This is a genomic window from Thioalkalivibrio sp. ALE17 (assembly GCF_000425605.1).
GTDB lineage: Bacteria > Pseudomonadota > Gammaproteobacteria > Ectothiorhodospirales > Ectothiorhodospiraceae > Thioalkalivibrio.
The window spans coordinates 1-55,883 of sequence record NZ_KE384404.1; the positions used below are offsets into that span (position 1 = coordinate 1).

Consider the following 55,883-nt stretch of genomic DNA (forward strand, 5'->3'; position numbering starts at 1 on the left):
CGTCCGGAGCGAGGTTCCCGGGCGAAATCCGGGTGCCCTTCTTTGGGCACTTTCTTGGGCAAGCAAGAAAGTGCCTCGGGGCGCGCTGGCGAGTCAGCGCCGGGCAGGCGGTGGACCGAAGGCACCGTAAACACCGGAGGACGAACCAGGACCAGCCACATCACGGCAGGCGGCCGGACAGCGCCACCGAAAACACTCGAGGTCGAACAAGGGCCAGCCTCGGGGCACGGGATGATGGCCCAGAGGCTGGAAACGGCAGGGCGGGTCAGGCGGTTTCGAGGCCCTGGGCCTGGAGGTCGGCGTGGTAGGACGAGCGGACCATCGGGCCGCTGGCCACCTGCTTGAAGCCCATCTCGCGGGCACGTTCGCCCAGCTCGTCGAACTCCTCCGGCGACAGGAAGCGCGTCACCGGCAGATGGTGGCGCGACGGCTGCAGGTACTGGCCCAGGGTCAGCATGTCGCAACCATGTTCGCGCAGGTCCTGCAGGACCTCCAGCAACTCCTCGCGGGTCTCGCCCAGCCCCAGCATGAGGCCGGACTTGGTCGGCACGCCGGGGTGCTGCTCGCGGAACTGCCGGAGCAGGTCCAGCGACCAGGCATAGTCGGCGCCGGGGCGCGCCTCGCGATACAGGCGCGGAACGGTCTCCAGGTTGTGGTTGAAGACGTCCGGAGGGGCCTGGTGCATGATCTCCAGCGCGCGGTCCATGCGCCCGCGGAAGTCCGGCACCAGGATCTCGATCCGGGTGTTCGGGTTCAGGCTGCGCACCTCGCGGATGCAGTCCACGAAGTGCCCGGCCCCGCCGTCGCGCAGGTCGTCGCGGTCCACCGAGGTAATCACCACGTAGTTGAGGCCCAGCGCCTGGATGGTCTCGGCCAGATGGCGCGGCTCGTCGGCATCCAGTGCCTCCGGGCGGCCGTGGGCCACATCGCAGAACGGGCAGCGACGGGTGCAGATGTCGCCCATGATCATGAAGGTGGCAGTGCCGTGGGCGAAGCATTCGCCCAGGTTGGGGCAACTGGCCTCTTCGCAGACGGTGTGCAGCTTCTGTTCGCGCAGGATGCCCTTGATGCGCTGCACCTCGGGGCGGGCCTGACTCTGGGCGCGAATCCACTTGGGCTTGCGCTGCGGGCGCTCGGTGGGATTGATCTTGACCGGGATGCGCGCGACTTTGTCGGCGGCGCGCTGTTTCTCTCCGGGCTGGGGGCGGGTGCGTGTGTCCATGGACCTTCCCTGAATCTCTCGGGCGGCCGCTGTGTGGGCGGCCGACGTGGGGCGACTGGGCGGTACCGGGTCAGGCAACCTGACGAATCAGTTCCTCGACCTCCTGCCGCGCGGTCTCGATCGCGGGCAGGCTGCCATCCTCGTCGAGGATGAAGCCGAGCCGTTCCACGGCCCGCAGATCGGCGAGCGGGATGCGGTCGGCAAGCGGGTCGTCCTCGGCATCTCGCGGGCACGCGGCGCGTGCGATCCGCACGATGTCCGTCAGGACAGGGGCCTCGGGGTTCTCCGGGCCGCCGGAATCGCGAATGGCGTCAATGATATCGGATGACAGATCCCATTGCTGGGCAACCAGTTCGCCGATCAGGCCTTCGAGACGAAACAACACCCGTTCGACCTCTTCCGGCGTGCGCTCCGGGTGGGTGCGGGCGACCTCGGCGATCACCGGCAGGGCGCCCACCCGGTGCAGCAGTCCAGCCAGCAGGGCGGTCTGCGGATCGACTGCCTCGCACTGGTCGGCGAGCACGCAGCTGATGGCCGCGATGCGCGCGGAGCGGCGCCACAGACGTTCGAGGAGGTCGTGGTAGGGGCTGTCGCGATGGATGAAGACCTGGTGCATGGCCAGGGCCATCACCAGCTGGCGGGTGCGTTCGAGCCCCAGTCGGGCCACGGCATCCTGCAGGCGTGACACCTCGCGGCGGCTGCCCATGGCCGGGCTGTTGGCCACGCTCAACAGGCGCCCCGCGACGCTCGGATCTTCCTCGATGATGCGGGTGGCCTCGGCAATGGAGACGTCCGGATCTTTCAGGGCCTGCTGCAGGTGCAGCGCCACCTCGGGGAGCTGGGGCAGGGCCAGCTCGCCCGAGTAGGCATGCGTGTAGATGCTGCCGAACAGCTCGCCCTCGAGGTCGGACAGCTCGATCTCGCTGACCTCGACGCTGTCCTGCCCGCCGCCGTCGACCAGGGTCTCGTAGACCTTGCGGTCCAGCATCGCCAGGGTGGCGCGGGTCGCGGCGATCGCATGGCTGTGATAGTCGTGGGGTTCGAACAGCGGGTTGAGGGCCTCGCTGGAGTCCCCGTTGAGCATGACCGAGTTGCGCCCGCTGGCCAGGATCATCCGCCCCTCCAGCAGGAAGATCATGCTGCGGAATTCGTCGCGCGCATGCAGCTTGAACCCCGGATCCACCGTCATGGTGCGGGCATGCTGCAACAGCCTGTCGCGGGCGCGCTCGCTCAGTTCGGCGAACGGGCGCAGCTGTGGAAGGCGTTTTTCGATCACGGGGGTTCAGACGTTGAACATCGCGCGGAGTTCGGCCAGGTCCTCGGCGCGTTCCTCGAGGAACGCGATCGGTTCCCCCGGCGCCGGTGGCTCGATCCCGAGGACGCCGAAGGCGGCGACCTCGGCCGCATCGGGCACGGTTTCGCCCTCGGCGCGTCGGGCGGCCCATTCCGCGACCAGCGCGATGCTGGCGTAATCCGGTTCGCCGGCGCGATAGCCCCAGTCCCCGGCATGCTCCGCGACCGTGACCAGATCGCCCCCGAGGTCCCAGTAGTTGATCACCAGGACACCGGCGAGGTTGCGCAGGCGCCGGACCAGCGACTGCACGCGCTCGGTGTCGGGGTGGTCCTCGCGCAGTTCCACGAACTGGATGATCGGGACCGCGCCGATCCCGGCGACCAGCCCGGCCAGCAGGGCGCGTTCGCGGTCCAGCAGCTTGAGCGAGTCCGCGATCAGGTAGCTGTAGGCGGATTGCAGGGCGCCATGCTTCCAGCTGGCTTCCATGGCGTCGCGGGTGGAAGCGTGCTTGGCCTTGAACGCCTGGCGCAGCGCCATGTTCATCGCCAGCATGCGGGTGTTGCGAAAACCGAGGCGATTGACCGCGTCCCGCACGGACTGGATCTGTTTGGCGGCGCGGAACAGCGGGCTGTTGGTCGCGTGCAGCAACGCCCCGGCGATGGTGCCGTCACGCTGGATGACCTCGGTCAGCTTGTCGAGGTCGGCGTCCGGGTCGTTGGTCAGTTCCTGAATACGCAGCGCGATCTCCGGCATGGTCGGCAACTCCAGCCGGTTGCTGGTGATCAGGTCGTAGAGCTCGCCGAAGAAAGCGCCTTCGGTATCGTCCAGGTCGGTGTCATGCACGACCAGCGAAGCGCTGTGGGCCTTTTCGAGGGCCGCGGTCGGGATCTCCAGCATCTGGCAGGTCTTCTCGGTGATCAGGAAGTCCTGCTGGCCGATGTTCTGGTCGAACATCTGCAGCGGGCTGTCGGGGTCGGCCGCATCCAGGGTGATACGCGCCGGGCTGCCGCCGCTGACGCGGACCAGCTGGCCGCTTACCAGGAACAGGTAGCGGTCCTCGACCTCCTGCGGGCGCAGGCGCCGACCGGCGTCCAGCTCCCGTGCCAGGCAGGCCGAGGCGAGTTCGCTGCGGGCCTGGTCCGACAGGCCGGAGGTGAGGTCCAGGTCCTGAAGCAGGGTGTCGATGCTGGTGCTATCCATGGGGCGGTTCCCGGTCCGTGCTGTGCCAATCCATTCCCGCGTCGCGACGCCGCAGGAAGGGCAGCGGGGCGGGCGCGCGTGCGCGATCTAGTCAATGGACGCCAGTGTAGCATCCGATCCCGCCACAGGAACCGCCGCCGCGGCCCCGCGGCAGGCGAAGCGCGGCCGGTCGTCGTGGTCGATCAGGTCGTGGGATTGCAGGAAGCGGCGCGCGTCGGCGGCATCCTCGCAAAACCATGCGGCGGTGCTGCCCAGGCGGAAGCTGTAGCCCCAGGTGTCCATGTCCCGCATCAGCCGCTCGCGGCCGACGCCGGGCAGCTCGTCAGCCAGCAGGATCTGCAGGTAGCAGACACCGCATTCCTCGAGGTCGTCGCCGCCGGCATTGGTGTGCAGGGTGGCACGCCGCGTGGCGTCCATGCAGATCACGTGTCCGGCCTCGTGCAGGGCCGAGTGGATCGGGGTGTCGGGGCGCACGTGGACCTCCAGGCCGATAATCCCGGCCTCGGGTTCGCCCCACCAGGTGCCGGGCAGCGGGGCCCGGGCCGGATGTGTCACCAGACGCAGGCCGTAGCGCGCCAGCAGGTCCGCGAGGGCCTCCCGCAGGCCGGGGTCGCCGCAGGTCTGGATCGCGGAGGGGCTCATGCGTCTGGCCGACCGGGCAGGGCGCTGCTGTGCTTGCGGCTGCGCCGGGGGCACTCCTCGGGATGCTCGCGGCACCAGGCGTCGACGCGCTCGGCGAGGTCATCCTGAAAGCACAGCAGGTAGAACCGGGCCTGTTCGCGGTTGACGATGGCCGGGCGTCCCAGGGTGTCGACTACCCCGGTGCGCAGGGCCGCGATGATCGCGTTGGCGGCCTTCTTCTGTGGCCAGGTGGTGATCTGCTCCCAGGCCTCGGGGGTGAAGTACAGGCGCAGCAGGTCGGGGCGGGTGGTCAGCAGCATGCGCGTGACGTTGCGCAGCGTGGTCTCCGCCTCGCCCCAGTCCTGGACCAGTCCGCCTTCCAGCAGGCGCTCGATCTCCTCGCGGCCCTTGGGTGACAGCATGGGCGGATGCGGTACGCCTCAGGCGTCCGGTGCGTCCTCCGGCGTGAAGGCGCGGATGGACAGCGCGTGCACCTCGCCGGAGTCGATCTGATCGCGCACGGTGGCGTAGACGGTCTGGTGCTTCTTGACCGCGTTCATGCCGGCGAACTGCGGGCTGACGACCAGGGCCTCGAATTTGCCCTCGCCCCCGGTGACCTCGACCTTCTGGGCCTCCGGCAGGCCGGCGCGGATGAGTTCGGCCACTTGGCTGGCTTCCATGATGAGTCCCCTTGCGTGCGTGCGTGTGATGAGTGCGAATGTCAGCCGCGGATGATAGCCGGGCGTCTGGCCCGACATGAAGTGCCCCCACACGGGGAACTCCAACCCGGAGTGGGGTTCCCATCGGAACACCTGCATGGAAAGTCGGGGTGGTTTGGTCCGAACCGAACCGGCTCGCTAGCATCAGGCCATCATTGACCGGCCCGTCGGGCCACGGAGGCAAAGACCATGATCTTCAAGCAACTGTTCGAGGACGAGTCGTCCACCTATACCTATCTGCTGAGCTGCCCGGATACCGGGAAGACGGCCCTGATCGACCCGGTCATCGAGACCGTCGACCGCGATCTGCGCGTGCTGCAGGAGATGGGCCTGAGTCTCGACTACGTGATCGAGACCCATATCCATGCCGATCACATCACCGGTGCGCGGATGCTGCGCGAGAAGACCGGCTGCAAGCTGGGCGGTCCGGCGATGGACGAACTGCCCTGCCGGGATTTCGGCCTGCGCGAGGGTGAGCCCTTCCAGGTGGGCAACCTGGTGATCAACCCGCTGTACACCCCGGGTCACACGGATGCGCACCATGCCTATCTGATGGATCACGTCGGCCTGAAGATGCTGTTCTCCGGTGATGCCCTGCTGATCGAAGCCTGCGGCCGCACGGACTTTCAGTCGGGGGATGCCAAGACCCTGTACCACTCGATCCAGGACAAGTTCTTCACTCTGCCGGACGAGACCCTGGTCTACCCGGCGCATGACTACGAGGAGCGCCAGATCACCACCATTGGTCAGGAGAAGATGCGCAACCCGCGCCTGGGCAAGGGCAAGCCGGAGGCCGAGTTCGTGAAGATCATGGACGAGATGGACCTGCCGTATCCGAAGAAGATCGACTGGGCGCTGCCCGGCAACGAGGGCTGCGGCATCTGTCCGGATAACCTGCCGGACGAGAAGAAGCGCCTCTGCGAGACCGATCAGCAGGGTTAGTCCGATCTCTTCCGGTGGCCCCGCCAGGAGTCACCGGTTCCGACTGTTCATCCGGTGGGCGGTTTTTACCGCCTGCCGGACCCCGTACACTCCCGCGATGACCGACCACACTCCCGCTGACGCGCCGGGCTCGCTCGCGTCGCCGAATCCGCTGGAACGTCTGCGCGCGATCATGGCGCGGTTGCGCGATCCCGAGGCCGGTTGTGCCTGGGACCGGGCGCAAACTGCGGGCAGTATCGTCCCGTTCACCCTGGAAGAGGCCTACGAGCTGGCCGACGTGATCGCCCGCGACCAGGGCGCGGATGCGGACACCCGGGAGCTGCGTGACGAGCTGGGGGACCTGCTGTTCCAGGTGGTCTTCCAGGCGCGTATCGCCGAGGAGGCCGGTCGCTTCGATCTGGATGATGTCGCCCGCGCGATTGGCGACAAGCTGGTGCGCCGGCATCCGCACGTGTTCGCCGATGTAGAGCACGGCTCGGATGCCGAGCGCGAGGCCGCCTGGGAGGCGGACAAGGCGCGCGAGCGTGCGGCGCGCGCCCAGACCAGCGCGATGGACGATATCCCGCTGGCGTTGCCGGCCCTGTCGCGCGCGGTGAAGAGTCAGCGCCGCGCCGCGCGCCTGGGTTTCGACTGGGACGACCCGGCCCCGGTGGTCGCCAAGATTCACGAGGAGCTGGCCGAGGTGCAGGCGGCGGTGGACCAGGGCGAGCCGCCGGCGCGCATCGCCGAGGAGGTCGGCGACGTGTTGTTCGCGGTCAGCAACTGGGCGCGGCATCTGGGGGTGGACCCGGAGGGCGCGCTGCGCGGCAGCACGCGCAAGTTCGAGGCCCGTTTCCGCCAGATGGAGGCGCTGGCCGCGGCCAGCGGCGAGACCCTGGCCGGGCTCGATTTCGACCGCCAGGAGACCCTTTACCAGGAGGCGCGGCGTCTTGAACGCGCGACCCGGGACACATTCGATACCAAGGACCCGACATGACCGAAGCCGTTGAGCTGCCCGACCACTTTCTGCCCGCCCGGATCGAGACCATCGAGCAGGTTACCCCGCTGATCAAGGTATTCACCCTGGCGGCGGACCCGCAGCGGTTTTCCAGCAAGGCCGGCCAGTGGCTGGACCTGGTGATCCCGCAGGCGGAGGGCAAGCCCTTCGTCGGGGGGTACTCGGTGGTTTCCGCGCCGCGCGCGGACGGGCGACTGCAGCTGGCCATCAAGTACGCGGATCATCATGCGGCGACCCATTACCTGCACACGGAGGCCGGCGAGGGCGACACGGTGTACATCACGCCGGGGCAGGGCAGCTTCTTCTTCGAGCCCGGCATGGCGCAGAACGTGGTGCTGCTGGGGGCGGGCATCGGGGTCACGCCCCTGTTCGGCATCCTGCGCGCGATCCATGCCGGGATGCCGGACGTCTATGCCCACCTGGTCTACAGCGTGGCCCACCAGGACGAGGTGCTGTTCCCGCAGGAGCTGGAGGCAATGGCCGCGGCACCGAACATCGACGTCAGCCTGACGGTCACGCGCGAGGCGGAGGACTGGCTGGGGCATACCGGCCGCATCAGTCATGCGTTGCTGGAGTCGCTGGACCTGCCGCGCGATGCGCTGTTCTATTTCTGCGGGTCGCGCGAGTTCATCGAGGATATGGCCACCCTGCTGGCGGAATGGGGCATCCCCGAGGCCCAGCTGAAATACGAGAAGTGGTGGTAGTGCGCCAGGCGGCGGTCTGAATTGGTCATTGCGAGTCGCCGCAGGCGACGAAGCACAAAAGCAGCGAAGCTGCGTTGAACGGCCGCAGGCCGGCCCGAAGGGCGAGCGGAGCGAGTAATCTCCCAACGCTGGCAGTGCGCCGGGATCAGGTGGCTGAGCACATCGATTGCCACGTCGCCTGTGGCGCCTCGCAATGACGGGGTGGCTTACGGGCGGCGGGTGTCGCGCGGGCGCAGGGCGTTGTCGGGGGCGAGGATCGTGGGCTGTCCGTCCAGTGCCGGATCGGTGTCGGGGTAGTCGCGGATATAGTGCAGGCCGCGGCTCTCCTGGCGCGACAGCGCGCTCTTCACGATGATCTCGGCGACCATGGCCAGGTTGCGCAGCTCCAGCAGGTCCGGGGAGATGCGGAAGTGGCTGTAGTACTCGTGGATCTCCTCCTGCAGGATGCGGATGCGCCGCTCGGCGCGGTGCAGCCGTTCGCGGGCGCGCACGATGCCCACGTAGTCCCACATCAGGCGGCGCAGTTCGTCCCAGTCGTGGGCCACCACCACCTCTTCCTGTGACTCGGTGACCCGGGACTCGTCCCAGGCCGGTGGGACCGGGAGCTGCTCGGGGGCGGGCAGATCGGTCTGCGACAGGATGTGATCGGCCGCGGCACGGGCGTAGACCAGGCACTCCAGCAGCGAGTTGCTGGCCATGCGGTTGGCCCCGTGCAGCCCCGTGTAGGACACCTCGCCGGCGGCGTACAGCCCGGGCAGGTCGGTCTGACCGAAGTGGTTCACCATCACGCCGCCACAGGTGTAGTGGGCAGCCGGGACAACCGGCAGCGATTCCCGGGTCATGTCGAAGCCGAATTCCAGGCAGCGCTCGTAGATCGTGGGGAAATGCTCGCGAATGAACTCGGCCGGCTTGTGGCTGATGTCGAGGTTCACGTGGTCGATGCCGAGGCGTTTCATCTCGTGATCGACCGCGCGGGCGACGATATCCCGCGGGGCCAGTTCCGCGCGCTCGTCGAAGCGCGGCATGAAGCGCTCGCCGTCGGGCAGGAGCAGCACCCCGCCCTCGCCGCGCACCGCCTCGGAGATCAGGAACGACTTCGCCTTCGGGTGGAACAGGCAGGTCGGGTGGAACTGCATGAACTCCATGTTCGCGATGCGACAGCCGGCGCGCCAGGCCATGGCGATGCCGTCGCCGGTCGCGCCGTCCGGGTTGGAGCTGTACAGATAGACCTTGCTGGCCCCGCCGGTGGCCAGGATCACGGTCGGCGCCAGCAGGGTCTCCACCTCGCGGGTCTTCGCGTCCTGCACATAGGCGCCGATCACTCGGCGGCTGCCATCCACCGGCTGGGTGATCAGGTCCACCGCCACATGGCGTTCGAAGACCTCGATGCTGCCCTGGCCCGAGGCGTTGCGCACCAGTGCCTCCTCGATCGCGCGGCCGGTGGCATCGGCGGCATGCGCCACGCGGCGCGCGCTGTGCCCGCCCTCGCGGGTGAGGTGCAGGCGGCTGCGGCCTTCCAGGGGTTCCCGGGTGAACGGCACGCCCAGGTTGAGCAGCCAGTGGATGGCCTCAGGGCCGGCCGCCACGGTGCGGCGCACAGCGTCCGGGTCGCACAGGCCGGCACCGGCGTCCAGGGTGTCCTGGATATGGGCGTCAAAGGAGTCGGTGCGGTCGAGTACTGCGGAGATGCCGCCCTGGGCATAGCGGGTGGAACCCTCGTCGACCGGACCCTTGCTGATCACGGTGACGCGTCGATGCGGGGCCAGGTGCAGGGCCGCGGAGAGCCCCGCCGCGCCGCTTCCGATCACGAGGACGTCCGCCAGGCGCGGTTGTTGTACTGTCCCCATGGGTCAGGTAACGTGCTGCGCTTGTTGCCAGAGCAAAATGTGGCCCTTGCGCAACAGTGTTGTGCGCAAAGCGAACTTAATGCGAGTCAGGCGGTCCATGCACCATAGATTACCGGAGACCGGTGTGCTGGCGGGAGTCCCCGCATGAGCGAGAAGGCTTCCGACGAGGCCCTGGTCAAGCGAGTTCAGAACGGCGACAAGGCGGCTTTCGACATCCTGGTGCTGAAGTATCAGCACAAGATCGTCAACCTGGTCGGGCGCTATGTCCATGACCATGCGGCGGCCCTGGATGTGTCCCAGGAGGCCTTTATCAAGGCCTACAAGGGGCTGGCGAACTTTCGCGGCGAGAGTGCGTTCTATACGTGGCTCTACCGCATCGCCATCAACACGGCCAAGAACCACCTTGTCTCCCAGGGACGGCGTCGGCCCGAGGCCGAGGTCGATGCGCAGGACGCGGAACAGATGGGCGGTGACTCCGCCCTGAAGGACAGTGCAACCCCGGAGGGGGAGCTGTTGTCCGAAGAGATTGAAGGGGCGGTGCGTAGCACCATCGAGGAATTGCCCGACGACCTTCGGATGGCCATCACGCTGCGCGAGATCGAGGGACTGAGTTACGAGGAGATCGCGCAGACGATGGGATGCCCGATCGGCACGGTCCGCTCGCGCATCTTCCGGGCCCGCGAGGCCATCGACCGGACCTTGCGTCCGTTGCTAGACAACAACTGAACGAGTAGCGCCATGAAAGAACAAGTCTCCAAGAACGAACGTCTGTCGGCCCTGGTGGACGGAGAAACGGATGACTTCGAGACGCGTCGCCTGATGGACGAACTGGTGCGGTCCGAGGAGGATCGGGCCCGCTGGGAACGCTATCACCTGATCGGCGACAGTCTGCGCGGGGGGATGCGTCGCACCGCACCCGCGAGCTTCATGGACGGCGTCCAGGCGGCCCTGGCCGAAGAGGCCCCGCTGTCGGTCGCGCGCAAGCCGGATCAGCCGCGCTGGCTGAAGCCGGTGGCCGGTACTGGCGTCGCCGCCGCGGTCGCGATGGTCACCCTGGTCGGGATGCAGATGATCGGCCCCGACTCCGGTGCGCCGGAGGCGACGCCGGTCGCCAGCGAGGGCACGCCGGCGCAGCTGGCCGACGGTATCCAGCGGGTCAGCACCACGGGTTCCGAGGCGCCGGCCACCGAGCCGGAAGGCCTGGATCCGCGCTTTGCCCGATACCTCGAAAACCATGCGGAACTGATGGGGCCGGGGTCCACCGCCCTGGGTCGTGTTCGCTTTTCGGTGAGTGACGAGTAACGCGTGATGCGCCGCAGCCTCGCGTACGCCCTGGTTGCCGCTACCGCGCTTTGTTGTCTGCCTTTGCCGGTCCTGGCGGGGGAGGCGTCCCCCGCCGACTGGTTGCAGCGTATGACCGGCAGCCTGCACTCGGAGAGTTACCAGGGGACCTTCGTGCTCCAGCGCGACGATCGGCTGGACGCCATCCGTGTGGTACACGCCGCCGAGAACGGTGGCTACCGTGAACGTCTGGAGACCCTGACCGGCGCCCCGCGCGAGATCCTGCGTTCGGTCGACCGGCTGAGTGCCCTGAAGGGTGCCCGGGCGGCGGCGGGTGAGCCCCCGCACGGACCGGCCGGTGCGCCGGTGTTCCTGCTTGAGCGCCACGATCACTATGAACTGAAGGACATGGGCGCGGACCGCGTGGCCGGTCTCGACTGCCGCATGATCCTGGCGCGGGCGCGCGATACCTTGCGCTACAGTCATCGCTACTGCCTGCATACGGAAACCGCGCTCCCGCTGCTGAGCGAGCTGTACGACGGGCATGGCCATCTGCTGGAACGTCTCGCGTTCACCAGTCTCGAGCGTCTGGAGGAGGTCGCCGAGGGTGCTCTCGAGACCACGCAGGAAGACGCGGAGCGGGTCGAAGTGCGGGCCGATCGTGGCCACAAAAAGCCCGAATGGGACGCACAGACGGGCATGGACGGCTGGCACTTCGATGCGCTGCCGGACGGTTTTACCGCGATCGCCGCGACCGAACGTCCGGTCGGGGATGGCGAGGCCCGTCTGCGCCACTTCGTGCTGAGCGACGGCCTTGCCTCGGTTTCGGTGTATATCGAAAAGACCAGTGGCGAGCGAATGTTCGAGGGCACGACCCGCGCGGGCGCCACGCACGGCGCGGCCCGCTCGATTGCCGGGCACCAGGTAACCGCGGTGGGCGACGTCCCGCGGGCCACGGTTCAGGGTGTGCTGGATGCGATCGTGTACCACTCCGGTGAATGATTCCTCGCGGGGCGCAGCATGAGTGAATGGATCCGCGAACAGGGCATTGTGCTGTCGGTGGAGGGCTATGCGGCGCGCGTGCGCATCGAGCGCCAGTCGACCTGCGGCAGTTGTTCGGCCCGTTCGGGCTGCGGCAGCGGGGTGCTCTCCGAGGTTCTCGGCCGCAAGGCGGTGGAGGTGACCGTCGGGCATCCTGGAACGCTGCAGCCCGGGGATACCGTGACCCTGGGGATCCGTGACCAGGCCCTGGTCTCAGGGGCCCTTGCAATGTACCTGCTGCCACTGGCCGGGCTGGTGGCGGCGCCCGGCCTGATGATGCTGGTCGCGCCCGGGCTGGGCGAGGGAATACACCTGCTCGCCGGCGCCCTGGGCTTTGCCGCGGGCCTGTATGCGGTACGCGTCTGGCTGCGCCGTCGGGCGCCGGATCTGGCGCCGGTGCTGCTGGAGCGTCATCCGGCCTCGGGGGTGCATGGCTCCGCCGGCTCCGTGCTCACGCCGCGACCCTGAGGGTCTGTGTGCGCCCGCGGGAACTTGCGGGTGGGTGCGGCTTTCTAGAGCGTTGAACCTTCGACTTCCCAATGCGGATCAGATGATGATGAAACCGATGCAATGGGCACTGGTGGCCCTGACCTTTCTCGCCCTGTCGCTGCCGGCCTCGGCGCGCATGCTGCCGGACTTCGTGCCGCTGGCGGAGGAACACAGCCCGGCGGTGGTGAACATCGCCACCACCCGCGAGCGCGAGAATCCGCATCGCGGCCAGATGCCGGACTTCGAGGGCACGCCCTTCGAGGACCTGTTCGAGCGTTTCTTTGGCGGTCCGGGCGGCTCGGGCGAGCGCGCCCCGGAGAGCTTCGAACGCAACTCGCTGGGTTCCGGCTTCATCTACACCGAGGATGGCTACATCATCACCGCGAACCATGTGGTGGACGGAGCCTCGGAGGTCGTCGTCCATCTGTCCGACCGGCGCGTGTTCGACGCCGAGATCGTCGGCAAGGACCCGCAGAGTGACGTGGCCCTGCTGAAGATCGACGCCGAGGACCTGCCGACCCTGAAGCTGGGTTCTTCGTCCGACCTGAAGGTCGGCGAATGGGTGCTGGCGATCGGTTCGCCGTTCGGCTTCGATCACTCCGTCACCGCCGGCATCGTCAGCGCCAAGGGGCGCAACCTGCCGACCGAGAACTACGTCCCGTTCATCCAGACCGACGTGGCGATCAATCCGGGCAACTCGGGCGGGCCGCTTCTGAATCTGGATGGCGAGGTCATTGGCATCAATGCCCAGATCTACAGCCGCACGGGCGGCTTCATGGGCCTGTCCTTCGCCGTGCCTATCGAGATGGTGGAGGACGTGGTGCAGCAGCTGCGGGAACACGGCGAGGTGACGCGCGGTTGGCTGGGTGTGCTGATCCAGGAGGTTACGCGCGAGCTGGCCGACTCCTTCGGCATGGACAAGCCCACCGGCGCCCTGGTCGCGCGGGTGCAGGCCGACAGCCCGGCGCAGAAGGCCGGCTTCGAGACCGGTGACGTGATCCTGTCGTTCAACGGCATCGAGGTGCCCAACTCCTCCGCTCTGCCGCCGATCGTCGGGCGCACGCCGGTGGGTACCGAGGCCGAGGTGGAAGTGCGCCGCGGCGACGAGACCCGCACCATCACGGTCGAGATCGAGCGCCTGCCGGACGACATCTCGGCCCAGCGTGGCGGGCCACAGCGGCAGACGCCGGAGCGGACCGAGCCGCAGAGCCTGCTGGGGATGGTCCTGGAGCCGCTGGAGGCCGAACGCGCCGCGGAGCTGGACGTGGACGCCGGCGTGGTCGTGCGGGAGGTCGTCGACAACCCGGCGCGTTCCGCCGGCCTGCGCCCCGGCGATGTGATCGTGCAGTTCGGCGGCCATGCCATCGACTCGGCGGAGACGCTGGAGCAACAGATCGCCGAGGTCGGCGACCGGCGGACGGTGCCGGTCCTGGTGTATCGCGGCGACAACCCGACCTACATCGCCCTGCGCATCCCGCGGGACTGAGACCGCCTTCGGGGCGCACGCCCCGGGGCCGCCATGGAGCAAGGGAGGGCTGTCGGCCCGGTCGGCAGCCCTCCCGATCGTTTGCGGATGACCGAACTGACGCTTTATCACCGCGAGAGCTGCGGTCTCTGCCATGACATGCTGGCCGAGATTATGGCCCTCAAAAGCCGTTATACTTTCGCGCTTACGGTCGTCGACATCGACGAGGACCCGGAGCTGCAGGCGCGTTTCAACGTCAAGGTCCCGGTGCTTGCGGTCGACGGCGACATTCTCTGCTGCCATTTCCTCGACCGAAAGGCACTGCTGGACCAACTGGCCCCTGCATGACCGAAACCCGCCTTACCCGCAATTTCTCCATCATCGCGCATATCGACCACGGCAAGTCCACGCTGGCGGACCGCCTGATCCAGGGCTGTCATGGCCTGACCGAACGCGAGATGTCCGAGCAGGTGCTGGACTCGATGGATCTGGAGCGCGAGCGCGGGATCACCATCAAGGCGCAGAGCGTCTCGCTGTACTACGACGCCCAGGACGGTGAGCGCTATCAGCTGAATCTCATCGACACCCCGGGGCATGTGGACTTCTCCTACGAGGTCTCGCGCTCGCTGTATGCCTGCGAGGGTGCGTTGCTGGTGGTGGATGCCTCGCAGGGCGTCGAGGCGCAGAGTGTCGCCAACTGCTACACCGCGATCGATCAGGGGCTCGAGGTCGTCCCGGTGCTGAACAAGATCGACCTGCCCGCCGCCGAGCCAGACCGGGTGGCCGCGGAGATCGAGGACGTGATCGGTATCGAGGCCACGGATGCCCTGCGCGTCTCCGCCAAGACTGGCGAGGGCATCGCCGAGCTGCTGGAGGAGATCGTGCGCCGGATCCCGCCACCGGAGGGCGATGCCGAGGCCGCGCCCAAGGCGCTGGTGATCGACTCCTGGTACGACAACTACCTGGGCGTGGTGGCGCTGGTGCGGGTCAAGGCCGGACGCTTCTACGCGGGCCAGAAGATCAAGGCGATGTCGGTGGGGCGGGCGCACGAGGTCAGCCGGGTCGGCGTATTCACGCCCAAGCCGGTGGACCGCAAGACGCTGGAGGTTGGCGAGGTCGGCTATCTGATCGCGACCATCAAGGACATCTCCGGGGCCAAGGTGGGCGACACCTTCACCGATTTCAACAACCCGGCGGACGAGCCGGTACCGGGCTTCCAGGAGATCCAGCCGCGGGTATTCGCCGGGCTGTTCCCGGTCAGTGCGGACGACTTCAACGACCTGCGCGAGGCGCTGGACAAGCTGCGCCTGAACGATGCGGCGCTGTCGTTCGAGCCGGAGACCTCGCAGGCGCTCGGGTTCGGCTTTCGCTGCGGCTTCCTCGGCATGCTGCACATGGAGATCGTGCAGGAGCGCCTGGAGCGGGAATACGACCTGGACCTGATCACCACCGCGCCCACCGTGGTCTACGAGGTGGAGCGCAACGACGGCGAGGTGGTCTCGGTGCACAACCCCTCCGAGCTGCCGGCGAACAACGAGGTGGCCGAGATCCGCGAGCCGATCATCGAGGCGAATATCCTGGTCCCGCAGGAGTATGTAGGGGCGGTGATCACTCTGTGTGTCGAGAAGCGCGGTGTGCAGACGAAGATGCAGTACCTCGGGCGCCAGGTGCAGCTGTCCTACGAGCTGCCGATGTCCGAGGTGATGCTCGACTTCTTCGATCGCCTGAAGTCCGCGACCCGCGGCTATGCCTCGTTCGACTACCAGCCGCTGCGCTTCCAGGCGGCGCCGCTGGTGCGCGTGGACATCCTGATCAATGGCGACCGCGTGGATTCGCTGTCGGCCATCGTGCATCGCGACCATGCGGAGTCGCGCGGGCGCGAGATCATCGAGCGCATGGCCAAGATCATCCCGCGTCAGATGTACGAGGTGGCGATCCAGGCGGCGATCGGTTCCAAGATTATCGCGCGCGCCACGGTCAAGGCGATGCGCAAGAACGTGCTGGCCAAGTGCTACGGCGGCGACGTAACCCGCAAGCGCAAGCTCCTGGAGAAACAGAAGGCCGGCAAGAAGCGCATGAAGTCGATCGGCAAGGTGGATGTGCCGCAGGAGGCCTTCCTGGCGGTTCTGTCGGTGGACGACGACAAGAAGTGACAATCAGGCCTGCGGCCCGGAAGGGCCGTCGGGCACTCCCCGGCGGGCCGGGAACAGAGGACACGGCATGGCAAATCTCGAACTGATCCTGGTGCTGGCAACCGCCGTGACCGGCCTGATCTGGCTGGGCTGGGTGATCCTGCGGCGGCGTCGCAGCCCGGAGCGCCAGCGGGCGATGCCCTGGTTCGTGGACTACTCGCGTTCGTTCTTCCCGGTGCTGCTGATCGTGCTGATCCTGCGCTCGTTCGTGGCCGAGCCCTTCCGCATCCCCTCCGGGTCGATGATGCCCACCCTGCTGGTGGGCGACTTCATCATGGTCAGCAAGTTCTCCTACGGGATCCGCCTGCCGGTCACCCGCACCAAGATCCTCGATACCGGCGAGCCGGAGCGTGGCGAGGTCGTGGTGTTCAAGTATCCCCGCAACCCGCAAGAGGACTACATCAAGCGGGTCATCGGTCTGCCGGGCGATACCATCGCGTTCCGCGATCGCGTGCTGTACGTGAATGGCGAGCCGCAGCCGGCCGAGCGGGTTGGAACCTTCGAGGGCGAGGGCTCCGGGCAGGTCATGTCGGGCGCGTCGATGTTCGAGGAGACCCTGGATGGACGCACCTACAACACCCTGATGCGCGAGCAGCAGGCGAGCCTCGACGGTTCGGTCACGGTCCCCGACGGTCACTACTTCATGGTCGGTGACAACCGCGACAACTCCAACGACAGCCGCGTCTGGGGGTTCGTCGCCGAGGAACACCTGGTGGGCCGGGCGCTCTTCATCTGGCTGCATTGGGATTACAATGAAGGCCATCGGGACTTTTCCCGGATCGGTCAGGCGATTCGCTAGGTCCGTTCCGCGGGCGCAGGCAAACAGGGGCAGGGTATTCATGCGACATTCCAGACACTCGATGCAGGGCGCGGGCGCGGTGACGATTCTTGCGCTGATCTTCCTCGCCCTGCTGGTTGGCACCTTCGTGATCAAGATGGGGACGCAGTACACCCAGTTCCTGACCGTGCGCTCGATCATGCAGGATGTGGCCACCCAGACCGGCGCCGCCGACAAGAGCGAGCGCGAGCTGTGGCGCGAGATCAATCGCCGGTTCCAGATCAATTCGGTATACGACGGGATCGGCGAGGACAACTTCAGCGTGACCGAGCACGGGGAGGGCCGCCGCCTGAACCTGGAATACGAGGTGCGCCGCGAATTCCTCGGCAACGTGGACGTGGTGGCACGCTTCTCGAACAGCGAGACACTCGCCCCTTGAGGAGGGCGGCGTCGATCTGTTGCATGCCTCCAGGGGTGTTTTCGTGAGTCGTGACTTTCGCAGCCTGCTGCCGCCGGCCGTGCGCGATGGCGAGGGTGTGGGCCAGGCGCTGACCCACCGCAGTGCCGGCGGGCGCAACAACGAGCGTCTCGAATTCCTCGGGGATGCCGTGCTGGGCCTGGTGATCGCCGACGCCCTGTACGAGCAGCTCCCGGACGCCCCGGAGGGCGACCTGACCCGCCTGCGTGCCGCGCTGGTCAATCGCGAGTCGCTGGCCGCGCTGGCGCGCGAGACGGGACTGGAGGGCACGCTGAACCTGGGCCAGGGCGAGCGCAAGAGTGGTGGTCAGCGCCGCGACTCCATCCTCGCGGATGCCGTGGAGGCCCTGATCGGGGTGACCTATCGCGAGGCCGGCATGCAGGCCGCGCGCGAGTTCACCCTGGCGCTTTACGCCGAGCGCCTGCAGGATCTGCCGTCGGCCGAGTCGCTGAAGGACCCGAAAACCCGCCTTCAGGAACAGCTGCAGGGCCGCAATGCGGAGCTTCCGGTCTACGAGGTACTGGAGGTGGCCGGCCCCGATCACAAGCGCCAGTTCACCGTGGCGGTGCACCTTCCCACCCAGGGCTGGGGGCAGCGCGGCCAGGGCTCCTCGCGGCGCCGCGCCGAGCAGGCCGCGGCCGAGGCCGCCCTGAAGCGCCTGCAACAGGTACAGGAACAATGAGCGAAACCGATGACCGCCCCGCGGGCGAATCCACGCGCTGTGGTCTGATCGCGCTGATCGGCCGGCCCAACGTGGGCAAGACCACGCTGATGAACCGTCTGGTCGGCGAGAAGCTGGCGGCGACGACCCGGCGGCCCCACACCACGCGCAACCGCATCCTCGGGATCGTGACCGAGGGGCAGGACCAGATCGTGCTGATGGATACGCCCGGCATCGACACCGAGCGCACCCAGCTCGTGAACCGCGTCCTCAACCGCACGGCCAGCCAGGCGCTGGCGGATGCCGACCTGGTCTGCTTCATCGTCGAGGCCGGCCAGTTCGGCCCGGGCGACGAGCGCATCGAAGAGACCATCCGGCATTCCGGGCGCCCGGCGCTGCTGGTGATCAACAAGGTCGACCAGTTCCGCGCGAAGGAGGACCTGCTGCCGTTCATCCAGGCCCGGGCCGCGAGCTTCGACTATGCCGGCGTGGTGCCGCTGTCGGCAAAGACCGGCTCCAATCTGGAGGGCCTGATCGCGGAGATCCGGACGCACCTCCCGCAGGGCCCGTTCCTGTACGACCCCGATCAGCTCTCGGATCGTCCGCAGCGATTTCGCGCCGAGGAGATGATCCGCGAATCCATGCTCGAGCACCTGGGGCAGGAGGTTCCGTACTCGGTGGCGGTGCGCGTGGAGGACTGGTCGGACGAGCCGCGCACGACACACATCGACGCGGTCATCCTGGTCGAGCGCGACAGCCAGAAGGGAATCGTGATCGGCAAGGGTGGCCAGCGCCTCAAGCGGATCGGCCAGGCGGCCCGCGTCCAGCTGGAAGAACTGCTGGAGCGCAAGGTCATGCTGCGTCTGACCGTGCGGGTGGAGGCCGACTGGACCCGCAACCCGCGGGCCCTGCGCGAACTCGGCATCGAAGAACCCCGATGAGGGCCCCGCGACGGGCATGAGTGGCGCGGGGTCGGCGGTCACCCAGGGGGTCGTGCTGCACGCCCGCCCGCTGCGCGAGAACAGCCGCGTGCTGGATCTGCTGACCGCCGGGAGCGGCCGCCTGTCGGCGGTGGTGCGCGGCAAGGCCGGGTCTGTCCAGCCGTTCGTGCTGCTGGATCTGGCCTGGCGCGGGCGCGGCGAACTGCCCACCCTCAGCGTCGCCGAGCAGCAGCGGGTCTTCCCGCTGACCGGACGGTCCCTGGTCTGCGGGCTGTACCTGAACGAGCTGATCCTGCGCCTGTACCCGCGCGAGGCCCCGATCCCGGAGGCCCTGCCCGCGCTGCTGTCCGCCTACGCCCGGCTGGCCGCGGGCGAACGCGCCGATACCGCCCTGCGTCGTGCCGAATGGGCCCTGCTTGCCCCGCTGGACTCCGGGCTGGAGCATGTCGAGCCGGCCGAGCTGGACCCGGATGGCTGGTATCGCTACGACCCGGAGGCCGGACTGGAGCCCGTGGCCGCCGGACGGGGCGAGGCGATCCCCGGTTCGGCGCTGCGGGCGCTGGCCACCGGGGAGGACGTGCCGGATAATCATGCCCGCGTCAGTCGCGACTTCATGCGCCGGCTGATCGACATCCACCTGGCCGGCCGGCCCCTGCGCACCCGGGGTCTGCTGTAGGCTTCGGGACCGCATCCAACCAAGGGCACCGCCTCATGTCGCATCCTGCTCCGCTCAAGCTCGGGGTCAATCTCGATCACATCGCCACCATTCGCCAGGCGCGGCATACGCCGTATCCGGACCTGATGCAGGCGGTGCGCCTGGCCGAGGCCAGCGGCGCGGACTCCATCACCCTGCACCTGCGCGAGGACCGCCGCCATATCCAGGACGACGATGTCTTCGGGATCAAGCCCCGGCTCAAGGTCCCGATGAACCTGGAGATGGCGGCCACCGAGGGCATGCAGGCGATTGCCCTGAGGCTGCGCCCGGAGGCGTGCTGCATCGTGCCGGAGAAGCGCGAGGAGCTGACTACCGAGGGTGGGCTGGATGCCGTGGGGCAGCTGGAGCGCCTGCGCGAGTTTGTCGCGCCCCTGACCGCCGCGGGGATCGAGGTCTCGCTGTTCGTGGAGCCGGATGCGCGCCAGCTGGAGGCGGCGGTGGCCATTGGCGCGCCGGTGGTGGAGCTGCACACCGGTGCCTATGCCAACGCCCGTGATGCGGCCGAGCGCGAACGCTTGCTCGCCGGCATTAACGAGGCCGCTGCCGCCGGCCGGGAGATGGGGCTGGTGATCAACGCCGGCCACGGGCTGGACTACGACAACGTGCGCCCGATCGCGGCCAACCCGGTTTTCCACGAGCTCAATATCGGGCATTCGATCGTCGCGCGGGCCCTGTTTACCGGCCTGCCCGAGGCGGTCAGTCACATGCGCGGGCTGATGGATGCTGCCCGCCAGGGGCTGCCGGCCGGGCAGTACCCGGTCTGAGCGCGATGATCCTCGGGATCGGGACCGATCTGGTGCAGGTCGCGCGCATGCGCGGCATGTGGGAGCGCCACGGCCGCCGCCTCGCCGAGCGCATCCTGCATCCGCTGGAGCGGGCCGATCTGCCATCCCATGAACCGGCCGGGTTTCTGGCCCGGCGCTTTGCCGCCAAGGAGGCGCTGGCCAAGGCGCTGGGCTGCGGGGTCGGGGCCGACATGGCGCTGGCGGAGGCGGGGGTGACCCATGACGCGCGTGGGCGCCCCGAATTCGTGCTGGCCGGGCGGGCCCGGGCCACGGCAGACCGCCTCGGTGTGCGCGCGATCCATCTCAGCATCAGCGACGAACGCGAATACGCCCAGGCCTTCGTGGTCCTCGAAGGTGGCGAGTAACCCGCCTTTCCCTCCGGGCGAGGTTGCCCGGGTTGGGGCGGCTCCCTAGAATGTGGCTCCTTATGCCTGCCGGTGTCCGCGGATGCCGTGGCAGGCCAGCCCTGAGCGAGCGACGGAGTCCAGTCAATGCCCTGGAACGAACCGGGAAACAACAACCGCGACCCCTGGAGTGGGGGTGGTGGCGGCCAGCGCGGTAGCGGTGGCGGTGGCGGGGGTGGCAATCAGCCCCCCGACCTCGAGGAGATGATGCGCAAGCTGTCGCGTCAGCTGAATGGTATCTTCGGCGGGGGCGGCAGCGGCGGCTCGGGCGGTTCCGGCAGTGGCGGCATGGGCCGGGGTGCCCAGGCCCTGGTCAGCCTCGGCCTGATCATCGCGCTGGTGGTCTGGCTGGCGTCCGGCTTCCACATCATCTCGGAAGGCGAGCGCGGCGTGGTGCTGCGCTTCGGCGAGTTCCAGCAGGTGAAGAACCCGGGGCCGGGCTGGCATCTGCCCTATCCCATCGAGCGCATCGAGATCGAGAACGTCGACAACGTCCGGACGCTCGAGCATCGCGCGCTGATCCTGACCGGCGACGAGAACATCATCGATGTTGATATCGCGGTGCAGTACCGCATCCTCGACCTGGTCGACTATCTCTTCAATGTCCGCAACCCGAACGCCACGGTGAACCGGGTGATGGAGTCGGCGATCCGCGAGCGCATCGGCAAGAACAACCTCGAATTCATTCTCGGCGAGGGGCGTGGCGAGATCGCCTCGTCCTCGCGCGTGGTGATGCAGGAGAATCTGGACGCCTACGGTGCCGGCATCATCGTCACCGCCGTGTCCATGCAGCAGGCGCAGCCGCCGGAACCGGTGCAGGAGTCCTTCGCCGACGCGATCCGCGCCCGCGAGGACGAGGTGCGCTTCCGCAATGAGGCCGAGGCCTACGCCAATGGCGTGATCCCACGGGCCCGTGGTCAGGCCGCCCGCATCATCGAGGAGGCCGAGGGCTATCGCGATCAGGTGATCGCCCGGGCCGAGGGTGATGCCTCGCGCTTTGACCAGTTGCTGGCCGAATACCAGCAGGCCCCGGATGTGACCCGGGATCGTCTCTACCTGGAGGCGGTCGAGGCCGTGCTCGAGGATTCGCGCAAGCTGATGCTGGACGTGGGCAGCAGCAACAACCTGATGATGCTGCCGCTGGATCAGTTGTTCCAGGGCGCCGCACGCAGCGGAAACAGCTCCGGCGACACACCGACACCGCGGCCGCTGGATACCAGCCGCAGTGTCTTCAACAGTGGCTCGGGTACGAGCAGCCGGCTGGGTGATCGCGACCCGGCCGCCCAGCGTTCGCGGGAGGTGCGCTAATGCTCCGCATAGCCGGTATTGCCGTGGTCGTGCTCGGTATCGTCGTTGCCCTGTCGACCTACACCGTTGACGAACGCGAACGCGTGATCAAGTTTGCCCTGGGGGAGATCCGCGAGGTCGACCCGGCCCCGGGCCTGCACTTCAAGTTCCCCCTGATCCAGAACGTCGAGAAGTTCGACGCCCGGATCATGACGCTGAATATCCCGCCGGATCGGTTCCTGACCTCCGAGGCGAAGAACATCATCGTCGATTTCTACGCCAAGTGGCGGATCGACGATGTCGGACAGTTCTACCGCGCCACGCGCGGCGACGAGCGTCTGGCCGAGGAGCGCCTGGCGCAGATCCTGCGCGACGGGATGCGTAACGAGTTCGCCCGCTTCGAACTGCAGGATGTGGTCGCTGGCGAGCGCCTGACGATCATGGGCGCGGTGCGTCAGACGGCACTGGAGACCGCTCAGGAGCTGGGCATCAATCTGGTGGATGTGCGCATCCGCCGCATGGACCTGCCCGACGAGGTATCCGAGTCGGTGTACGAGCGCATGCGGGCCGAGCGTCAGCGCGTGGCCCAGGACTTCCGGGCCCGCGGGCAGGAAGAGGCCGAGCGTATCCGGTCGCGGGCCGACCGCGAGCGCACGGTAATCCTGGCGAATGCCTATCGCGACTCCGAGGAGATCCGCGGTGCCGGTGACGCCCGGGCGACCGAGACCCTCGGGCGTTCGTTCGGCGAGGACCAGGAGTTCTTCCGCTTCTATCGCAGCCTGATTGCCTATCGCAACAGCATGAGCGGCGATAACAGTACCTTCATCCTGGAACCGAACTCCGAGTTCTTCCAGTACTTCAATGCCCCCGGGGGCGAACGTCCGGCGCCGCTGCCGCCCCGCTGAGCGGGGCGGAAACCGGGTGGCTGCGGCCGCCCCGAAGGTCGCCGTTTGCAACGGGCCCGGAAGTATCCGGGCCCGACTTTTGCCGGACGGCGGGCCGGGCGTGGTGGATGACAGGACAAGGACAGGGATGACATGACCGATATCAACCGCTGGTTGCTGCCGGACGGCCTGGAGGAGGCCCTGCCGGATGCCGCGCGGCGTCTCGAGGCGCTCCGGCGCCGCGTGCTGGACCAGTTCGACACCTGGGGCTACGACCTCGTGATGCCGCCCCTGGCCGAGTATCTGGAATCCCTCCTGACCGGGGCCGGGCATGCCCTTGATCTGCAGACCTTCAAGCTCACCGATCAGCTCACCGGGCGCATGATGGGTGTGCGCGCGGACCTGACCCCGCAGGTGGCACGTATCGACGCGCATCGCCTGCGGGTGCAGGGGCCGAATCGCCTGTGCTACGTGGGTACCGCCCTGCGTACCCGCGCGGACGAATGGTCCGGCTCGCGCAGTCCCTTGCAGGCGGGTGCCGAGTTGTTTGGCCACGACGGGATCGACAGCGATCTCGAGATCATCCGTCTGATGCTGGCCACCCTGACCGTCTGCGGCGTGGACCGCCCGAGCATGGATCTCGGCCATGTCGGGATCTATCGCGCCCTGGCGCGCGACGCCGGCCTCGACGAGAGCCAGGAGCAGGACTTCTTTGACCAGCTCCAGCGCAAGAGCGTGCCCGAGATCGACGAGACCCTGGCGGCCTGGCAGGCCTCCGGCATGGACCCGGTCGCCTGCGCGCGCCTGCGGGCGCTGGTTGATCTCAACGGGGACGCCACGGTACTGGACGAGGCCCGCCGGGCCCTGGACGGCGCACCGACGGAGGTTCAGACGGCGCTGGATCACCTGCAGGCCGTGGTCGCGCGCCTCGAGGCGGGCGAGCCGGGGCTGGACCTGCACCTGGACCTTGCGGAACTGCGCGGCTACGCCTATCACACGGGGCTGGTGTTCGCCGCTTTCGTCCCGGGTTCCGGACAGGCCATCGCCCGTGGGGGGCGGTATAACGACATCGGGCGGGTATTCGGCCGGGCGCGGGCGGCGACCGGGTTCAGTACCGATCTGCGCGCCTTCGTGCGTCGCGAAGGCGGAGTGGCGGCCCCGACCCGGGAAAGCGTGCGTGCGCCGGCCAGCGGCGATGCGGCGCTGGAGGCCGCGATCGCGGACCTGCGCGCACGCGGGGTGCGCGTGGTGCGCGAGCTGGATGGCCAGGACAATGAATCACCCGCCGGCGCGCGTCTGGAGCAGGGCGACGGCGAATGGACGGTAGTGGAGCATTGATGACGATGGGACGTTTTGTAGTCGTGCTGGGCAGCCAGTGGGGGGACGAGGGCAAGGGCAAGATCGTCGATCGTCTGACCGAGGATGCGGCCGCGGTGGTTCGGTTCCAGGGCGGGCACAATGCCGGCCATACCCTGGTGATCGGCGGCGAGAAGACCGTTCTGCACCTGATCCCGTCCGGCATCCTGCGCGAAGGCGTGGAATGCATGATCGGCAACGGGGTGGTGCTCTCGCCCGAGGCCCTGATTACGGAGATGGAGGAGCTGGAGGCCAAGGGGGTGCCGGTCGCCGACCGCCTGCGTCTGTCGGATGCCTGCCAGCTGATCCTGCCCTACCACGTGGCACTGGACCATGCGCGCGAGAAGGCACGCGGCAAGGCGGCCATCGGGACGACCGGGCGCGGCATCGGGCCGGCCTACGAGGACAAGGTGGCGCGTCGCGGCCTGCGTCTGGACGACCTGTTCCACCGCGAACGCCTGGCGGCCAAACTGGGCGAGGTGATGGACTATCACAACTTTGCGCTGAAGCACTACTTCAAGGCGCCGACCGTCGATCAGCAGGAAGTGCTGGAGCAGTGCCTGGCGCACGCCGAACGACTGCAGCCGATGGTCACGGACGTGGCCGGGCGACTGCACGCGCTGCGCGAGCAGGGCAAGGACGTGATGTTCGAGGGCGCCCAGGGCACGCTGCTGGACATCGACCACGGCACGTATCCGTTTGTGACCTCGTCGAACACCACCGCGGGGGGCGCCTCCACCGGCTCCGGGGTGGGCCCGCGGGACATCGACTACGTGCTGGGGATTACCAAGGCCTATACCACGCGCGTGGGGGCGGGGCCGTTCCCCACCGAGCTGTTCGACAACATGGGCGAGCACCTTGCGCGCCAGGGCAACGAATTCGGCTCGACCACCGGGCGTGCGCGGCGCTGCGGCTGGTTTGACGCGGTCGCGCTGAAGCGGGCGGTCCAGGTGAACACGATCAGCGGCCTGTGCATGACCAAGCTGGATGTGCTGGACGGGCTGGAGAGTGTGCAGATCTGTGTCGGCTATGACTGTGGTGGCGAGCGCCGCGAGGTGCCGCCCTCCGGGGCCGAGGCCTATGCGGCCTGCACCCCGATCTACGAAGAGATGCCGGGCTGGGCGGAGTCCACGGTCGGGATCCGCGAGTACGCGAAGCTGCCGGCGAATGCGCGCGCCTATCTGGAGCGGCTGAGCGAGGTCGTCGGGGTCCCGGTGGATATGGTCTCCACCGGCCCGGATCGCGACGAAACCCTGGTGCTGCGCGACCCGTTCGACAGCTGATATCCCGCCCGGACGGTCGGGGCGTCAGCAAGCGCGGGCTTCGGTGATGCCCCGGCCCGGGGGTCCGGTGCCTGTGCACGCGGGTGCGCATGACGCGTGTGTATGAAGCGGCGTCGAGGTTTGCCTATGTGGCATGCGAATGGCCCGGGTGAATGCTCCACGGGCCGCGCCCGCGAAGGCAGCGCCCACGAAAAAATCCACGCCATCCATGTGGATGCCGCGCGTTACGGGGTGGTTCAGGGAGTGTGTTGAAGCAGAAAAATGGTGCCGAGGAGAGGACTTGAACCTCCACGGGGTTACCCCCACTAGCACCTGAAGCTAGCGCGTCTACCAATTCCGCCACCTCGGCACGAGGGACGACACAGCGGTGAAAACCGAGTGTCCTGCGCTTCAGGAGCGCGCAATATAGTGCGCGCCCGCGAGGCTGTCAACGCCCCGGGGGCCGAAATTCGCCGTCCGGGACGGGCGCCGGCGGGCCGGCGCGAAGCCGCGCTGCGCAACAAAATTCTGCATGCCTCATAATGGGCGCTTCGGGAAGCGCCGATTCATGTACCCGCTGGTGTTGCGGTCCGCTGGTGTCGCTCCGCTACACTGCACTCACCGCGCCTTGATCGCACGCTGGAAAGCGGCTCGAGCGGGAGCGGGCACCTGAATCAGCGTTTCCCTTGCGCGCCCGGCCGGTTCCCGGCGAAGGGCTGCCCATTGCAACATCCACAGAGTTCACTGAATGCCAAGACAACGTCGCAAGACCCCCGCCGATCCCAACTTCGAGCGCGAGGCGCAGAAGTACGACAACCCCATCCCCAGCCGCGAGTTCATCCTCGGGCTCCTGCAGGAAGCCGACAATCCGCTGTCCTACGACGAGATCGCGGAGCGGCTGCAGATCGACGATGACGATCGCCTCGAGGCCCTGCGCCGCCGCCTGAAGGCGATGGAGCGCGACGGCCAGGCCCTTTGCAATCGCCGAGGGGCCTATCTGCCGGTCAACCAGGAAGATCTGATCCGCGGCCGTGTGATCGGGCATCCGGACGGCTTCGGCTTCCTGGTGCCGGACGAGCAGGACGACGATCTGTTCCTGTCGCCCAAGCAGATGCGCGGCGTATTCCATGGCGACCGGGCGCTGGCCCGGGTCATGGGCGTGGATCGCCGCGGCCGCCGTGAAGGCGGGATCGTGGAGGTCCTCGAGCGCAACACCACCCAGGTGGTCGGGCGCCTGAAGATCGAGGACGGGGTCGGTGTCCTGACCCCGGACAACAAGCGGATTACCCACGACATCCTGGTGCCGCCGGACGGCCTGGGCGAGGCGCAGGACGACCAGATCGTGGTGGTGCGTATCCGCGAATCCGCCTCGCGCACCGCGCGCCTGAAGGGCGATGTGCTGGAGGTCCTGGGCGAACACATGGCCCCGGGCATGGAGATCGACATCGCGATCCGTGCCCATGGCCTGCCGCACGAGTGGCCGGACGAGGTCACGGCCGCCGCCGACGCACTGGGTGCCGAGGTCGCCGAGAAGGACAAGAAGGGCCGTCTGGATCTGCGCGAGAAGCCGTTTGTCACCATCGATGGCAGTGATGCCCGCGACTTCGACGACGCCCTGTACTGCGAGCCGGAGGGCAAGGGCTGGCGCCTGTGGGTCGCGATCGCCGACGTGTCCCATTATGTCGAGCGCGATGCGGCCCTGGACCGCGAGGCCCGCACCCGCGGCACCTCGGTGTACTTCCCCGACAACGTGATCCCGATGCTGCCGGAGGCCCTGTCCAACGGCCTGTGCTCGCTGAACCCGAAGGTGGATCGGTTGAGCATGGTCTGCGAGATGGAGATCGGCGCGCGCGGGGCGCTGAAGAGCTATCGCTTCCACGAGGGCCTGATCCGCTCGCACGCGCGTCTGATCTACGACGATGTTGCGGCGATGCTCGACGGCGACACGGCCCTGCGCGAGCAGAACGCCCATGTGATGCCGCATCTGGAGACCCTGCACAAGGTCTTCAAGTCCCTGCACGCAGCCCGCAATCGCCGCGGCGCGATCGACTTCGACACCACCGAGACCAAAATCGTATTCGGCGAGGACCGCAAGATCGAGCAGATCGTCCCGACCGAGCGCAACGATGCCCATCGCCTGGTCGAGGAATGCATGATCATGGCGAACGTCGCGGCGGCGCGGTTCCTGAAGAAGCACAAGGTGCCGGCGCTTTATCGTATCCACGACCAGCCACCGGCGGAGAAGGTCGAGGAGCTGCGCGAGTTCCTGAATGGCGCGGGCCTGAGCCTGGGCGGCGGGGCCGAACCCACACCGGCCGACTACACCGCCGTGCTGAAGGCCGCCCGCCAGCGCTCGGACCAGCAGCTGATCCAGACGGTGCTGCTGCGCTCGCTGAGCCAGGCGGTGTACGCCCCGGAACTGGACGGGCACTTTGGTCTGGCGCTGGACGACTACGCGCACTTTACCTCGCCGATCCGGCGCTATCCCGACCTGCTGGTGCATCGTGGCATTCGTCATGTGCTGCGCAAGGGCAGTGGCAAGGCGTTCCCGTATTCGCACAGCGACATGGAATCGCTGGGCGAGCACTGCTCGATGGCGGAGCGGCGCGCCGACGATGCCACCCGCGATGCCGAGGCCTGGCTGAAGGCCGAGTACATGCAGGACAAGGTCGGGGAGACCTTCACCGGCGTGGTCTCCGGCGTAACCGGGTTCGGCCTGTTCGTCGAGATCAAGGATGTCTACATCGAGGGCCTGGTCCACGTGACCAGCCTGGACAATGACTTCTACCACTTCGACCCGACCCGTCACACCCTGACCGGCGAGCGCGGCGGGCGGGTGTTCCGCATTGGGGACGAGCTGCAGGTGCAGGTGGCCCGGGTGAGTCTGGATGATCGCAAGATCGACCTCGCGCTGGCCGGGGAACCGGGCAAGCCGAAGCCGACGGACGCGCCGCCGAAGAAGCGCAGCCGCCGCAGCAAGCGCCGCAAGGATGCCGAGACCGCCCCGGCCGAGGCCGCGGTGGAACCAACTCCGGCCAAGCCGGAGGCCCCCGCCGCCGACGACGAGGCCCCGGCACCGAAGAAGAAGCGTCGCCGTCGCGGGGGTCGCCGCCGCGGTTCGGCCTCCGGTGACACGACCCCGGACCCGGCCCCCGAACCGGGGAACGAGGCGGCCCCGGTGTCCGACCCTGACGAGGGTATTCCCGATGCCCCGGAACCCGGCAACGAGGCGGTCCCGCCGCCGCGACCGGAGGCCGACAAGGACGGCAACACCATCGTCGAGTCGGAGCCGCAAGCCCAGGCGGCGGGCAAGAAGCCCGCGGGTTCCGGCCGTCGCCGCAGCCGTCGCCGGCGTCCCTCCTCGTCCTGAGGTACCGCCCGGTGAGTGCGCAGGGCCATCCATCGCGAGGCGCGGCATCCCCGCGCGAGCGCGCGGCGGGTTCGCGGCCGGCTGTGTCCCGTGGAGGGGTGCGGTGAGCAAGGGTGGCAAGGGCAGCCGCGCGGAGACCTTCGGCGGTATTCATGCGGTGGCGGCGGTACTGGAGCGTGCTCCGGAACGGGTGAAGCGCCTGCAGCTCGCGACCGACCCGGTCGAGCCCGCGCTGGAGCGCCTGCTGCATCGTGCCCGCGCCTGCGGTCTCGCGGTGGAGCGGGTGGGCCGCGAGCGCCTGGACCAGCAGCATCCGGGGTTCCAGAACCAGGGCGTGATCGTGCACTGCACCCCGCGTCCGGTGGTGGATGAAAAGACCCTGATCCAGCGGGTGCGCGATGGTCTGGACCTCGTGCTGATTCTCGATGGGGTGACCGACCCCCACAACCTCGGCGCCTGCCTGCGCACCGCCGATGCGGCGGGGGCCGGCGCGGTGATCATGCCGCGCCACCACAGCGCCGCCCTGACCCCGGCGGCCATCAAGGTGGCCTCGGGCGCGGCCGAAACCGTGCCGGTGGTAACGGTCGGAAATCTCGCGCGGACGCTCGCCTCGCTCAAGCAGGCCGGTATGTGGACCGTCGGCCTCGCGGGCGAGGCCGGGGAAAGCCTCTACGCGCTGGACCTGCGCCCGCCGACCGCGATCGTGATGGGGGCCGAGGGCGAGGGCCTGCGCCGGCTCACCCGGGAGGCCTGCGACCACCTGGCCGCCTTGCCCATGCACGGGACGGTGGAGAGCCTCAATGTCTCCGTGGCCACCGGGGTAACCCTGTTCGAGGCGGTGCGCCAGCGCCAGGCCGGCGCGCCGGACTGAGGGCGTCGGCCGCCTGGCCTGTTCGTCGCTTGTTGTTGTCGCCCGCTTCGGTTATCGTATCGCGCCTTTCTGCCCCGCGGGCGCGCCCGCGGGGTTGAACCCTTGCCTCACCGCGCGTGGACGGGAGGCTGATACCCGAAAGGAGTTCCCGATGCGTCACTACGAAGTTGTATTCCTGGTCCACCCGGACCAGAGCGAGCAGGTCCCGGCGATGATCGAGCGCTACAAGGGCCTGGTCGAAGGCCACGAAGGCAAGATCCATCGCCTGGAAGACTGGGGCCGCCGTCAGCTGGCCTACCCGATCCAGAAGCTGGTGAAGGCCCACTACGTGCTCATGAACATCGAGGCCTCGGAAGAGGCGATGGAAGAGCTCGCCAGCGCCTTCCGGTTCAACGATGCCGTGCTGCGACACCTGGCGATGCGCATGGAAGAGGCTGTGACCGAGACCTCCCCGCTGGCCAAGGGCCAGGAAGAGGAAGGCTCCAAGGGCCGTCGCCGCGAGCGTGACGACGAGGGCGGCGAGTCCGCCTCCGATGATTCGGCCGCTGCCGAATAAGTCCCGCCCGTTCGTTGACCGAATTTTTGAAGGAGAGTTGAGATGGCCCGTTTTCCGCGTCGCCGCAAGTACTGCAAGTTCACCGCCGAAGGCATCGATTACATCGATTACAAGGACCTGAACCTGCTCAAGGGTTTCGTCACCGAGACCGGCAAGATCGTCCCCAGCCGAGTGACCGGCACCAGCGCGAAGTACCAGCGTCAGCTGGCCACCGCCGTGAAGCGCGCGCGCTTCCTCGCCCTGCTGCCGTACAGCGACAACCACTAAGTCTCGTACCGGTTCGCCGGGGGCCGTCGCCATGCGCGCACTGGCCGAATTCGCGATGAAGAGCCGGGGCCGCGCCGTGGGCGCGGTCTCCGGTTTTGGTGTGGCGGGGCTGTTTCTGCCGCCGGTGGCGCTGCTTGGCAGCGCGCTGGTCGCCCTGGTCGGGCTGCGCATTGGCCTCGGGCAGGCACTGCTGGTGATCGCGCTGTCCGCGCTCGTGCTCGGGGTCGCAATGTTTGCCCTGATGCCCGAGGCCCCGCTGTTCGCGGGGGTGGTGGCCGGGGTGGTGCAATGGGCGCCGGTGGCGCTGCTGGCGGAGCTGCTGCGACGGACCGTCTCGTGGCGCAGCACGCTGCAGGCCGCCGCCGGGGTCGCCGGGTTCGGGGTGCTGGCCGTCCATATGCTCGTCCCGGATCTCGAGTCCACCTGGGCCGAGGCCGGGATGAGACTGCTGGGGCCCCTGGTCGAAGGTAGCGAGACCGGTCCGCAGGAACTCGAGGCGGCGTTGCGCCGCGCCGCCCCGTACCTGACCGGGCTGTTTGCCGGGATCCTGCTGCTGAGCCTCACGCTCTCGGTGCTCCTGGGTCGCTACTGGCAGGCGCTGCTGTACAACCCGGGGGCGTTCGGCGAGGAGTTTCGGGCACTGCAGTTCGGGCGCGCCACAAGCGCGGCCACGCTGCTGCTGGCGGGGATCGGCCATCTGGGCCCGGTGCCGCTGGCGACCGAACTGGCGTTCATCCTCGCGGTGCTGTTCTTCCTGCAGGGGATCGCGCTGATGCACGCGCTGACCTTCCGTCAGGGCATGAGCAGCTTCTGGCTGGTGGGGATGTACGTCCTGCTGGCGCTGGCGATGCCGCAGATGTTCCTGCTGCTCGCCACCATCGGCGTCATCGACGCCTGGGCGGACATTCGCTCGCGGCTGGGCCCCGGCTCCGCATCGGGTGGGCAGGGCGGCGACAACAATCCGTGAGACCGGTCCGAGACCGGTGTAGAATGCGTGCCTTCGGGCGCTGATCAAACGTTACAGGAATACAAAGATGGAAGTCATTCTGCTGGAAAAGATCGATAACCTCGGCACCCTGGGTGACCGTGTCAACGTGCGTCCCGGTTTCGCGCGGAACTATCTGCTGCCGCAGGGCAAGGCCACGTTCGCCACCGCCGAGAACATCGCCGAGTTCGAGGCGCGTCGCGCCGAACTGGAGAAGGCCGCCGCCGAGGCCCTCGCCGCCGCCGAGGCGCGCAAGGAAAAGCTGGACGGCACTGTGCTCGAGATCACCGCGAAGGCCGGTGGCGAAGGCAAGCTGTTCGGCTCCATCGGCCCGGCGGACATCGCCGACGCGCTGAGCGCCAAGGGCACCGAAGTCGAGAAGAAGGAAGTGCGCATGCCGGAAGGCCCGCTGCGTACCGCCGGCGAATTCGAGGTCGGGCTGCACCTGCACTCGGACGTGGATGTGGACATTCGCGTCGTTGTGATCGGCGAAGAGTGATCCGTCGGATGTCGGGAGGGTGGCCCCACCGGGTCGCTGATACCCGGCAGGTGGGCGGGTTCGTCGCATGAACTCGCCCATGACCCCGAATCCGCGGGTCCCCCCGCATTCCGAGGAGGCCGAACAGGCAGTCCTCGGAGGCCTGATGCTGGATAACGCCGCCTGGGACCGGGTGGCGGACCGCATTACCGCAGAAGACTTCTATCGCCACGACCACCGCCTGATCTTCCGGGCGGTGTCCACGCTGGCGGATCGCAATGCCCCGTTCGACATGGTCACCGTGTCGGAGCAGCTGGACCGTACCGCGGAGCTGGAATCCGCGGGGGGCATGGCCTATCTCGGCCGCCTGGCAGCGGAAACCCCCAGTGCCGCGAACATCGTGGCCTACGCCGATATCGTCCGCGAGCGCTCCATCCTGCGGTCGCTGATCTCGGTGGGCACCGAGATCGCCGATTCGGCCTATACCCCCGAGGGCCGCGACTCCAAGGAACTGCTGGACGTGGCGGAGCAGAAGGTGTTCCGCATCGCCGAGCAGGGCGCGCGCGGGGCCCAGGGCTTTCGCGGGATGAAGCCGCTGCTGACCGCGGCGGTCGACCAGATCGAGTATCTCTACGAAAGCCAGAACCCGATTACCGGGGTGGCCACCGGCTATCAGGATCTGGATGCCCTGACCTCCGGACTGAACCCGGGCGATCTGGTGATCGTCGCCGGGCGTCCGTCCATGGGCAAGACCTCGTTCGCGATGAACATCGCCGAGTACGTGGCGATGAAGAACTCCGAGCCGGTCGCGATCTTCTCCATGGAGATGCCCGGCGAGCAGCTGGCCATGCGCCTGCTGTCCTCCATGGGCCGGATCAACCAGCAGAAGCTGCGCTCCGGGCGCCTGGAGGACGGCGACTGGCCGCGTCTGACGAGCGCGGTGCAGATGCTCTCCGAGGCGCCCCTGTTCATCGACGACACACCGGCGCTGTCGCCCACCGAACTGCGGGCGCGCACCCGCCGCCTGATGCGCGAACACAAGGGGCTGGGTCTGATCGTCGTCGACTACCTGCAGTTGATGCAGTTTCCCGGCAGTGGCGAGAGCCGGGCCCACGAGATCTCCGAGATCTCGCGCGGGCTGAAGGCCCTGGCGAAGGAACTGAGTGTCCCGATGATCGCGCTGTCGCAGCTCAACCGCTCGCTGGAACAGCGCCCGAACAAGCGCCCGGTGATGTCCGATCTGCGCGAGTCCGGGGCCATCGAGCAGGACGCGGATATCATCGCCTTCGTGTATCGCGACGAGGTCTACAACGACGAGTCGCCGGACAAGGGCACGGCGGAGATCATCATTGCCAAGCAGCGTAACGGCCCCATCGGCACCGTGCGCCTGACCTTCCGCGGGCAGTTCACCCGTTTCGAGAACTACGCCCCCGACGTCTACGGCGAGATCGGCCACGAGGCCTGACCCGGGACGTGAAGCGAGCGGCGACCATCCAGCTCGACCCCGAGGCCCTGCGGCACAACCTGGCCGTGGCGCGACGCCTGGCGCCCGGTGTCCCGATGTGGTCGGTGATCAAGGCCGAGGGCTACGGCCATGGGCTGCTATGGGCCGCCGAGGCCCTGGCGGCGGCCAGCGACGGGCTCGCCGTCTCCCAGGTCGGCGAGGCCCGGGCGCTGCGCGCGGCCGGCTTCGACGGTCCGGTGCTGGTCCTGCAGGGTCCGCACGATGCCAGCGACGCACGCGCCTGTGCCGAGTTCGCCCTGCAGCCGGTCCTGCATGACCCGGCTCAGCTCGATCATCTGGATGCCTCTGGCATCCGCCTCCCCGAGGTCTGGGTCAAGCTGAACACCGGCATGAACCGCCTGGGCTTCGAGCCGCGCCAGGCGGGCGAGGTGGCGATGCGCCTCCAGGCCGCCGGGCACGGGCAGCAGGGGCTGCACTGGATGACACACCTGGCCTGCGCCGACACGCCCGGCCACCCGCAGAATACTCACCAACTGGAATGCTTTGCCGGCGCCGTCGGGGCGTGGCCGGGATACCGCAGCGTGGCTAACTCCGCTGCATTGTTCGCCGGCTGGGGCTCGGGCGGTGAGGGGGCCGCGCCCGGCGACTACTGGGCGCGGCCCGGCATCATGCTCTACGGGGCACACCCGGCCTCCGCGCCGGCGGATCGTCCGCCCGAGGGGCCGGAGGGCGAGCTGCGCCCGGCGATGACGGTGCAGGCCCCGGTCATCGCGACCCAGCAGCTGGAGCCGGGCAGCCGCGTGGGTTATGGCGCCACCTGGACGGCCGATCGACCGGGTCGCGCCGGGATCGTCGCGATGGGCTATGCCGACGGCTATCCGCGGCATGCCCCGTCGGGCACGCCGGTGCGGGTCGGTGACCGGATCTGCCCGCTGATCGGGCGCGTCTCCATGGACATGCTGGCGGTGGATCTGACCGAGGTGCCTGCCGCGCAGGTTGGCGACCAGGTGACACTGTGGGGCGAGGGGCTCCCGGTGGAGCGGGTCGCGCGCGCGGCTGGCACCATCAGCTACGAGCTGTTGACCCGCGTGGCGGATCGCCTGCAGCCGGCGCACTGAGCCCGGTACACTGTGGCATCCCGCAGCCAAGGATGCCCAGATGACCGATTTCGACCCCGCTGATTACGACCCGCAGACTGTAGCCATCCGGCACGGTTACCAGCGTACGCCCGAGGGCGAGCACTCCGAGGCGATCTTCCCGACTTCCAGCTTCGTATTCGGCTCGGCCGCGGAGGCCGCCGCGCGCTTCGGCGGGGAGTCGCCCGGCAACATCTACTCGCGCTTCACCAACCCGACCGTGCGTACCTTCCAGGACCGCCTGGCCGCGCTGGAGGGGGGCGAGGCCTGTGTGGCCACCGCCTCCGGGATGTCGGCGATCCTCGCGACCATGATGGGCCTGCTGAAGGCCGGCGATCACGTGGTCTGCTCGCGTTCGGTGTTCGGCACGACTACGGTGCTTTTCAACAACTACCTCGGCCGTTTCGGTGTCGAGGTGACCTACGTCGAGCTGTCGAACCTCGAGGCCTGGGAGGCCGCCACCCAGCCGAATACCCGGTTGTATTTCTGCGAGACGCCGTCCAACCCGCTGGGCGAGGTGGTGGACATTGCCGCGCTGGCGGAGATCGCGCATCGGCACGACGCCCTGCTCGCGGTGGACAACTGCTTCTGCACGCCGATCCTGCAGCGCCCGCTGGATCTGGGCGCCGACATCATCATCCACTCGGCGACCAAGTTTCTCGACGGCCAGGGCCGCTGTCTGGGCGGCGCGGTGGTCGGCGACGCCGAGCGCGTCGGCAAGGATGTCTACGGCTTCCTGCGCACCGCCGGGCCGACCCTGTCGCCGTTCAACGCCTGGGTGTTCCTGAAGGGGCTGGAGACCCTGGCCCTGCGCATGCGCGCCCACAGCGAGAACGCCCTGGCCCTGGCGCAGTGGCTGCAGGCCCACCCGCAGGTCACGGCCGTGCATTACCCGGGGCTCGAGTCCCACCCGCAGCACGCAATCGCGAAGCGCCAGCAAAGCGGCTTCGGCGGGGTGCTGAGTTTCGAGGTCGCCGGCGGGCGTGAGGCCGCCTGGTCGGTGATTGACGCCACGAAATTCCTGTCGATCACCGCAAATCTGGGCGATACCAAGACCACCATCACCCATCCGGCCACCACTACCCACGGCCGCGTGGACCCGGACAGGCGCGAGGCCCAGGGCATTACCGAGGCCCTGGTGCGGGTCGCCGTGGGGCTGGAGGCGGTCGCCGACATCCAGCGCGACCTGGCCCGCGGGCTCGACGCGCTCTGACGCGGCTCCCGGGTCGACCGCACGGATATGTCCAGACCCGCATCCGGTGATGTCCATCCGAAGCCGCGCCGGCGTCCGCGCTGGCGCGTACTGCTGACGGTCGTTATTGGCTTCCACCTGCTGGGGTTCCTGTCGTCGCTGGATGCGCTGATGTCCACGCGGACGCCGCAGGGCGCGGTGGCCTGGATCGTGTCGCTCAACACCGTTCCCTATGTGGCCGTGCCGGCCTACTGGGTATTCGGCGCCAGCGAGTTTCGCGGCTACGTGGTCGCGCGCCGTGACGAAGACTCCGCTCTGGCGCGGGCCCTGCAGCCGAAGACCGAGGAGCTGTGGTCCCACCAGTACATCGCGCAAGAGCCGAGCAAGCACCTGGACGGGGTGCAGCGGCTGGCCCGCTGGCCGTTTCTCCACGGCAACGAGGTCGAGCTGCTGGTGGATGGCGAGGCGACCTTCGACAGTATCTTCGAGGGGATCGAGCAGGCCGAGCGCTACCTGCTGGTGCAGTTCTATATCGTGCGCGACGACGCGATCGGGCGCGAACTCAAGCGGCGGCTGGTGGAGCGGGCGCAGGACGGGGTCGAGGTCTATTTTCTCTACGACGAGATCGGCAGCTACCGCCTGCCCGGCAGCTATCTCGACGCCCTGCGCGAGGCGGGGGTGCATGTGCAGCACTTTCACTCGACCCGCGGGCGCGGTAATCGCTTCCAGCTGAACTTCCGCAATCACCGCAAGATCGTGGTGGCCGATGGCGAACAGGGTTGGGTCGGCGGACTGAACGTGGGGGATGAGTACCTCGGGCGGGACCCGAAGATCGGCCCCTGGCGCGATACCCACCTGCGCATCGAGGGGCCGTCCGCCCTGGCCCTGCAGTCGGTGTTCCTGGAGGACTGGCACTGGGCGACCGAAGACATCCCGGAGCTGGAATGGAAGCCGGCGATCATGGCGGACGATGGCGTCCCGGTGCTGATCCTGCCCTCCGGCCCGGCGGACGAATTCGAGACCGCCAGCCTGATGATGCAACAGGTTATCCATGCGGCGGATCGGCGTATCTGGATCGCCAGCCCGTACTTCGTGCCGGACGAGGGCGTGCAGGGCATGCTCAAACTGGCCGCGCTCAGTGGCGTCGACGTACGGGTGCTGATCCCCGAGGTCACCGACAACCCGCTGACCACGCATGCGGCCTATGCCTTTCTGGGTCCGCTGCTGGATGCCGGCGTGCGCATCTACCGCTATCAGGAGGGTTTCCTGCACGGCAAGGCCTTCGTGGTGGACGACATGGGCGCGGCGGTGGGGACCGTGAACCTGGACAACCGCTCGTTCCGGCTGAATTTCGAGGTCACCGCGCTGGTGATGGATCCGGCCTTCGCTCGCGAGACGGCGCGCATGTTTGAAGCCGACTTTGCCCGCTCGCGCGAGATGACCCGGCAGGATGTGGACGACCTGCCGCTTTGGCGACGGGTGGCCGCAAGGGCTGCCTATCTGCTGGCGCCGGTGTTGTAGGGAAACACGGATCAACGTACACGCTCGGGCGGCTTGATCTGTGTCACACCGAAAGCCGGAGCGGCTGCTAGACTTGCAGGCAGAATACCTGTTCGAGGCCAGCCCGTGTCGCGAGCCCTGCACCATCTGTTGAACCTGCTGATCGTCGCCGCCCTGCTGCTGGCGCCGATCGCCGGTGCCGGGATGATGCACGGCGATGCCGCGGACAGCATGACTGCGGCGGACCACTGCGCGGGTGAGGGTGCCGGATCGGCGTCGGAGTCCTTGTCTGCAGACTTCGTGATCCCGGCCGAGCCCTCGGCCTGCGAGATGCCCTGTGCGGTCTGTGGCGTCTGCGGGGTCTCGGGTTTGCCTTCACCCGCCGGCACGCCGGTCACGGCGGCCGCGCCCGTTTTCGTTTCCCTTCCCGTCGCCATGGGCCCCGGTACCCCCGCGGCACCGGATCTGCGCCCACCCCTCTGATTCCTCCCTGGCCGGGGTTCCACCCGGCCCCGGGTGATCGCGCATCACCCACGCACTGCGCATTACCGCGCTTTGCGTCTTTCACTCTGTCCCGGGGAGGACTACATCATGATGAATGAACAAGGTTTTGGCTGGATGGGCGGTATGGGTCTTGGCGGGGGCCTGATCGGGCTGCTCGTCCTGGTGCTGCTGATCCTCGGGATCGCCGCCCTGATCAAGTACCTGTTCGGCAATCGCTGAGGAGGCGCGCGATGGCGACGGAAACGAAGCCAGCGGATGCCCGCGAGGCGGTGGTGATCGTCCCCGGCATGGGGTCGGACCACTGCGCGGGGATTGTTCGCACGGCGCTGGAGAAGACCCCGGGTGTGGCCTCGGTGGGGACCAATATTGCCCGCCACCGGGTGACCGTGGGATACGACCCCGAGCAGGTGGGCCCGCAGGGGTTGCGAGCCGCCGTGGAGGGGGCTGGCTACGATGTCGCCCAGGTCGAGGGCGAAACGGGCGCCGCCGGTACGGTGCGTCTGGTGGTACCCGGCATGGGTTCGGACCACTGCGCGGGGATTGTGCGCGGTGCGATCGAGAAGCTGGACGGCATCCAGGCGGTGCGCACCAACATCGGCGATCACCGTGTGACCGTAGAACCCGGTCCCGGCGGCCCCGACGCCGAGGCCCTGCGCGCCGCGGTCGAGGGGGCCGGCTATGACGTGGCGGCGGTGGAGACCGAGGAGGCCGGCAGCGAGGCGGACGACGCCGAGATCGACGCCGCCTACCTGAAGCAGGCCTGGCGCCGGCTGTGGATCGCGATGATCCCGACCATCGCGATCATGGTGCTGATGATGCCGCACATGTTCTGGCAGGAGATCCCCGGCTATCTGCTGATCATCGCCGTGCTGGCGTTCCCGGTGGTGTTCATGGCCGGGGGTGCGGCCACCCACCGTTCGTCCTGGCGCGCGCTGAAAAGCGGCAGTCTGAACATGGACGTGCTGATCTCCATGGGCTCGCTGCCGCCCTATCTGCTGGGGCTGATCGGCTTTGTCTACCCGATGACCTCGTTCATCGAGATGGCCGCGACCATCATGGCCTTCCACATGCTCGGGCGCTACCTGGAGTACCGCGCCAAGGGCGAGGCCTCCTCTGCGATCCGCAAGCTGCTGGATCTGGGCGCGAAGTCGGCCCGGGTGGAACGCGACGGCGAAGAGATCGAGGTGCCGGTGAAATCGCTGCAGGTGGGCGAGGTGATGATCGTGCGCCCGGGCGAGAAGATCCCCACCGATGGCGAGGTGGTTGCCGGCGAGAGCACCGTGGACGAATCCATCGCCACCGGCGAGTCGGTGCCGGTGGACAAGGCTGAGGGCGATACCGTGCTCGGTGCGACCCTGAACCAGCAGGGGCGGCTGAAGGTGCGCGCGACCCGTGTGGGGGCCGACACTTTCCTGTCGCAGGTGATCCGTCTGGTGAACGAGGCGCAGGGTTCGCGGGTGCCGGTGCAGGAGCTGGCGGACAGCATCACCGCGCGGTTCGTGCCGGCGGTGCTGGTGATTGCGCTGGCGGCGTTTGCGGCCTGGCTGGCGTTCTCCGGGGCGCTGCAGCCGATCCTGATCTGGGGCGAGGGGTTTCTGCCGTGGGTGGATTCCGAACGTCCCCCGCTGGTACTGGCGATCCTCGCGGCGATCGCCGTGCTGGTCATCGCCTGCCCCTGCGCGCTGGGGCTGGCCACACCCACCGCCCTGATGGTCGGTTCCGGCATGGGGGCCGAACGCGGCGTCCTGATCCGCTCGGGCTCCGCGATCCAGACGCTGAAGGACATCCGCGTGATCGTGCTCGACAAGACCGGGACCCTCACCCGCGGGCAGCCGGCACTGACCGACGTGGTCGCCGCCGAGGGCTTCGATGACGCTCGTGTGCTGCGCGCGGCCGCGGCCGTGGAGGCTGGTTCTGCGCATCCGCTGGCCGAGGCCATTGTGCAGGGGGCGCGCGACCGGGAGCTGGCGGTCGCCGAGGTCGAACAGTTCCAGTCGCATACCGCGCGCGGGGTGGAGGCCCGCCTCGATGGGGAGCGTGTCCTGGTCGGCAGCCAGCGGCTGCTGGAGGAGCAGGGCCTGGATCCGTCCGGCCTGCTGGAATCGCTGCGGAAGCTTGAAGATGCCGGCAAGACCGCGATGCTGGTGGCCATCGGCGATCGACCGGCCGGCATCGTCGCGGTCGCCGACACCCTCAAGGAAGAGTCGCAGAGCGCCATCGAACAGCTGCATGGCCTGGGCATCCGCTGCGTAATGGTCACCGGCGACAACGAGCGCACCGCGAAGGCCGTGGCCGCGCAGGTCGGGATCGACGAGGTCCGCGCCGGCGTGCTTCCGGAGGGCAAGGTCGAGGCGATCCGCGAACTGCAGGCCGAGTACGGCGACCACGTGGCGATGGTGGGTGACGGCATCAATGATGCCCCGGCCCTGCAGCAGGCAAACGTCGGCATCGCCATCGGCGCCGGCGCGGACGTGGCCATCGAGGCCGCCGACGTGACCCTGGTGCGCGGCGAGCTGACCAAGGTCGTCGAGGCCGTACAGCTCTCGCGCCTGACCTTCCGCAAGATCGTCCAGAACCTGTTCTGGGCCTGGGGCTACAACAGCGCCGCCATCCCCATCGCCGCCGTCGGCCTGCTGCACCCGATGATCGGCGTGATCGCCATGACCGCCAGCTCGCTGTCGGTCATCGGCAACTCCATCCTGCTGCGCCGCAGCATGCCGACTGGCGAGCGTTGAGCGGGTATCCTGTGCCGCATGCAAGCATCGAACCCGAATCCTGAATCCGCGCCGGAGTCCCCGGTCGTTTATCGCGCGGCCGAGGCCGCGTTGCGCGAGCGGGACCCGGAGACCAAGTGCGAGCGGGCGCTGGAGCTCATACGCGGTTGGTGGGCGGGCGAGCTGGAGGCCGGGAGTGCCCCGGCACCGGAACGCATGGAGGTACCGGGGCGGCCCGAACACCCCGTGCTGGTGCACCCGAAGGATCTTCCTCGGCGCGGGCTGCACACCACGGCCGGGCGGGTGGCGCTGGTGCACGCGGTCGCGCATATCGAGTTCAACGCGATCAATCTGGCGCTGGACGCCGTCTATCGCTTTCGCGACATGCCGGCGCCGTTCGTCAGCGACTGGCTGCAGGTGGCGGCCGAGGAGGCGCGCCATTTCCGGCTGTTGCGTGCGCGGCTCAACGAGCTGGGAGCGGACTACGGCGACCTGCCGGCCCACAACGGGCTGTGGGAGGCCGCACTCGCGACCGACCACGACGTGATGATCCGCATGGCCCTGGTGCCGCGGGTGCTGGAGGCGCGCGGGCTGGATGTGACCCCGGGCATGATCGAGCGCCTGACAGCAGCGGGCGATCACGCGACCGTGGCGCTTCTCGAGATCATCCAGCGCGAGGAGGTCGCCCACGTGGCGATCGGCACGCGCTGGTTCCGCGAGTTGGCCCACGCGCGCGGGCTTGATGCCGAGCCGCTCTTCCTCGAGCTGCTGGCCGAGTACATGCCGGGCCGAGTACGCCCGCCCTTCGCCCACGAGGCACGCCGCGCCGCCGGCTTCACCGACTCCGAGATGGCGCAACTGGCGGCCCAGGCCACCACCGAACCGTCGGTATAGCCCCGACCGCCTGCCTCGTGGTGGCTGGTCCTGGTTCGGCCTCGGGTGTTTACGGTGCCTTCGGTCCGCATACTGCCTGGCGCTGACTCGCCAGCGCGCCCCGAGTGACTTCTTTGCTCGTGCAAAGAAGTCACCAAGAAACACGCCCGACTGCCGCGACCCCGGCCCGCTGCGCGGGCCGGGGTTTCCCTCGCTCCGAGGGTTTTCGCGGGCGGCGCTGAACTCGCTGCGCCTGCGGCTCCGCTCAGACATCCAGCGCCTTGTCTCCCGCGAAAACCCTCTCCACTCGGCGCGACGACAACGGGGGGTCAAGGTCAAGACAACGGCCGTCCCGACGGTCGTGCCAGTGGATGAAGGCTAGGTCTTCGCACATCTTGGGCACGCTCGGCCTTCGGCCATAGCGTGCCGCGCCCGCAGCGCGGGCGCCGGGGGCTTTCAGGCGGCAGGGCCGTTGTGGTGCCGTGGGGTTGGAATACCTTCTGTTTTGACCTTCGCCTCCCGTATGGAGCCCCTTGCGGAAGGGTTCTCGGGCCGGGAGAAGGCGCTGGATGTCTGAGCGCAGCCGAAGGCGTAGCGAGTTCAGCGCCGCCGGCCCGAGGCCCGCGAAAACCCTCTCCACTCGGCGCGACGACAACGGGGGGTCAAGGTCAAGACAACGGCCGTCCTAGCAATCGTGCCTGTGGATGAAGGCTGGGTCTTCGGACATCCTGGGCACGCTCGGCCTGCGGCCGTTGCGTGCCGCGCCCGCGTAGCGGGCGCCGGGGGCTTTCGGATGGCAATAACTATTGTTGTGTCGTGGGGCTGGAATACCTTCTGTCTTGACCTCCCCCCCGTATGGAGCCCCTCGCGGAGGGCGTGATGGGCCGGGAGAAGGCGCTGGATGTCTGAGCGGAGCCGAAGGCGCAGCGAGTTCAGCGCCGCCGGCCCAGCACGTCCGGAGCGAGGTTCCCGGGCGAAATCCGGGTGCCCTTCTTTGGGTCCTTTCTTGGGCAAGCAAGAAAGGACCTCGCGGCGCGCTGGCGAGTCAGCGCACGGCAGGTTGCGGACCGAAGGCACCGTAAACACCCGATGCCGAACCAGGGCCAGCCACCACGAGGCAGGCGGCCGGACGAAGGCTCCTAAAAACCAGATGCCGAACCCGGCCCCGCCACAACTGAGCCGGAAACGAAAAAGGCGCCCGGAGGCGCCTTTCGTGAAGCGGAGATAGAGACCGCGTCAGTTGACGGCGTCGAGGTCGGCCGCGAGCGACTCGCGCGTGCCCTCGGCGACGGCGTCCAGCCGGTGGCTGTAGTTCTCGTGCTCCACCCCCACGGCAATGGCCGCACCGGACTTCGCTGCGGAGACCATCTCCGGGGTCAGCTCGAAGCGCAGGAAGTGCACCGAGGAGGTCTTGTCGTCGGTCTCGCGATCGAGGTCCTCGTTCGCAATCGGGTAGACCTTGTCATGGCCCGCGACCTGCACGTAGGTCTTGCGCTCGATGCCAATCAGCTTGGACAACTGCACCTTGCGCTCGTCCACGTCCGGGTACTCGACCATCATGGTCGCCTTCCAGTTGGAACCATCCGGGATCAGCGGGTTGTAGGCGTCGAGCTCGTCCTGGATGCCCTCGGCATCGAAGATCTTCTCGACCCGCAGCATCTCCTGGATCTGGTACTGCATGGTCTTGCGATCCTCGAAATGCAGGGTCACCGCCGGACCCACCTGCACCACACGATCCCGCTTGTGCTGCATCACCTCGCTGCGGAACTGGGGGCGTACCTCGTGGTACTTCTCCAGCGAATACAGGTCTTCACGACTCAGCTTGTCCACACTTGCCTCCATCTGCATCTCGATACCTCCGTCTCGTCGGACAGGTCCGCCAGGACCGGCACCCCTCAGTGATCGTGGTGCCCCGTCTTCGTATAGTCCTTGTCGGACCAGAGGTTGTCTTTCAGTTCGTGGTCGAATACCGGGTTATGGCGCCGGATCCACTCCAGCACCATCGCCGCGTGTTCGATCTCCTCGTCACGGTTGTGCGCGAGGATCGCCTTGAGCTCCTCGTCCTTGCAGCCGTCGATGCGCTGCTGGTACCAGTCCACCGCCTCGAGTTCCTCCATCAGCGAGACGATCGCACGGTGCATTTCGCGCGACTCGTCGCTCAGTTCCTCGACGGGTTCGTGGTAGCTGTCACTGGCCATGTCTTTTCTCCATTCCCGGGCGCGTCTTCCCGCCCGTGTCGCGTCCTGTGGGTCGAGCGCCGCCTACAGACCGTAGGCCTGGCGCAGCAGGGTCAGCGGGTGCTCGGGCGCCTTGTCCTCGCCCTTGCCCTGCAACCCGTTTTCGATCATGTGGCCGGCCATCGGGCAGTCGCTCGAGTAATGATCCGACTCGGCCTTCTGCACGCGGCTGACCACCGGGCGGCAGATCTTGCTGGCCGTTTCATAGAATTCGCTCTTCACGCCATAGGTACCGTCGTGCCCGGAGCAGCGTTCGATGACGTCGATCTCGGTATCCGGCACCAGCTTCAGCAGGTCACGGGTCTTGAGCCCCATATTCTGCACTCGCAGGTGGCAGGCGGCGTGGTAGGCAATCTTGCCGAGCTTTTCGGGGAAGTCGGTGTTGAGCTTGCCGTCCTTGTGCCGCTCCATCAGGTACTCGAACGGGTCGAAGATGCGGTCGCGCACCGCGATCACATCGGCGTCGTCCGGGAACATCAGCGGCAGTTCCTGCTTGAACATCAGCACGCAGGACGGCACCGGGGCGACGATGTCGTAGCCCTGGTCGATCATGCGCTTCATCGCCGGGATGTTGGCGTCCTTGGAGGCCTCCACCGACTTCAGGTCGCCCAGCTCCAGCTTGGGCATGCCGCAGCACTGTTCCTTGTCGACCAGGGTGACTTCGATGCCGTTGTGTTCGAAGACCTTGACCAGGTCCTCGACCAGGTGCGGCTCGTTGTAGTTGCCGTAGCAGGTCGCATAGAGGGCGACCTTGCCCTGGGTGGCGCCGGCAGGCTCGGGGTTGCTGACCCCCTTCGCGGCCTTCGCGAGGCGCGAGCGCCCCTTTTTCGAGTGGTATTCGGGGACCGGGGCATCCGGGTGCACGCCCATGGTCTTGTCGAGCATCTTGCGCACGGCGCCGTTCTTGTTCGCGGCGTTGACCGCGCCGGCGACCACCGGGATACCCGCCAGCTTGCCGACGGTGTCGGTGCTGGACATCAGCTTGTGCGAGGTCTTCGCGCCCTCGTTCTGGAAACGAAAGGCCTTGGCCCGAAGCATCAGGTGCGGGAAGTCCACATTCCATTCGTGCGGGGGCACGTAGGGGCACTTGGTCAGGTAGCACAGATCACACAGATAGCAGTGATCGACGACCTGCCAGTAATCCTTCTTGTCGACCCCGTCGACCTCCAGGGTCTCGGATTCGTCGACCAGGTCGAACAGGGTGGGAAAGGAGTTGCACAGGCTTACGCAGCGACGGCAGCCGTGACAGATATCAAAGACCCGCTCGAGTTCGCTGAACAGCGATTCCTCGTTGTAGAACTCGGGGTTCTTCCAGTCCAGCGGATGACGGGTCGGGGCTTCGAGACTTCCTTCACGTTGGTGCGTCGGCGCAGACATGCATCCCTCCGGTGTCCGTATCAGTACGATGCTTCGGGGGAAACACGGAACAACATGCGGGCCCGGCCGTCAGGCACCGCCCACAGGCTGTTCCGTGTCTCCCGGAAAACGGGGCCGGTAACCGGCCCCGCATACTTCCCAGGCAGGAGACGATCAGTCGTCCAGCTGGTCCAGCGCCTTCTGGAAGCGGTTGGCGTGGGAACGCTCCGCCTTGGCCAGGGTTTCGAACCAGTCGGCGACTTCGTCGAAGCCTTCGTCGCGCGCGGTCTTGGCCATGCCCGGGTACATGTCGGTGTACTCGTGGGTCTCGCCAGCCACGGCGGTCTTCAGGTTCGCGGAGGTGGAACCGAATTCCAGGCCGGTGGCCGGGTCGCCGCAGCTCTCGAGGTATTCGAGGTGGCCGTGGGCGTGGCCGGTTTCGCCTTCCGCGGTGGAACGGAACACGGTGGCCACGTCGTTGTAGCCTTCGACGTCCGCCTTGGAAGCGAAGTACAGGTAACGGCGATTGGCCATCGATTCGCCGGCAAAGGCCTCTTTCAGGGCTTCTTCGGTCTTGCTGCCTTTCAGATCCATGGTGCTCTCCTTCTCTCTATGGGTTCTACACAACCACAGGAATGCCTGTGCAGACGGCGGTTTAGACTGGGTCTAAACTGTACGAAAACTCTAGTCCGCGCCCGGTTCAGTGTCAACCGGAAGCCCGCCGCATCATGGGGGCGTCTGTCCCATAATCAAGGGCGGACCGGCGGTACGTCTTTCCTCGCCGCAGCGGATCGGATACTTTCTCACCTTTTCGACCCGGTGATCCATCATGACCGACCCTTCCAGCGCCGACAGCCCGGCGGAATTCGAAGCCAGCCTGGAAGCCCTGGAGGCCCTGGTTGCCCGGATGGAGTCCGGCGAGCTGGGCCTGGAGCAGTCGCTGGGCGAATTCCAGCGCGGCATGGAACTCGTCAACCGCTGTCAGCGCGCCCTCGACGATGCTCAGCGCCGCATCGAGGCCCTGGCACAAGAAACACCGGCGGACGCCTCTGCCCAGAATGACCACGGCGGGAACACGAACGTTCCCCGGACAGCGGAGCCGAACGACAGCACGGATCCCGATGTCCCGTTCTAGCGAAACGCCGTTGACCGCCATCGATGCCGAACAGGCCCTGTCCCACTACCAGCAGCGCATCGAGGCCGTTCTCGACCGCCACCTGGCCGTAGACGGCGCGCCGGACACGCGCCTGATCGAGGCCATGCGCTACGCCACACTGTCTGGGGGCAAACGCCTGCGCCCGGTACTGGTGTACGCGGCCGGACGGACCACCGCCGCCCCGGACGTGGCCCTGGACGCAATGGCCGCGGCCGTGGAGATGATCCACGTCTACTCCCTGATCCACGACGACCTGCCGGCGATGGACGATGACGACCTGCGTCGTGGCCGCCCCACCTGCCACAAGGCCTTCGACGAGGCCACGGCCATTCTGGCCGGGGACGCCCTGCAGGCGCTGGCCTTCGACGTGCTGACCGGCGGCGTGGCGGAACTGCCCGGGGCGACAGGACTGCACGCCGTGCGCGAACTGGCGGGGGCGGCCGGCCTGCACGGCATGGCCGGCGGTCAGGCGATCGACCTCGGCGCCTGCGGCCAGCCCATCGACCTGCCGGAGCTGGAGCGCATGCACCGGCTCAAGACGGGTGCCCTGATCCGCGCCTCGGTCCGGCTGGGCGCCCTGGCGGGCACACCGGACCCCGAGGCGCTGGGGCGACTGACGCGCTATGCCGAATGCATCGGCCTGGCGTTCCAGATCCGCGACGACGTACTCGACGTCGAGGGCGACCCCGAGGTCCTGGGCAAGGCCTGCGGCGCGGACGCCCGGCTGCACAAGCCCACCTTCCCCTCGCTGCAGGGCCTGGAGGCCTCGCGCGAACGCGCAGTGGCCCTGGTCGACGAGGCCCTCGCCGAGCTGCAACCCTTCGGCCAGGAGGCGGACTTGCTTCGCTTCCTCGCGCGCTACATCGTCGACCGCATGAACTGAACCGGCCCGCACCGATGACCCCAACCCCCTTGCTGGATGCAATCCAATGGCCCGCCGACCTGCGGGAGCGCCCGGCCTCGGAACTCGCCGGGGTCGCCGGCGAGCTGCGCCAGTTCCTGATCGAGAGCGTCTCGCGCACCGGTGGGCACCTGGCCGCCAACCTGGGGACCGTGGAGCTCGCGATCGCGTTGCACTACGCCTTCGACACCCCCGACGACCGCATCGTCTGGGACGTGGGGCATCAGGCCTACGCCCACAAGATCCTGACCGGGCGCCGGGAAGGGATGGCCGGTCTGCGCCAGTATGGCGGCCTGGCCGGCTTCCCCAAGCGCTCGGAGAGTGAATACGACGCCTTCGGGGCCGGCCACTCCAGCACCTCCATCAGTGCCGCGGCCGGCATGGCCCTGGCCGCGAAGCACGCCGGGCTGGACCGCCGCCACGTGGCGGTGATCGGCGACGGCGCGATGACCGCCGGGATGGCCTTCGAGGCGCTCAACCACATCGGCGACCTCGACTGCAATCTGCTGGTCATCCTGAACGACAACGACATGTCGATCTCGCCCAACGTCGGCGCGCTCAATCAGTACTTCACGCGGTTGCTGTCGGGCCCGCTGTACAGCTCGGTACGCGAGGGTTCCAAGCGCATGCTGGAATTCGTCCCGCCGATGAAGGCCTTCGCCCAGCGCGCCGAGGAACACATGAAGGGCATGTTCGTGCCCGGCACCCTGTTCGAGGAGCTGGGTTTTCGCTACTTCGGCCCGGTGGACGGACACGACGTCAACGGTCTGGTCTCGATCCTGAAGAACCTGCGCACCACCCAGGGCCCGCAACTGCTGCATGTGGTCACCCGCAAGGGCCAGGGCTACGCACCGGCCGAGGAAGACCCCTGCCGCTACCACGGCGTGTCCAAGTTCGAGCCGGCCAATGGCCTGGCCCCCGCGGCCCCGAAGGCTCCCACCTACACCGACATCTTCAGCCAGTGGCTGTGCGATCAGGCGGCGGCCGACGAGCGCCTGCTGGGTATTACGCCGGCGATGCGCGAGGGCTCCGGCCTGGTCGCCTTCTCGGAGCAGTTTCCGCAACGCTATTTCGATGTCGGAATCGCCGAACAGCACGCGGTGACCCTGGCCGCCGGCATGGCCTGCGAGGGCCAGAAGCCCGTGGTCGCGATCTATTCGACGTTCCTGCAGCGGGCCATGGACCAGGTGATCCATGATGTCGCCCTGCAGAATCTCCCGGTGCTGTTCGCGGTGGACCGTGCCGGGATCGTGGGCGCCGACGGCCCGACCCATGCCGGCACCTTCGACACCGCACTGCTGCGCACGGTCCCCAACCTGCTGCTGATGGCTCCCGCGAACGAACGGGAGTGCCGCCAGATGCTGTCCACCGGCTACGCCCACGAGGGTCCGGCGGCGGTGCGCTACCCGCGCGGCGGCGGGCCCGGCGAGCTGCCGGACGGTGGCCCCGAAGACCTGGAGACCCTGCCGGTCGGCCGAGCCGAGGTCGTGCGCGAAGGCCGGAGCCTGGCGATCCTCAACTTCGGCACCCTGCTGGACACCGCCCTGGCCGCCGGCGAGGCGCTGGACGCCACCGTGGTGAACATGCGTTTCATCAAGCCGCTGGATACCGACGTGCTCGCGCGACTGGCCGCCAGCCACGACGGCTTCGTGACCCTCGAGGACCACGCCCGTGCCGGAGGCGCCGGCAGCGCGGTGCTGGAATGGCTTTCCGCCGAGGGCCTGACCCTGCCCTGCCAGGTCCTGGGCATCCCGGACGTCTTCACCGAACACGGCTCGCGCGAGCAGATCCTGGCCGACTGCGGTCTCGACACCGCCGGCGTGCTGGCCGCGATTCGCCACGCATCCGGGCAGGAGAATTGCGCGGAAGACGGCGGCCGGCTAGGCTTCGCGGGCTGACACAACCCCGGCCGGCGACGGCCGCTCGCCCGGAAAAGATCATGAGTGCCCGCTACACCCTCCGCGTCCTGACCGACTTTGCCTCCGCGCATACCCTGCGCGATTACCCGGGGCAGTGCGCGAACATGCACGGGCACAACTGGAAGGTGGAGGCCGAGGTCCAGGCCGAGACCCTGGACGACGCCGGCATGGCGGTGGACTTCAAGGTGGTCAAGACCGCAGCGCGCGAGATCGCCGGGCAGCTGGATCATCGCTATCTGAACGATGTCCCGCCGTTCGACACGGTCAACCCGACCGCCGAGAACATCGCGCAGTGGTTCTTCCGCCAGATGGCGGAACGCCTGAACCGCCCGGGCCTGCGCATGCATGCCCTGACCCTGTGGGAGACCGACCGCGCCTGCGTACGCTACAGCGAGGACGGCTGAGCCGACCCATCGGCGCCAGCACAGGCACCGTCATTGCGAGGAGCCGAAGGCGACGCGGCAACCTCCGTCCGAAACCAGCAGATCCCGTCACCGCGCCAGCCACCAGAGAGTGCCGCAGCGCCTGTCACGGCCTCGCAACGACACGGACTCGTATCGTCATCGCGGGGAGCGAAGCGACGTGGCGAACTCCGTCCGGAACCATCTGCTTCCATAGCTGGCTCACCACCAGCCTCCGGAGGTTGCCGCGGCCCCTGCGGGGCCTCGCAATGACGGTGCCCGTTTCCCGCTCCGTTGCCGCCCCCGGGCGTGCCTTACCCACCGTCTACAGATGATTCGAGGCGTAGTCCGCCAGCCGCGAGCGCTCGCCGCGGGTCAGTGTGATATGCCCGCTGTGGGTCCAGTTGCGGAAGCGGTCCACCACGTAGGTCAGGCCGCTTGAGGTCTCGGTCAGGTACGGGGTGTCGATCTGCGCGATGTTGCCCAGCGCCACCACCTTGGTCCCCGGTCCGGCGCGGGTGATCAGGGTCTTCATCTGCTTCGAGGTCAGGTTCTGCGCCTCGTCCAGGATGATGTAGCGATTGAGGAAGGTGCGTCCGCGCATGAAATTCAGCGAGCGGATCTTGATGCGGCTGGTCAGCACGTCGTTGGTCGCCGCACGGCCCCATTCCCCGGCGCCCTCGGACTTGGACAACACCTCCAGGTTGTCCATCAGCGCCCCCATCCAGGGTGTCATCTTCTCTTCCTCGGTCCCGGGCAGGAATCCGATGTCCTCGCCCACCGGGACCGTGACCCGGGTCATGATGATCTCCTTGTAGGTGTTGTCCTCCAGCGTCTGCGCGAGGCCGGCGGCCAGGGTCAGCAGGGTCTTGCCGGTGCCGGCGGCGCCCAGCAGGGAGACGAAATCCACCTCGGGATCCATCAGCAGGTTGAGTGCGTAGTTCTGTTCGCGATTGCGGGCATTGATGCCCCAGACGCTGTGACGCGGGGTCATGTAGTCGTCGACCAGCTCGATCACCGCGGACTCGTTCGGCTGGTCGATCTCCAGCACGATCGCGGATAGCGGGTTCTCCCCCTCGCGGTAGACGAACTGGTTGGGCTGCCACTCGCTAACCAGCGGCCCGGTCACGCGATAGTAGGTACGCCCGGATTCCTGCCAGGAGTCCATCCTGGTGCCGTGCGTCTCCCAGAAATCCGCCGGCAGCTCGGTCATGCCCGAGAACAGCAGGCTGACATCGTCCAGCACCTGGTCGTTGTAATAGTCCTCCGCGTGCAGGCCGATCACCGCGGCCTTGATGCGCAGGTTGATGTCCTTGGATACCAGCGTGACCGGGGTATCGGGGTATTCCGACTTCAGCGCCTGGGCGGTGGCGAGGATGTCGTTGTCGGCCGAGGACCCCGGCAGGGAGGCCGGCAGGCTGGCGTTGAGATTGCGGGTCTGGAAGAATAGGCGGCCGCTGGGTGCGAACGTCGATTCGCTGAGGGAGTCGGCCTGCAGGGGCAGCCCGGCGGCGATCTGTTCGTGCTGCGCGCCGGTGGTGAGTTCGTCGATAAAGCGCGAGACCTGGCGCACGTTGCGCGCGACCTCGGAAACCCCCTTCTTGCCGCGATCCAGCTCCTCGAGCACGACCATGGGCAGGAAGATGTCGTGTTCCTTGAACCGGAACAGCGCCGTGGGGTCGTGCATCAGGACATTGGTGTCCAGGACAAACAGGCGTTTCGGATCCTGGTCGGTCGCGTTCATGGCACCTCCGGAACGGGGGTAGGGTAAGGGGGTCAGCTCCCCGCGAGTTCGCGCAACGCCGCGAGGACCTCGTCCACGTGGCCCGGCACTTTCACCTTGCGCCACTCCTTGCGCAGCACGCCGTCGGCATCGATCAGGAAGGTGGAGCGCTCGATGCCGCGCACCTGCTTGCCATACATGTTTTTCATCTTGATGACATCGAAGGCATTGCACAGCGTCTCGTCGCCATCGCTCAACAAGTCGAACGGCAGTTCCTGCTTGGTGCGGAAGTTCTCGTGGCTCTTCACGCTGTCGCGCGACACACCCAGGATCACGGCGCCGGCCTCCTGGAAGGCATCCAGGCTGGCGGCAAAGTCGCGGCTCTCGTTGGTGCAGCCCGGCGTGTTGTCCTTGGGGTAGAAGTAGAGGACCACGATCCGGCCCTGGAAGTCGGCCGGGCCCAGGGTCTGGTCGCCGGTCGCCGGGACGCGCAGGTCAGCGGGGACGGGTTGGTTGATTGCGATGCTCATCAGGCGTTGCTCCTTGATTCGTGGGTCTCGAAGCGGAAGGCCGCGTGCCCGGCGGCTTCAGGCCTTGATCGGGTCCAGCACGCCATCCACGTTCAGTTCGTCACAGAAATCCATGAATTCGCCGCGGAGACTGGCGAGGTGCTGCCCGGCGGGGATATCCACCACCATGTTGGCCGCGAACATGCGCGCCCCGGTCTGCTGGGCAATGTAGACCCGGGTCTGAACGTCGCGCAGATTGACCCCGCGGCTGGTGAAGAAATCGGCGAGGGCATTCAGCAGGCCCGGCGCATCCAGGGCTACCGCATCCACGGCATACGGCATGGCGGCCTCGGCGCGCTCCTCCAGTGGCCCGCGGCGTGCCACCACCACCAGCCCCATCTCGGCTTCGAGCCGTTCCAGACGCGATTCCAGCGTGCCGAGGGTCTTCCAGTTGCCGCTGGCACTGAGCGCCATGCAGCAGTACCCGCCCACGACCGTGATCCGGCTCGATTCGAGATTGCAGCCGGTATCCACGATCACGCGGGTCACGCTGGAGACCAGACCCGGCTGGTCGGGCCCGATCAGGTTAAGGATCAGGTGGGTATGGGCACCCGTGCCGACCACTTCAGCCATGCGGCACCCGCCGGCGGCGTGCGGGAACGGGGGCGCGCCATTCCCGGGAGGGACTCGGCATGAAAGCGACAACAGGCATGATGGCTCGCAACATACCACCTTGCCCGGGCGGCGCCAACGGCGTCGCGCCGCGCGAAACCGGGCATCGGTGGCATGCCGGCCGCGGGAATCTTGAATGCCTTGTCACCCGCCCGTTAGACTGCACCATTCCCGATGTTGGAGGAGTCGATGTTTCAAGGCAGCATGGTCGCACTGGCGACCCCGATGCACGCGGACGGCAGCCTGGACTGGCCGGCGCTGGATCGGCTCCTGGAATTCCACATCGAGGCCGGCACCGATGCCATTGTCGCGGTCGGCACCACCGGCGAATCCGCGACCCTCGATTTCGACGAACACTGCGAGGCGATTGCCCACACGGTGAAGACCGTGGCCGGGCGCCTCCCGGTGATCGCGGGCACCGGCGCGAACTCCACGCGCGAGGCCATCGCGCTGACCCGTTGCGCGAAGGAAGGTGGCGCGGACGCCTGCCTGCTGGTGTCCCCGTATTACAACAAGCCGACTCAGGAAGGCCTCTACCTGCATCACAAGGCCATCGCCGAGGCCGTCGACATCCCGCAGATCCTGTACAACGTCCCCGGCCGGACCGCGGTGGATCTGCTGCCCGAAACCGTGGAACGCCTGGCCGATATCCCGAACATCATCGGGATCAAGGAGGCCACGGCGAGTAACGAGCGGACCGCCGAACTGGTCGCGCGGGTCGGCAACCGCATGGACCTGTACAGCGGCGATGACGGCAACGGACTCGCCTTCCTGCTGGCGGGTGGCCACGGGATCATCTCGGTCACCGCGAATGTCGCCCCCCGTCTGATGGCGGCCATGTGCCGCGCCGTCCGCGAAGGCCGACCGGACGAGGCGCGCGCGATCAACCGCCAGCTGGACGGCCTGCATTCCGCGCTGTTCCTCGAGGCCAACCCGATTCCGGTCAAGTGGGCACTGCATCGCATGGGACTCATGGAGGACGGTATCCGTCTCCCCCTGACTCCGCTGTCCGAACCCTTCCATGCGCCGGTCCTGGACGCCATGCGCCAGGCCGGCATAGAGGTCTGAACCCCGACATGAAACACTCCGCCCCGCTCCGCCGCCGCGCGACGCGCACCGCCCTTGCCCTGGCCACGAGCCTCGCCATCGCCGGGTGTTCCACCTCGGGCGACCGCCAGAGCGGTCCCCAGTACGAAATGAGCCGGCAGATGGACAATCTCGAAGTCCCGCCGGACCTCATCGCCCCCGACAGCGAGCGCGCCTACCGCATCCCGGATGCGCCGGGCGAGCGCGTCAGCGCCCGCGAGATGCAGCAGGACTCCCAGGCCCGTCAGCAGCAGCGCCAGCCGGCCGACACCACCGCACCGGTGCAGACCGACGCCCGCGTCCTCCCCGAGTCCGCCGAGGTCCAGCTGATGCGCGAAGGCAGCGTCCGCTGGCTCAGCGTCGAGGCGCGCCCGGAGGAACTGTGGGATCGCCTTGCCGCCTTCTGGGACAGCCAGAATCTGCGCCTGGAACGCAACGAACCCCAGGTCGGCATCATGGAGACGGAATGGGCCGAGGACCGTGCCGGCATCCCGCTCCGGGGCAGTCAGAACATCTTCGCGCGGGCCCTTGGGAACGTATACGACGCCAACACCCGGGACAAGTACCGGCTTCGCGTCGAACGCGACAACGGGCACTCCGCGATCTACATATCCCACCGGGGCGCGTCCGAGGAGCCCGAGGGCGAAACCTGGCGCTGGGCCATGCGGCCCTCTGACCCGGAACTGGAAGCCGAGATGCTCAATCGCCTTCGCGTCTTCCTTGCCACCGGCGAAATGCCGGAAGGCAGCGCCCGGGTCGCCGAGACCATCGGGGACCGCCCGACCGAACTGCACCAGACGGAACACGAAGGCCAGCCCGTGCTGGTCATCGGCAGCGCCTTCGACCGGATGTGGACGCAAATGGGGACGCTCCTGGATCGCGCCGGTCTGCTGGTGGACGAGCAGGATCGTGACACCGGGACCTTCGAGGTGACCTATCGCCCCGACGTGGTCGGTGAAGGCGAAAGCGGCGGGTTCTTCAGCCGCATCTTCGGTCGCGGCGGAGACCGTCGCGAGAACGAACGCTACCAGGTCCGCCTGACCGACGTGGGCGACGGCGACCTCCGCATCGAGGCCCGTGATATCGACGGGGAACCCCTCCGGCGTCGCGATGCGGAATTCGTGCTGGAGCGCATCGAACAGCAGATTCTCCGTTAATCCCTCCGGGGTGCCGACGCGATGATCCGCTTCTGTTCCCTCGGCAGCGGCAGCGCCGGAAATGCCCTGGTCGTGGAGATCGGCGCGACCCGTCTCCTTGTCGACTGCGGCTTCTCGGTCCAGGAACTCGAACGTCGCCTGGCCCGGGTCGATCTTGCACCCCGCGACCTGACCGCCGTCCTGATCACCCACGAGCATGCGGACCACATCGGCGCCGCCGGCCCGCTGTCCCGGCGGTACGACCTCACCGTATTCACCAGCCCGGGCACCCGCCTGGCGGCTCGCGACGATGGCTTCGCACACGTCCAGGAGATCCAGGCCGACGCCCCGCTGGACATCGACGACGCCTGGGTCTGCCCCTTCACCGTGCCCCACGACTCGCGCGAGCCCACTCAGTTCGCCCTCTCCGATGGAGACCACCGACTGGTCCTGATGACCGATGCCGGGCATATCTCGCCCCATATGGTCGCGATGGCGAGTGGCGCGGATGCCCTCTTGCTGGAGTGCAACCACGACCCAGCCATGCTCGCCGCCGGGCGTTATCCCGCATCCCTGAAGCGGCGCATTGGCGGGGGCTACGGGCACCTACCCAATCATGCCGCCACCGACCTGCTGCGCAACATTGAGCAGTCCCGCCTCCGGCACGTCATCGGGATGCACCTCTCCACCGACAACAACGATGAGGCGCTTGCCCGAGCGGCCCTCGCAGACGGGCTCGGCTGTACCCCCTCCGACGTCGATATCGCAACCCAGGACCAGGGCTTCGGCTGGCGCACCACCGCACCCGCCTGACACGCGACCTGGCCTGACGCACCCGGGCTGGACTGGCCGAACATCCCTCCCGCGGCATCACGCCCGCAGTCGCCCGACCGCAGGGCCCACTTCCGCATCGACTGAGGACACAGAGCGCTCTTACCCCGCCCAGGCCAGATCGACTACACCGCCCGTATCCGCCGCGCTCAGTCGGCAACCTCTGAACAGACCGCTTTTAGCGCCGCGATTCCCGCAGGAAATAGAGCCCGCCAATAACAAACGCCACCCCGATAATCATTGCCAGCGGTCCGCCGAATCCCGCGCCTTCCCTTGGCGCAATCGGCGTAAACGCCAGCTGGCCGCCGAAAATTGCGTAGAGCCCGATCCCGAGCAGTACAAGCCCTACGATCACCAGCCCACCATCGGTCCTTTTTCCTCGCACAATACCTCCCCGCCTGCTGTGGCCAAGTGCCGCACCCGCCACAACGAGCATCGCGTTACCTTGTATCCAAGCCTGCCTCGAAAGCGCCCATAAAA

The 55,883-nt window shown here is 67.8% G+C and carries 57 protein-coding genes, 1 tRNA gene and 1 pseudogene; 43 read left to right on the forward strand and 16 right to left on the reverse strand.

Annotated elements, in window-relative coordinates; translation table 11 throughout:
• Positions 1-265: 265 nt before the first annotated feature.
• From lipA to H609_RS0110935, 6 genes are all read right to left on the reverse strand, one after another.
• Positions 266-1,222 carry a lipoyl synthase gene (lipA, locus tag H609_RS0110910; protein WP_018877067.1) on the reverse strand — a complete coding sequence of 319 codons (957 nt, stop codon included), beginning with the start codon at positions 1,220-1,222 and terminating at the stop codon, positions 266-268.
• A gap of 70 nt (positions 1,223-1,292) precedes the next feature.
• Complete coding sequence (locus H609_RS0110915; protein ID WP_028484963.1) at positions 1,293-2,498, reverse strand: HDOD domain-containing protein; 1,206 nt, start codon at positions 2,496-2,498, stop codon at positions 1,293-1,295.
• Positions 2,499-2,504: 6 nt separating this feature from the next.
• Positions 2,505-3,716: an HDOD domain-containing protein gene (locus H609_RS0110920; RefSeq protein ID WP_018867210.1), complete on the reverse strand. Its 1,212-nt coding sequence runs from the start codon at positions 3,714-3,716 to the stop codon at positions 2,505-2,507.
• Between the two features lie 87 nt (positions 3,717-3,803).
• Entirely contained in the window at positions 3,804-4,358 is a 555-nt protein-coding gene (locus tag H609_RS0110925; protein WP_018877070.1) for a hypothetical protein, read from the reverse strand.
• The gene (locus H609_RS0110930) at positions 4,355-4,759 is read right to left on the reverse strand and encodes a hypothetical protein (protein ID WP_018877071.1); all 405 of its coding nucleotides are present in this window, start codon (positions 4,757-4,759) and stop codon (positions 4,355-4,357) included. Before H609_RS0110930 ends, H609_RS0110925 begins: the two co-directional genes overlap by 4 nt.
• 18 nt (positions 4,760-4,777) lie before the next feature.
• Positions 4,778-5,017: a BolA family protein gene (locus H609_RS0110935; protein ID WP_018867213.1), complete on the reverse strand. Its 240-nt coding sequence runs from the start codon at positions 5,015-5,017 to the stop codon at positions 4,778-4,780.
• A gap of 228 nt (positions 5,018-5,245) precedes the next feature.
• On the opposite strand from H609_RS0110935, the gene H609_RS0110940 reads away from it, so the two are divergent.
• The 3 genes from H609_RS0110940 to H609_RS0110950 are packed head-to-tail and all read left to right on the forward strand — an operon-like array spanning position 5,246 to position 7,699.
• The gene (locus H609_RS0110940; protein ID WP_018867214.1) at positions 5,246-5,998 is read left to right on the forward strand and encodes an MBL fold metallo-hydrolase; all 753 of its coding nucleotides are present in this window, start codon (positions 5,246-5,248) and stop codon (positions 5,996-5,998) included.
• Positions 5,999-6,041: 43 nt separating this feature from the next.
• Positions 6,042-6,974, forward strand: a complete 933-nt coding sequence (mazG, locus tag H609_RS0110945) for a nucleoside triphosphate pyrophosphohydrolase (protein WP_028484964.1) — start codon at positions 6,042-6,044, stop codon at positions 6,972-6,974.
• On the forward strand, positions 6,971-7,699 hold the full coding sequence (locus tag H609_RS0110950) for a ferredoxin--NADP reductase (protein WP_018867216.1): 729 nt from the start codon (positions 6,971-6,973) through the stop codon (positions 7,697-7,699). The genes mazG and H609_RS0110950 overlap by 4 nt, the downstream gene beginning before the upstream one ends.
• A 206-nt stretch (positions 7,700-7,905) precedes the next feature.
• Here H609_RS0110950 and nadB read toward each other — a convergent pair whose 3' ends face one another.
• Complete coding sequence (gene nadB / locus H609_RS0110955) at positions 7,906-9,546, reverse strand: L-aspartate oxidase (protein WP_019592816.1); 1,641 nt, start codon at positions 9,544-9,546, stop codon at positions 7,906-7,908.
• 144 nt (positions 9,547-9,690) lie between these two features.
• Here nadB and rpoE point away from each other — a divergent pair, with 144 nt between their 5' ends.
• The 18 genes from rpoE to H609_RS0111045 all read left to right on the forward strand — a co-directional run bounded on the left by rpoE (position 9,691) and on the right by H609_RS0111045 (position 25,586).
• Positions 9,691-10,272: an RNA polymerase sigma factor RpoE gene (rpoE, locus tag H609_RS0110960; RefSeq protein WP_018867218.1), complete on the forward strand. Its 582-nt coding sequence runs from the start codon at positions 9,691-9,693 to the stop codon at positions 10,270-10,272.
• Between the two features lie 12 nt (positions 10,273-10,284).
• Positions 10,285-10,848, forward strand: coding sequence for a sigma-E factor negative regulatory protein (locus tag H609_RS0110965; RefSeq protein WP_018881561.1), 564 nt, complete (start codon positions 10,285-10,287; stop codon positions 10,846-10,848).
• A 6-nt stretch (positions 10,849-10,854) separates the two neighbouring features.
• Complete coding sequence (locus H609_RS0110970) at positions 10,855-11,829, forward strand: MucB/RseB C-terminal domain-containing protein (RefSeq protein WP_028484965.1); 975 nt, start codon at positions 10,855-10,857, stop codon at positions 11,827-11,829.
• A gap of 18 nt (positions 11,830-11,847) precedes the next feature.
• Positions 11,848-12,336, forward strand: coding sequence for a SoxR reducing system RseC family protein (locus tag H609_RS0110975; protein ID WP_018878315.1), 489 nt, complete (start codon positions 11,848-11,850; stop codon positions 12,334-12,336).
• Between the two features lie 82 nt (positions 12,337-12,418).
• The gene (locus tag H609_RS0110980; RefSeq protein ID WP_018867222.1) at positions 12,419-13,843 is read left to right on the forward strand and encodes a DegQ family serine endoprotease; all 1,425 of its coding nucleotides are present in this window, start codon (positions 12,419-12,421) and stop codon (positions 13,841-13,843) included.
• Between the two features lie 87 nt (positions 13,844-13,930).
• Positions 13,931-14,170 carry a glutaredoxin family protein gene (locus tag H609_RS0110985; protein ID WP_017940958.1) on the forward strand — a complete coding sequence of 80 codons (240 nt, stop codon included), beginning with the start codon at positions 13,931-13,933 and terminating at the stop codon, positions 14,168-14,170.
• Positions 14,167-15,975 carry a translation elongation factor 4 gene (gene lepA / locus H609_RS0110990; protein ID WP_018867223.1) on the forward strand — a complete coding sequence of 603 codons (1,809 nt, stop codon included), beginning with the start codon at positions 14,167-14,169 and terminating at the stop codon, positions 15,973-15,975. The genes H609_RS0110985 and lepA overlap by 4 nt, the downstream gene beginning before the upstream one ends.
• A 67-nt stretch (positions 15,976-16,042) precedes the next feature.
• Positions 16,043-16,813 carry a signal peptidase I gene (lepB, locus tag H609_RS0110995; RefSeq protein ID WP_018877078.1) on the forward strand — a complete coding sequence of 257 codons (771 nt, stop codon included), beginning with the start codon at positions 16,043-16,045 and terminating at the stop codon, positions 16,811-16,813.
• Between the two features lie 61 nt (positions 16,814-16,874).
• The gene (locus H609_RS0111000) at positions 16,875-17,231 is read left to right on the forward strand and encodes a DUF4845 domain-containing protein (RefSeq protein ID WP_018867225.1); all 357 of its coding nucleotides are present in this window, start codon (positions 16,875-16,877) and stop codon (positions 17,229-17,231) included.
• A gap of 43 nt (positions 17,232-17,274) precedes the next feature.
• Positions 17,275-17,952 (forward strand): ribonuclease III, encoded by a 678-nt coding sequence (rnc, locus tag H609_RS0111005; RefSeq protein WP_018867226.1) that lies wholly within the window; start codon positions 17,275-17,277, stop codon positions 17,950-17,952.
• Positions 17,949-18,872 (forward strand): GTPase Era, encoded by a 924-nt coding sequence (gene era, locus H609_RS0111010; RefSeq protein ID WP_018878318.1) that lies wholly within the window; start codon positions 17,949-17,951, stop codon positions 18,870-18,872. The genes rnc and era overlap by 4 nt, the downstream gene beginning before the upstream one ends.
• 16 nt (positions 18,873-18,888) lie before the next feature.
• Positions 18,889-19,548 carry a DNA repair protein RecO gene (locus H609_RS0111015; RefSeq protein WP_018867228.1) on the forward strand — a complete coding sequence of 220 codons (660 nt, stop codon included), beginning with the start codon at positions 18,889-18,891 and terminating at the stop codon, positions 19,546-19,548.
• Between the two features lie 35 nt (positions 19,549-19,583).
• Positions 19,584-20,351, forward strand: coding sequence for a pyridoxine 5'-phosphate synthase (gene pdxJ / locus H609_RS0111020; protein WP_018867229.1), 768 nt, complete (start codon positions 19,584-19,586; stop codon positions 20,349-20,351).
• 5 nt (positions 20,352-20,356) lie between these two features.
• Positions 20,357-20,737 (forward strand): holo-ACP synthase, encoded by a 381-nt coding sequence (gene acpS / locus H609_RS0111025; protein WP_028484966.1) that lies wholly within the window; start codon positions 20,357-20,359, stop codon positions 20,735-20,737.
• Positions 20,738-20,863: 126 nt separating this feature from the next.
• Positions 20,864-22,084, forward strand: coding sequence for an FtsH protease activity modulator HflK (hflK, locus tag H609_RS0111030; protein ID WP_018877081.1), 1,221 nt, complete (start codon positions 20,864-20,866; stop codon positions 22,082-22,084).
• Positions 22,084-22,968, forward strand: coding sequence for a protease modulator HflC (gene hflC / locus H609_RS0111035; protein WP_028484967.1), 885 nt, complete (start codon positions 22,084-22,086; stop codon positions 22,966-22,968). Before hflK ends, hflC begins: the two co-directional genes overlap by 1 nt.
• A gap of 132 nt (positions 22,969-23,100) precedes the next feature.
• Positions 23,101-24,285: an ATP phosphoribosyltransferase regulatory subunit gene (locus H609_RS0111040; RefSeq protein WP_028484968.1), complete on the forward strand. Its 1,185-nt coding sequence runs from the start codon at positions 23,101-23,103 to the stop codon at positions 24,283-24,285.
• Positions 24,285-25,586 carry an adenylosuccinate synthase gene (locus H609_RS0111045; RefSeq protein ID WP_018877083.1) on the forward strand — a complete coding sequence of 434 codons (1,302 nt, stop codon included), beginning with the start codon at positions 24,285-24,287 and terminating at the stop codon, positions 25,584-25,586. The genes H609_RS0111040 and H609_RS0111045 overlap by 1 nt, the downstream gene beginning before the upstream one ends.
• Before the next feature lie 262 nt (positions 25,587-25,848).
• On the opposite strand, the gene H609_RS0111050 is transcribed toward H609_RS0111045, so the two are convergent.
• Positions 25,849-25,935, reverse strand: a tRNA-Leu gene (locus H609_RS0111050).
• A 378-nt stretch (positions 25,936-26,313) separates the two neighbouring features.
• On the opposite strand from H609_RS0111050, the gene rnr reads away from it, so the two are divergent.
• From rnr to H609_RS14405, 15 genes and pseudogenes are all read left to right on the forward strand, one after another.
• On the forward strand, positions 26,314-28,935 hold the full coding sequence (rnr, locus tag H609_RS0111055; RefSeq protein WP_028484969.1) for a ribonuclease R: 2,622 nt from the start codon (positions 26,314-26,316) through the stop codon (positions 28,933-28,935).
• A 103-nt stretch (positions 28,936-29,038) separates the two neighbouring features.
• Entirely contained in the window at positions 29,039-29,806 is a 768-nt protein-coding gene (gene rlmB / locus H609_RS0111060) for a 23S rRNA (guanosine(2251)-2'-O)-methyltransferase RlmB (RefSeq protein WP_018867236.1), read from the forward strand.
• A 151-nt stretch (positions 29,807-29,957) separates the two neighbouring features.
• Positions 29,958-30,362 (forward strand): 30S ribosomal protein S6, encoded by a 405-nt coding sequence (rpsF, locus tag H609_RS0111065; protein ID WP_018867237.1) that lies wholly within the window; start codon positions 29,958-29,960, stop codon positions 30,360-30,362.
• Positions 30,363-30,404: 42 nt separating this feature from the next.
• Positions 30,405-30,629: a 30S ribosomal protein S18 gene (gene rpsR, locus H609_RS0111070; RefSeq protein ID WP_017940974.1), complete on the forward strand. Its 225-nt coding sequence runs from the start codon at positions 30,405-30,407 to the stop codon at positions 30,627-30,629.
• A 31-nt stretch (positions 30,630-30,660) separates the two neighbouring features.
• Positions 30,661-31,596, forward strand: coding sequence for a hypothetical protein (locus H609_RS0111075; protein WP_018878326.1), 936 nt, complete (start codon positions 30,661-30,663; stop codon positions 31,594-31,596).
• A 67-nt stretch (positions 31,597-31,663) separates the two neighbouring features.
• Entirely contained in the window at positions 31,664-32,113 is a 450-nt protein-coding gene (gene rplI / locus H609_RS0111080; protein WP_018867240.1) for a 50S ribosomal protein L9, read from the forward strand.
• Positions 32,114-32,192: 79 nt separating this feature from the next.
• Positions 32,193-33,557: a replicative DNA helicase gene (gene dnaB / locus H609_RS0111085; protein WP_018867241.1), complete on the forward strand. Its 1,365-nt coding sequence runs from the start codon at positions 32,193-32,195 to the stop codon at positions 33,555-33,557.
• Positions 33,558-33,565: 8 nt separating this feature from the next.
• Positions 33,566-34,675 carry an alanine racemase gene (gene alr / locus H609_RS0111090; RefSeq protein ID WP_018878328.1) on the forward strand — a complete coding sequence of 370 codons (1,110 nt, stop codon included), beginning with the start codon at positions 33,566-33,568 and terminating at the stop codon, positions 34,673-34,675.
• Between the two features lie 40 nt (positions 34,676-34,715).
• Complete coding sequence (locus H609_RS0111095; RefSeq protein ID WP_018877088.1) at positions 34,716-35,906, forward strand: O-succinylhomoserine sulfhydrylase; 1,191 nt, start codon at positions 34,716-34,718, stop codon at positions 35,904-35,906.
• 27 nt (positions 35,907-35,933) lie between these two features.
• The gene (cls, locus tag H609_RS0111100) at positions 35,934-37,406 is read left to right on the forward strand and encodes a cardiolipin synthase (protein ID WP_018878329.1); all 1,473 of its coding nucleotides are present in this window, start codon (positions 35,934-35,936) and stop codon (positions 37,404-37,406) included.
• 105 nt (positions 37,407-37,511) lie between these two features.
• On the forward strand, positions 37,512-37,868 hold the full coding sequence (locus tag H609_RS0111105) for a hypothetical protein (RefSeq protein WP_018878330.1): 357 nt from the start codon (positions 37,512-37,514) through the stop codon (positions 37,866-37,868).
• 108 nt (positions 37,869-37,976) lie between these two features.
• Complete coding sequence (locus tag H609_RS14335) at positions 37,977-38,108, forward strand: hypothetical protein (RefSeq protein ID WP_017940982.1); 132 nt, start codon at positions 37,977-37,979, stop codon at positions 38,106-38,108.
• 11 nt (positions 38,109-38,119) lie between these two features.
• Entirely contained in the window at positions 38,120-40,624 is a 2,505-nt protein-coding gene (locus H609_RS0111115; protein WP_028484970.1) for a heavy metal translocating P-type ATPase, read from the forward strand.
• Positions 40,625-40,642: 18 nt separating this feature from the next.
• Entirely contained in the window at positions 40,643-41,497 is an 855-nt protein-coding gene (locus H609_RS0111120) for a ferritin-like domain-containing protein (RefSeq protein WP_038036294.1), read from the forward strand.
• Between the two features lie 350 nt (positions 41,498-41,847).
• Positions 41,848-42,053: pseudogene (locus tag H609_RS14405) on the forward strand (hypothetical protein).
• A gap of 659 nt (positions 42,054-42,712) precedes the next feature.
• Here H609_RS14405 and H609_RS0111125 read toward each other — a convergent pair.
• The 4 genes from H609_RS0111125 to H609_RS0111140 form a co-directional block, all read right to left on the reverse strand.
• Positions 42,713-43,324, reverse strand: coding sequence for a DUF3501 family protein (locus H609_RS0111125; RefSeq protein ID WP_028484972.1), 612 nt, complete (start codon positions 43,322-43,324; stop codon positions 42,713-42,715).
• A 47-nt stretch (positions 43,325-43,371) separates the two neighbouring features.
• The gene (locus H609_RS0111130; protein ID WP_017940767.1) at positions 43,372-43,674 is read right to left on the reverse strand and encodes an encapsulin-associated ferritin-like protein; all 303 of its coding nucleotides are present in this window, start codon (positions 43,672-43,674) and stop codon (positions 43,372-43,374) included.
• A gap of 63 nt (positions 43,675-43,737) precedes the next feature.
• Positions 43,738-45,090 carry a heterodisulfide reductase-related iron-sulfur binding cluster gene (locus H609_RS0111135; protein WP_018865802.1) on the reverse strand — a complete coding sequence of 451 codons (1,353 nt, stop codon included), beginning with the start codon at positions 45,088-45,090 and terminating at the stop codon, positions 43,738-43,740.
• Between the two features lie 153 nt (positions 45,091-45,243).
• The gene (locus H609_RS0111140; protein WP_017940769.1) at positions 45,244-45,663 is read right to left on the reverse strand and encodes a rubrerythrin family protein; all 420 of its coding nucleotides are present in this window, start codon (positions 45,661-45,663) and stop codon (positions 45,244-45,246) included.
• A 235-nt stretch (positions 45,664-45,898) separates the two neighbouring features.
• On the opposite strand from H609_RS0111140, the gene H609_RS0111145 reads away from it, so the two are divergent.
• The 4 genes from H609_RS0111145 to queD are packed head-to-tail and all read left to right on the forward strand — an operon-like array spanning position 45,899 to position 49,449.
• On the forward strand, positions 45,899-46,204 hold the full coding sequence (locus H609_RS0111145) for an exodeoxyribonuclease VII small subunit (protein WP_017940770.1): 306 nt from the start codon (positions 45,899-45,901) through the stop codon (positions 46,202-46,204).
• 10 nt (positions 46,205-46,214) lie between these two features.
• Positions 46,215-47,108, forward strand: a complete 894-nt coding sequence (gene ispA / locus H609_RS0111150; RefSeq protein WP_018877307.1) for a (2E,6E)-farnesyl diphosphate synthase — start codon at positions 46,215-46,217, stop codon at positions 47,106-47,108.
• Positions 47,109-47,122: 14 nt separating this feature from the next.
• Positions 47,123-49,024: a 1-deoxy-D-xylulose-5-phosphate synthase gene (gene dxs, locus H609_RS0111155; RefSeq protein ID WP_028484973.1), complete on the forward strand. Its 1,902-nt coding sequence runs from the start codon at positions 47,123-47,125 to the stop codon at positions 49,022-49,024.
• A 41-nt stretch (positions 49,025-49,065) separates the two neighbouring features.
• Entirely contained in the window at positions 49,066-49,449 is a 384-nt protein-coding gene (queD, locus tag H609_RS0111160; protein WP_018865805.1) for a 6-carboxytetrahydropterin synthase QueD, read from the forward strand.
• Positions 49,450-49,771: 322 nt separating this feature from the next.
• Here the strand turns inward: queD and H609_RS0111165 are convergent, their stop codons facing one another.
• Genes H609_RS0111165 through H609_RS0111175 form a run of 3 tightly spaced genes read right to left on the reverse strand, consistent with a single transcriptional unit; the run spans position 49,772 to position 52,311 of the window.
• The gene (locus tag H609_RS0111165) at positions 49,772-51,190 is read right to left on the reverse strand and encodes a PhoH family protein (protein ID WP_018876072.1); all 1,419 of its coding nucleotides are present in this window, start codon (positions 51,188-51,190) and stop codon (positions 49,772-49,774) included.
• A gap of 32 nt (positions 51,191-51,222) precedes the next feature.
• Complete coding sequence (locus tag H609_RS0111170; protein WP_028484974.1) at positions 51,223-51,699, reverse strand: peroxiredoxin; 477 nt, start codon at positions 51,697-51,699, stop codon at positions 51,223-51,225.
• Positions 51,700-51,756: 57 nt separating this feature from the next.
• On the reverse strand, positions 51,757-52,311 hold the full coding sequence (locus H609_RS0111175; RefSeq protein ID WP_018865808.1) for a glycine cleavage system protein R: 555 nt from the start codon (positions 52,309-52,311) through the stop codon (positions 51,757-51,759).
• 228 nt (positions 52,312-52,539) lie between these two features.
• Here H609_RS0111175 and dapA point away from each other — a divergent pair, with 228 nt between their 5' ends.
• The 3 genes from dapA to H609_RS0111190 are packed head-to-tail and all read left to right on the forward strand — an operon-like array spanning position 52,540 to position 55,385.
• Positions 52,540-53,418, forward strand: coding sequence for a 4-hydroxy-tetrahydrodipicolinate synthase (dapA, locus tag H609_RS0111180; RefSeq protein ID WP_018877304.1), 879 nt, complete (start codon positions 52,540-52,542; stop codon positions 53,416-53,418).
• Positions 53,419-53,426: 8 nt separating this feature from the next.
• Complete coding sequence (bamC, locus tag H609_RS0111185) at positions 53,427-54,593, forward strand: outer membrane protein assembly factor BamC (RefSeq protein WP_028484975.1); 1,167 nt, start codon at positions 53,427-53,429, stop codon at positions 54,591-54,593.
• 21 nt (positions 54,594-54,614) lie between these two features.
• Positions 54,615-55,385, forward strand: coding sequence for an MBL fold metallo-hydrolase (locus H609_RS0111190; RefSeq protein ID WP_028484976.1), 771 nt, complete (start codon positions 54,615-54,617; stop codon positions 55,383-55,385).
• Positions 55,386-55,581: 196 nt separating this feature from the next.
• Here the strand turns inward: H609_RS0111190 and H609_RS0111195 are convergent, their stop codons facing one another.
• Positions 55,582-55,788 carry a hypothetical protein gene (locus H609_RS0111195; RefSeq protein ID WP_026279164.1) on the reverse strand — a complete coding sequence of 69 codons (207 nt, stop codon included), beginning with the start codon at positions 55,786-55,788 and terminating at the stop codon, positions 55,582-55,584.
• Between the last annotated feature and the right edge of the window lie 95 nt (positions 55,789-55,883).

Coding starts and splice junctions, on each gene's coding strand:
- H609_RS0110935 (WP_018867213.1), bottom strand. CDS start 5,017: ATGGAAGCCAGCCAAGTGGCCGAACTCATCCGCGCCGGCCTGCCGGAG.
- dxs (WP_028484973.1), top strand. CDS start 47,123: ATGACCCCAACCCCCTTGCTGGATGCAATCCAATGGCCCGCCGACCTG.
- rpoE (WP_018867218.1), top strand. CDS start 9,691: ATGAGCGAGAAGGCTTCCGACGAGGCCCTGGTCAAGCGAGTTCAGAAC.
- H609_RS0110985 (WP_017940958.1), top strand. CDS start 13,931: ATGACCGAACTGACGCTTTATCACCGCGAGAGCTGCGGTCTCTGCCAT.
- H609_RS0111095 (WP_018877088.1), top strand. CDS start 34,716: ATGACCGATTTCGACCCCGCTGATTACGACCCGCAGACTGTAGCCATC.
- rpsF (WP_018867237.1), top strand. CDS start 29,958: ATGCGTCACTACGAAGTTGTATTCCTGGTCCACCCGGACCAGAGCGAG.
- rplI (WP_018867240.1), top strand. CDS start 31,664: ATGGAAGTCATTCTGCTGGAAAAGATCGATAACCTCGGCACCCTGGGT.
- H609_RS0111045 (WP_018877083.1), top strand. CDS start 24,285: ATGACGATGGGACGTTTTGTAGTCGTGCTGGGCAGCCAGTGGGGGGAC.
- acpS (WP_028484966.1), top strand. CDS start 20,357: ATGATCCTCGGGATCGGGACCGATCTGGTGCAGGTCGCGCGCATGCGC.
- lepB (WP_018877078.1), top strand. CDS start 16,043: ATGGCAAATCTCGAACTGATCCTGGTGCTGGCAACCGCCGTGACCGGC.
- H609_RS0110950 (WP_018867216.1), top strand. CDS start 6,971: ATGACCGAAGCCGTTGAGCTGCCCGACCACTTTCTGCCCGCCCGGATC.
- H609_RS0111170 (WP_028484974.1), bottom strand. CDS start 51,699: ATGAGCATCGCAATCAACCAACCCGTCCCCGCTGACCTGCGCGTCCCG.
- cls (WP_018878329.1), top strand. CDS start 35,934: ATGTCCAGACCCGCATCCGGTGATGTCCATCCGAAGCCGCGCCGGCGT.
- H609_RS0111115 (WP_028484970.1), top strand. CDS start 38,120: ATGGCGACGGAAACGAAGCCAGCGGATGCCCGCGAGGCGGTGGTGATC.
- rnr (WP_028484969.1), top strand. CDS start 26,314: ATGCCAAGACAACGTCGCAAGACCCCCGCCGATCCCAACTTCGAGCGC.
- hflC (WP_028484967.1), top strand. CDS start 22,084: ATGCTCCGCATAGCCGGTATTGCCGTGGTCGTGCTCGGTATCGTCGTT.
- dnaB (WP_018867241.1), top strand. CDS start 32,193: ATGACCCCGAATCCGCGGGTCCCCCCGCATTCCGAGGAGGCCGAACAG.
- pdxJ (WP_018867229.1), top strand. CDS start 19,584: ATGTCGCATCCTGCTCCGCTCAAGCTCGGGGTCAATCTCGATCACATC.
- rpsR (WP_017940974.1), top strand. CDS start 30,405: ATGGCCCGTTTTCCGCGTCGCCGCAAGTACTGCAAGTTCACCGCCGAA.
- lepA (WP_018867223.1), top strand. CDS start 14,167: ATGACCGAAACCCGCCTTACCCGCAATTTCTCCATCATCGCGCATATC.
- H609_RS0110965 (WP_018881561.1), top strand. CDS start 10,285: ATGAAAGAACAAGTCTCCAAGAACGAACGTCTGTCGGCCCTGGTGGAC.
- H609_RS0111125 (WP_028484972.1), bottom strand. CDS start 43,324: ATGCAGATGGAGGCAAGTGTGGACAAGCTGAGTCGTGAAGACCTGTAT.
- H609_RS0110940 (WP_018867214.1), top strand. CDS start 5,246: ATGATCTTCAAGCAACTGTTCGAGGACGAGTCGTCCACCTATACCTAT.
- H609_RS0111145 (WP_017940770.1), top strand. CDS start 45,899: ATGACCGACCCTTCCAGCGCCGACAGCCCGGCGGAATTCGAAGCCAGC.
- H609_RS0111120 (WP_038036294.1), top strand. CDS start 40,643: ATGCAAGCATCGAACCCGAATCCTGAATCCGCGCCGGAGTCCCCGGTC.
- H609_RS0111130 (WP_017940767.1), bottom strand. CDS start 43,674: ATGGCCAGTGACAGCTACCACGAACCCGTCGAGGAACTGAGCGACGAG.
- hflK (WP_018877081.1), top strand. CDS start 20,864: ATGCCCTGGAACGAACCGGGAAACAACAACCGCGACCCCTGGAGTGGG.
- H609_RS0111015 (WP_018867228.1), top strand. CDS start 18,889: ATGAGTGGCGCGGGGTCGGCGGTCACCCAGGGGGTCGTGCTGCACGCC.
- H609_RS0111135 (WP_018865802.1), bottom strand. CDS start 45,090: ATGTCTGCGCCGACGCACCAACGTGAAGGAAGTCTCGAAGCCCCGACC.
- H609_RS0111175 (WP_018865808.1), bottom strand. CDS start 52,311: ATGGCTGAAGTGGTCGGCACGGGTGCCCATACCCACCTGATCCTTAAC.
- H609_RS0111040 (WP_028484968.1), top strand. CDS start 23,101: ATGACCGATATCAACCGCTGGTTGCTGCCGGACGGCCTGGAGGAGGCC.
- H609_RS0111165 (WP_018876072.1), bottom strand. CDS start 51,190: ATGAACGCGACCGACCAGGATCCGAAACGCCTGTTTGTCCTGGACACC.
- H609_RS0111140 (WP_017940769.1), bottom strand. CDS start 45,663: ATGGATCTGAAAGGCAGCAAGACCGAAGAAGCCCTGAAAGAGGCCTTT.
- H609_RS0111190 (WP_028484976.1), top strand. CDS start 54,615: ATGATCCGCTTCTGTTCCCTCGGCAGCGGCAGCGCCGGAAATGCCCTG.
- nadB (WP_019592816.1), bottom strand. CDS start 9,546: ATGGGGACAGTACAACAACCGCGCCTGGCGGACGTCCTCGTGATCGGA.
- H609_RS0110980 (WP_018867222.1), top strand. CDS start 12,419: ATGATGATGAAACCGATGCAATGGGCACTGGTGGCCCTGACCTTTCTC.
- era (WP_018878318.1), top strand. CDS start 17,949: ATGAGCGAAACCGATGACCGCCCCGCGGGCGAATCCACGCGCTGTGGT.
- H609_RS14335 (WP_017940982.1), top strand. CDS start 37,977: ATGATGAATGAACAAGGTTTTGGCTGGATGGGCGGTATGGGTCTTGGC.
- H609_RS0111075 (WP_018878326.1), top strand. CDS start 30,661: ATGCGCGCACTGGCCGAATTCGCGATGAAGAGCCGGGGCCGCGCCGTG.
- dapA (WP_018877304.1), top strand. CDS start 52,540: ATGTTTCAAGGCAGCATGGTCGCACTGGCGACCCCGATGCACGCGGAC.
- H609_RS0110970 (WP_028484965.1), top strand. CDS start 10,855: ATGCGCCGCAGCCTCGCGTACGCCCTGGTTGCCGCTACCGCGCTTTGT.
- H609_RS0110930 (WP_018877071.1), bottom strand. CDS start 4,759: ATGCTGTCACCCAAGGGCCGCGAGGAGATCGAGCGCCTGCTGGAAGGC.
- bamC (WP_028484975.1), top strand. CDS start 53,427: ATGAAACACTCCGCCCCGCTCCGCCGCCGCGCGACGCGCACCGCCCTT.
- H609_RS0110920 (WP_018867210.1), bottom strand. CDS start 3,716: ATGGATAGCACCAGCATCGACACCCTGCTTCAGGACCTGGACCTCACC.
- H609_RS0110925 (WP_018877070.1), bottom strand. CDS start 4,358: ATGAGCCCCTCCGCGATCCAGACCTGCGGCGACCCCGGCCTGCGGGAG.
- queD (WP_018865805.1), top strand. CDS start 49,066: ATGAGTGCCCGCTACACCCTCCGCGTCCTGACCGACTTTGCCTCCGCG.
- H609_RS0111000 (WP_018867225.1), top strand. CDS start 16,875: ATGCAGGGCGCGGGCGCGGTGACGATTCTTGCGCTGATCTTCCTCGCC.
- lipA (WP_018877067.1), bottom strand. CDS start 1,222: ATGGACACACGCACCCGCCCCCAGCCCGGAGAGAAACAGCGCGCCGCC.
- H609_RS0110975 (WP_018878315.1), top strand. CDS start 11,848: ATGAGTGAATGGATCCGCGAACAGGGCATTGTGCTGTCGGTGGAGGGC.